Annotated in this window: 60 protein-coding genes, 1 pseudogene and 1 other annotated feature (1 of these 62 running past the window's edge); of the genes and pseudogenes, 10 read left to right on the plus strand and 51 right to left on the minus strand. The window is 34.2% G+C overall.

The annotated features are described in order from the left end of the window. The 12 genes from DW761_RS07455 to DW761_RS07510 form a co-directional block, all read right to left on the minus strand. On the minus strand, positions 1-1,181 hold a 1,181-nt coding region (locus tag DW761_RS07455), incomplete at its 3' end, for an AAA family ATPase (protein ID WP_158553766.1). 136 nt (positions 1,182-1,317) lie between these two features. After that, entirely contained in the window at positions 1,318-2,004 is a 687-nt protein-coding gene (locus tag DW761_RS07460; RefSeq protein WP_117517236.1) for a hypothetical protein, read from the minus strand. Between the two features lies 1 nt (position 2,005). Beyond that, positions 2,006-3,052 (minus strand): type IV pilus twitching motility protein PilT, encoded by a 1,047-nt coding sequence (locus DW761_RS07465; RefSeq protein WP_187426312.1) that lies wholly within the window; start codon positions 3,050-3,052, stop codon positions 2,006-2,008. Positions 3,053-3,066: 14 nt separating this feature from the next. Further along, entirely contained in the window at positions 3,067-4,740 is a 1,674-nt protein-coding gene (locus DW761_RS07470) for a GspE/PulE family protein (protein ID WP_117517239.1), read from the minus strand. Positions 4,741-4,755: 15 nt separating this feature from the next. Beyond that, complete coding sequence (locus tag DW761_RS07475; RefSeq protein ID WP_158553767.1) at positions 4,756-6,219, minus strand: prepilin-type N-terminal cleavage/methylation domain-containing protein; 1,464 nt, start codon at positions 6,217-6,219, stop codon at positions 4,756-4,758. Between the two features lie 15 nt (positions 6,220-6,234). Beyond that, positions 6,235-7,101 (minus strand): prepilin-type N-terminal cleavage/methylation domain-containing protein, encoded by an 867-nt coding sequence (locus DW761_RS07480; protein ID WP_117517242.1) that lies wholly within the window; start codon positions 7,099-7,101, stop codon positions 6,235-6,237. Positions 7,102-7,117: 16 nt separating this feature from the next. Further along, positions 7,118-8,176: a hypothetical protein gene (locus DW761_RS07485; protein WP_147323316.1), complete on the minus strand. Its 1,059-nt coding sequence runs from the start codon at positions 8,174-8,176 to the stop codon at positions 7,118-7,120. Positions 8,177-8,199: 23 nt separating this feature from the next. Then, the gene (locus DW761_RS07490) at positions 8,200-8,808 is read right to left on the minus strand and encodes a hypothetical protein (RefSeq protein ID WP_117517246.1); all 609 of its coding nucleotides are present in this window, start codon (positions 8,806-8,808) and stop codon (positions 8,200-8,202) included. Positions 8,809-8,818: 10 nt separating this feature from the next. Continuing rightward, complete coding sequence (locus tag DW761_RS07495; RefSeq protein ID WP_117517248.1) at positions 8,819-9,565, minus strand: hypothetical protein; 747 nt, start codon at positions 9,563-9,565, stop codon at positions 8,819-8,821. A 9-nt stretch (positions 9,566-9,574) separates the two neighbouring features. Continuing rightward, positions 9,575-10,483, minus strand: a complete 909-nt coding sequence (gene pilM / locus DW761_RS07500; protein ID WP_117517250.1) for a type IV pilus biogenesis protein PilM — start codon at positions 10,481-10,483, stop codon at positions 9,575-9,577. A gap of 13 nt (positions 10,484-10,496) precedes the next feature. Next, the gene (locus DW761_RS07505) at positions 10,497-11,693 is read right to left on the minus strand and encodes a type II secretion system F family protein (protein ID WP_117517251.1); all 1,197 of its coding nucleotides are present in this window, start codon (positions 11,691-11,693) and stop codon (positions 10,497-10,499) included. Between the two features lie 20 nt (positions 11,694-11,713). Then, a complete protein-coding gene (locus tag DW761_RS07510; protein WP_233513062.1) occupies positions 11,714-12,466 on the minus strand; it encodes a prepilin peptidase in 753 nt (250 codons plus the stop codon). On the opposite strand from DW761_RS07510, the gene DW761_RS21395 reads away from it, so the two are divergent. Beyond that, positions 12,461-12,682 carry a hypothetical protein gene (locus tag DW761_RS21395; RefSeq protein ID WP_117517255.1) on the plus strand — a complete coding sequence of 74 codons (222 nt, stop codon included), beginning with the start codon at positions 12,461-12,463 and terminating at the stop codon, positions 12,680-12,682. The genes DW761_RS07510 and DW761_RS21395 overlap by 6 nt on opposite strands. A 33-nt stretch (positions 12,683-12,715) precedes the next feature. Continuing rightward, complete coding sequence (locus tag DW761_RS07520; RefSeq protein WP_117517257.1) at positions 12,716-13,618, plus strand: NPCBM/NEW2 domain-containing protein; 903 nt, start codon at positions 12,716-12,718, stop codon at positions 13,616-13,618. 41 nt (positions 13,619-13,659) lie between these two features. Here DW761_RS07520 and DW761_RS07525 read toward each other — a convergent pair whose 3' ends face one another. The 4 genes from DW761_RS07525 to DW761_RS07540 all read right to left on the minus strand — a co-directional run bounded on the left by DW761_RS07525 (position 13,660) and on the right by DW761_RS07540 (position 20,497). Continuing rightward, complete coding sequence (locus tag DW761_RS07525; RefSeq protein WP_117517259.1) at positions 13,660-14,388, minus strand: TrmH family RNA methyltransferase; 729 nt, start codon at positions 14,386-14,388, stop codon at positions 13,660-13,662. A 95-nt stretch (positions 14,389-14,483) separates the two neighbouring features. Beyond that, positions 14,484-17,369 (minus strand): SIR2 family protein, encoded by a 2,886-nt coding sequence (locus tag DW761_RS07530; RefSeq protein ID WP_117517261.1) that lies wholly within the window; start codon positions 17,367-17,369, stop codon positions 14,484-14,486. Between the two features lie 21 nt (positions 17,370-17,390). Then, complete coding sequence (locus tag DW761_RS07535; protein ID WP_117517263.1) at positions 17,391-18,671, minus strand: KAP family P-loop NTPase fold protein; 1,281 nt, start codon at positions 18,669-18,671, stop codon at positions 17,391-17,393. A 20-nt stretch (positions 18,672-18,691) separates the two neighbouring features. After that, positions 18,692-20,497, minus strand: a complete 1,806-nt coding sequence (locus DW761_RS07540) for a deoxyguanosinetriphosphate triphosphohydrolase family protein (protein WP_158553768.1) — start codon at positions 20,495-20,497, stop codon at positions 18,692-18,694. A 312-nt stretch (positions 20,498-20,809) separates the two neighbouring features. Here DW761_RS07540 and DW761_RS07545 point away from each other — a divergent pair, with 312 nt between their 5' ends. Further along, positions 20,810-21,124: a hypothetical protein gene (locus DW761_RS07545; RefSeq protein WP_147323317.1), complete on the plus strand. Its 315-nt coding sequence runs from the start codon at positions 20,810-20,812 to the stop codon at positions 21,122-21,124. Positions 21,125-21,310: 186 nt separating this feature from the next. Here the strand turns inward: DW761_RS07545 and DW761_RS21875 are convergent. The 22 genes and pseudogenes from DW761_RS21875 to DW761_RS07640 all read right to left on the minus strand — a co-directional run. Continuing rightward, a pseudogene (locus DW761_RS21875) lies at positions 21,311-21,695 on the minus strand (transposase); the annotation flags it as partial. A 146-nt stretch (positions 21,696-21,841) separates the two neighbouring features. Continuing rightward, the gene (locus DW761_RS07555; protein ID WP_117517270.1) at positions 21,842-22,039 is read right to left on the minus strand and encodes a hypothetical protein; all 198 of its coding nucleotides are present in this window, start codon (positions 22,037-22,039) and stop codon (positions 21,842-21,844) included. A gap of 231 nt (positions 22,040-22,270) precedes the next feature. Next, positions 22,271-23,263 carry a hypothetical protein gene (locus tag DW761_RS07560; RefSeq protein ID WP_117517272.1) on the minus strand — a complete coding sequence of 331 codons (993 nt, stop codon included), beginning with the start codon at positions 23,261-23,263 and terminating at the stop codon, positions 22,271-22,273. A 380-nt stretch (positions 23,264-23,643) separates the two neighbouring features. After that, positions 23,644-23,835 (minus strand): hypothetical protein, encoded by a 192-nt coding sequence (locus DW761_RS07565; protein WP_147323318.1) that lies wholly within the window; start codon positions 23,833-23,835, stop codon positions 23,644-23,646. Positions 23,836-23,954: 119 nt separating this feature from the next. Continuing rightward, complete coding sequence (locus tag DW761_RS20980) at positions 23,955-24,110, minus strand: hypothetical protein (RefSeq protein WP_158553769.1); 156 nt, start codon at positions 24,108-24,110, stop codon at positions 23,955-23,957. Between the two features lie 224 nt (positions 24,111-24,334). Continuing rightward, entirely contained in the window at positions 24,335-24,568 is a 234-nt protein-coding gene (locus DW761_RS07570) for a hypothetical protein (RefSeq protein WP_117517276.1), read from the minus strand. 117 nt (positions 24,569-24,685) lie between these two features. Next, on the minus strand, positions 24,686-27,415 hold the full coding sequence (gene ileS / locus DW761_RS07575; protein WP_117517278.1) for an isoleucine--tRNA ligase: 2,730 nt from the start codon (positions 27,413-27,415) through the stop codon (positions 24,686-24,688). 35 nt (positions 27,416-27,450) lie between these two features. Continuing rightward, positions 27,451-27,668 (minus strand) — a binding site (T-box leader). Further along, complete coding sequence (locus DW761_RS07580) at positions 27,665-28,129, minus strand: DivIVA domain-containing protein (RefSeq protein WP_117453594.1); 465 nt, start codon at positions 28,127-28,129, stop codon at positions 27,665-27,667. It overlaps the preceding feature by 4 nt. A 305-nt stretch (positions 28,130-28,434) precedes the next feature. After that, on the minus strand, positions 28,435-29,193 hold the full coding sequence (locus DW761_RS07585) for an RNA-binding protein (RefSeq protein WP_117517280.1): 759 nt from the start codon (positions 29,191-29,193) through the stop codon (positions 28,435-28,437). A 3-nt stretch (positions 29,194-29,196) separates the two neighbouring features. Next, positions 29,197-29,598 carry a cell division protein SepF gene (locus DW761_RS07590; protein ID WP_117453590.1) on the minus strand — a complete coding sequence of 134 codons (402 nt, stop codon included), beginning with the start codon at positions 29,596-29,598 and terminating at the stop codon, positions 29,197-29,199. Between the two features lie 83 nt (positions 29,599-29,681). Further along, a complete protein-coding gene (locus DW761_RS07595; RefSeq protein ID WP_117453589.1) occupies positions 29,682-29,924 on the minus strand; it encodes a PRC-barrel domain-containing protein in 243 nt (80 codons plus the stop codon). A gap of 43 nt (positions 29,925-29,967) precedes the next feature. Continuing rightward, a complete protein-coding gene (locus DW761_RS07600; protein WP_117453588.1) occupies positions 29,968-30,747 on the minus strand; it encodes a SigB/SigF/SigG family RNA polymerase sigma factor in 780 nt (259 codons plus the stop codon). A gap of 130 nt (positions 30,748-30,877) precedes the next feature. Then, on the minus strand, positions 30,878-31,588 hold the full coding sequence (gene sigK, locus DW761_RS07605) for an RNA polymerase sporulation sigma factor SigK (protein ID WP_117517282.1): 711 nt from the start codon (positions 31,586-31,588) through the stop codon (positions 30,878-30,880). Positions 31,589-31,650: 62 nt separating this feature from the next. Beyond that, on the minus strand, positions 31,651-31,977 hold the full coding sequence (locus DW761_RS21400; RefSeq protein ID WP_233513053.1) for an NlpC/P60 family protein: 327 nt from the start codon (positions 31,975-31,977) through the stop codon (positions 31,651-31,653). Continuing rightward, positions 31,967-32,440: a hypothetical protein gene (locus tag DW761_RS21405; RefSeq protein ID WP_233513054.1), complete on the minus strand. Its 474-nt coding sequence runs from the start codon at positions 32,438-32,440 to the stop codon at positions 31,967-31,969. Before DW761_RS21405 ends, DW761_RS21400 begins: the two co-directional genes overlap by 11 nt. Positions 32,441-32,628: 188 nt before the next feature. Beyond that, positions 32,629-33,681: a hypothetical protein gene (locus DW761_RS07615; protein WP_117517286.1), complete on the minus strand. Its 1,053-nt coding sequence runs from the start codon at positions 33,679-33,681 to the stop codon at positions 32,629-32,631. A gap of 10 nt (positions 33,682-33,691) precedes the next feature. Next, the gene (locus tag DW761_RS07620; RefSeq protein WP_117453585.1) at positions 33,692-34,324 is read right to left on the minus strand and encodes a GNAT family N-acetyltransferase; all 633 of its coding nucleotides are present in this window, start codon (positions 34,322-34,324) and stop codon (positions 33,692-33,694) included. Positions 34,325-34,404: 80 nt separating this feature from the next. Further along, positions 34,405-35,130 carry a SigB/SigF/SigG family RNA polymerase sigma factor gene (locus tag DW761_RS07625; protein ID WP_117453584.1) on the minus strand — a complete coding sequence of 242 codons (726 nt, stop codon included), beginning with the start codon at positions 35,128-35,130 and terminating at the stop codon, positions 34,405-34,407. After that, on the minus strand, positions 35,108-35,545 hold the full coding sequence (gene spoIIAB, locus DW761_RS07630) for an anti-sigma F factor (protein ID WP_117453583.1): 438 nt from the start codon (positions 35,543-35,545) through the stop codon (positions 35,108-35,110). Before spoIIAB ends, DW761_RS07625 begins: the two co-directional genes overlap by 23 nt. Further along, positions 35,542-35,859, minus strand: coding sequence for an anti-sigma factor antagonist (locus tag DW761_RS07635; RefSeq protein ID WP_117453582.1), 318 nt, complete (start codon positions 35,857-35,859; stop codon positions 35,542-35,544). Before DW761_RS07635 ends, spoIIAB begins: the two co-directional genes overlap by 4 nt. Before the next feature lie 113 nt (positions 35,860-35,972). Further along, entirely contained in the window at positions 35,973-36,128 is a 156-nt protein-coding gene (locus tag DW761_RS21170) for a hypothetical protein (RefSeq protein ID WP_178695162.1), read from the minus strand. Positions 36,129-36,174: 46 nt separating this feature from the next. Then, positions 36,175-37,353 carry a D-alanyl-D-alanine carboxypeptidase family protein gene (locus DW761_RS07640; protein WP_117517288.1) on the minus strand — a complete coding sequence of 393 codons (1,179 nt, stop codon included), beginning with the start codon at positions 37,351-37,353 and terminating at the stop codon, positions 36,175-36,177. A 104-nt stretch (positions 37,354-37,457) separates the two neighbouring features. Between DW761_RS07640 and DW761_RS07645 the strand changes: the two genes are divergently transcribed. Next, positions 37,458-38,030, plus strand: coding sequence for a GNAT family N-acetyltransferase (locus DW761_RS07645; protein WP_233513055.1), 573 nt, complete (start codon positions 37,458-37,460; stop codon positions 38,028-38,030). Positions 38,031-38,047: 17 nt separating this feature from the next. Here the strand turns inward: DW761_RS07645 and DW761_RS07650 are convergent, their stop codons facing one another. After that, complete coding sequence (locus tag DW761_RS07650; protein WP_117453579.1) at positions 38,048-38,599, minus strand: helix-turn-helix domain-containing protein; 552 nt, start codon at positions 38,597-38,599, stop codon at positions 38,048-38,050. A gap of 143 nt (positions 38,600-38,742) precedes the next feature. Here DW761_RS07650 and DW761_RS07655 point away from each other — a divergent pair, with 143 nt between their 5' ends. Continuing rightward, positions 38,743-39,444 carry an AzlC family ABC transporter permease gene (locus tag DW761_RS07655; protein ID WP_117517292.1) on the plus strand — a complete coding sequence of 234 codons (702 nt, stop codon included), beginning with the start codon at positions 38,743-38,745 and terminating at the stop codon, positions 39,442-39,444. After that, positions 39,441-39,767, plus strand: coding sequence for a branched-chain amino acid transporter permease (locus DW761_RS07660; RefSeq protein WP_117517294.1), 327 nt, complete (start codon positions 39,441-39,443; stop codon positions 39,765-39,767). Before DW761_RS07655 ends, DW761_RS07660 begins: the two co-directional genes overlap by 4 nt. A 14-nt stretch (positions 39,768-39,781) precedes the next feature. Here the strand turns inward: DW761_RS07660 and DW761_RS07665 are convergent, their stop codons facing one another. The 6 genes from DW761_RS07665 to hemA are packed head-to-tail and all read right to left on the minus strand — an operon-like array spanning position 39,782 to position 46,851. Beyond that, complete coding sequence (locus DW761_RS07665) at positions 39,782-41,041, minus strand: precorrin-2 dehydrogenase/sirohydrochlorin ferrochelatase family protein (protein WP_158553770.1); 1,260 nt, start codon at positions 41,039-41,041, stop codon at positions 39,782-39,784. Next, entirely contained in the window at positions 41,038-42,324 is a 1,287-nt protein-coding gene (gene hemL / locus DW761_RS07670) for a glutamate-1-semialdehyde 2,1-aminomutase (RefSeq protein WP_117517298.1), read from the minus strand. The genes DW761_RS07665 and hemL overlap by 4 nt, the downstream gene beginning before the upstream one ends. Next, positions 42,321-43,295, minus strand: coding sequence for a porphobilinogen synthase (gene hemB, locus DW761_RS07675; RefSeq protein ID WP_117453574.1), 975 nt, complete (start codon positions 43,293-43,295; stop codon positions 42,321-42,323). The genes hemL and hemB overlap by 4 nt, the downstream gene beginning before the upstream one ends. A 1-nt stretch (position 43,296) precedes the next feature. After that, on the minus strand, positions 43,297-44,730 hold the full coding sequence (gene cobA, locus DW761_RS07680) for a uroporphyrinogen-III C-methyltransferase (RefSeq protein WP_117517300.1): 1,434 nt from the start codon (positions 44,728-44,730) through the stop codon (positions 43,297-43,299). 1 nt (position 44,731) lies between these two features. Further along, positions 44,732-45,628, minus strand: coding sequence for a hydroxymethylbilane synthase (gene hemC, locus DW761_RS07685; RefSeq protein WP_117517302.1), 897 nt, complete (start codon positions 45,626-45,628; stop codon positions 44,732-44,734). Continuing rightward, the gene (gene hemA / locus DW761_RS07690; protein WP_117517304.1) at positions 45,625-46,851 is read right to left on the minus strand and encodes a glutamyl-tRNA reductase; all 1,227 of its coding nucleotides are present in this window, start codon (positions 46,849-46,851) and stop codon (positions 45,625-45,627) included. The genes hemC and hemA overlap by 4 nt, the downstream gene beginning before the upstream one ends. Before the next feature lie 165 nt (positions 46,852-47,016). Here hemA and DW761_RS07695 point away from each other — a divergent pair, with 165 nt between their 5' ends. Continuing rightward, complete coding sequence (locus DW761_RS07695) at positions 47,017-48,552, plus strand: nitrite/sulfite reductase (protein ID WP_117453570.1); 1,536 nt, start codon at positions 47,017-47,019, stop codon at positions 48,550-48,552. 36 nt (positions 48,553-48,588) lie between these two features. On the opposite strand, the gene DW761_RS21175 is transcribed toward DW761_RS07695, so the two are convergent. The 3 genes from DW761_RS21175 to DW761_RS07705 form a co-directional block, all read right to left on the minus strand. Continuing rightward, the gene (locus DW761_RS21175; RefSeq protein ID WP_233513056.1) at positions 48,589-48,816 is read right to left on the minus strand and encodes a hypothetical protein; all 228 of its coding nucleotides are present in this window, start codon (positions 48,814-48,816) and stop codon (positions 48,589-48,591) included. A 31-nt stretch (positions 48,817-48,847) separates the two neighbouring features. Then, entirely contained in the window at positions 48,848-49,213 is a 366-nt protein-coding gene (locus DW761_RS21180) for a hypothetical protein (RefSeq protein WP_199485610.1), read from the minus strand. Positions 49,214-49,346: 133 nt separating this feature from the next. Beyond that, positions 49,347-50,753: a GntR family transcriptional regulator gene (locus tag DW761_RS07705; RefSeq protein WP_117517306.1), complete on the minus strand. Its 1,407-nt coding sequence runs from the start codon at positions 50,751-50,753 to the stop codon at positions 49,347-49,349. 110 nt (positions 50,754-50,863) lie between these two features. Here DW761_RS07705 and DW761_RS07710 point away from each other — a divergent pair, with 110 nt between their 5' ends. From DW761_RS07710 to DW761_RS07720, 3 genes are all read left to right on the plus strand, one after another. Continuing rightward, positions 50,864-51,907, plus strand: a complete 1,044-nt coding sequence (locus DW761_RS07710; protein ID WP_117517308.1) for a lysylphosphatidylglycerol synthase transmembrane domain-containing protein — start codon at positions 50,864-50,866, stop codon at positions 51,905-51,907. A 37-nt stretch (positions 51,908-51,944) separates the two neighbouring features. After that, entirely contained in the window at positions 51,945-52,604 is a 660-nt protein-coding gene (locus tag DW761_RS07715; protein ID WP_117453566.1) for a Crp/Fnr family transcriptional regulator, read from the plus strand. Positions 52,605-52,682: 78 nt separating this feature from the next. Further along, positions 52,683-53,024: a DsrE family protein gene (locus tag DW761_RS07720; protein WP_117453565.1), complete on the plus strand. Its 342-nt coding sequence runs from the start codon at positions 52,683-52,685 to the stop codon at positions 53,022-53,024. A gap of 65 nt (positions 53,025-53,089) precedes the next feature. On the opposite strand, the gene DW761_RS07725 is transcribed toward DW761_RS07720, so the two are convergent. The 3 genes in view from DW761_RS07725 to DW761_RS07735 are tightly spaced (at most 20 nt apart) and all read right to left on the minus strand, a layout consistent with a single transcriptional unit that may run on beyond the window. Continuing rightward, on the minus strand, positions 53,090-54,697 hold the full coding sequence (locus DW761_RS07725; protein ID WP_117453564.1) for a diguanylate cyclase: 1,608 nt from the start codon (positions 54,695-54,697) through the stop codon (positions 53,090-53,092). Between the two features lie 20 nt (positions 54,698-54,717). Continuing rightward, positions 54,718-57,654 carry a CheR family methyltransferase gene (locus tag DW761_RS07730; protein WP_158553771.1) on the minus strand — a complete coding sequence of 979 codons (2,937 nt, stop codon included), beginning with the start codon at positions 57,652-57,654 and terminating at the stop codon, positions 54,718-54,720. Then, on the minus strand, positions 57,599-57,671 hold the 3' end of the coding sequence (locus DW761_RS07735) for a diguanylate cyclase domain-containing protein (RefSeq protein ID WP_117517312.1). The gene runs 2,411 nt beyond the window's last position; the window shows 73 of its 2,484 coding nt (coding positions 2,412-2,484); its start codon lies beyond the right edge, outside the window; it ends in the stop codon at positions 57,599-57,601. Before DW761_RS07735 ends, DW761_RS07730 begins: the two co-directional genes overlap by 56 nt.

Here is a 57,671-nt window from a genome sequence, read left to right on the forward strand (position 1 = left end):
TACCGCTTTAATTTTCCACTAGATGCGTATTTTACAATAGACCATGGATTATAAATTTCTTTATTTCCAATACGATAACCATCATACATGGTTTTTACTTCTTTATTCAATTTCAACTGATGACTTTCTAATAGGGCACGCGTTTCTTCTTCTGTAAAACCAAATATATCTGAATATTTATCTTCCTGCATCGTACATACTTCTAGATTATTCAAGTCTGAAAACAGATTTTCTTTTGCGATTCTTTGAATACCTGTCAAAACTCCCTTATAAAGCATTTGATCATCCTTTAACGCTGAGGAAAACATTCCTGTAAAAAACCCTTTTATTTCATCATAATACATTTCTGAATACGCGCTTATAAATGGTGTGTCGTACTCATCAATCAGAAGAATAACTTTCTTTTGATATTTTTCATACAAAAAACGAATCAAAATCTCAATTGCATTATTCACTACTGCCATTCCATTATCACTGATATCCATTTTTAATAACATTTCACTAATTTCAAGTAATCGCCTAGAAAGAAAAATATCTTTTATATCTTTGAATTCATTATAATATTTACCGTATACTTTAGAAAGTACCATATACAATTGTCTTAATAATTTTTCTTTTATTCCTTTACAATCTTTCAGTGTCAAAAATATCACTGGCCACTTATTCATTTCTTTGACATATTTTGTTCGGTAGATATAGGTATCTTTAAACAATTCCCTACTATCTTTTGTGATATCAAAGAACTCTGCCAACATGCTCATATTTAGTGTTTTCCCAAACCTACGTGGGCGTGTGATTAATGTTACCTGATCATTCAGCTGTAATAACTCTTCAATCATTTTAGTTTTATCTACACAATAAGCATTTTCTTTTTTTATCTCACGATAGTCACTTATACCGATTGGTACCCGTTTTTCATTTAATTTTTCAACGTAATAAATAGAATTTACTTCTTCTACATGTAAATCTTTAACGCCTTTCTCATACATCCCCATCTTTTCTCTGCCAATCACTGCATTACATCCTGTATTCGTCAATCGGATATCCATAACAAAAGGAATTCCTCGTCTTTTTAATTCTTCTTCTAAAGCTACTGCTTCTTTTAATTCTTTAAAATTTACACGAATGTTTTCATTTTTACAACTCACAATTTTTTTTATTATTTCCTCTAAACAATTCATATAACCACCCTGCCTTTTCTTTATTGTCATTATAACATTGTATAGTTTTTTGTCCATCACATTATAATGTATATTCAGTTGTAAATATTCTATATACTGTATAAATCACATTATAAAAAGCAGGCGATTTGCCTGCTTATTTACGTACTTCTAATGTATTATAATCATCATGCTCCACAATGATAATTGAACATAGTAATTCCTGATTTCGATCATAGACTTCATATCCATTTTCTGCATGTATATTCTGATTTAATGGTTTTAAACTTATTTGGTTATAAAGAAAATCCGTATTCATTTCTCTCAATAAGTTCTTTAAATCTTCTTCATCTTTCGTCTTTCTCATGATATAGCGTGGTTCATCTAATTCTGGTGTTCCAAAAATATGTCCCATCATCCAGTTTCGCAGTGGATGTTCTTTTACCTGCAAGGCACTTTCTTCAAATGGTATTTCATAAAAGTCATCATAAAAGTGCGTGACTTTCATTTTTCCTGTCCACCCTGCCATATATTGTGCCGTACCATATTCTTTTAAACCTCTGCTTCGCATATCCAGATATCCAAAATAACTCAGAAATAGCCAGACAAGCACAATCGCAAACCATTTATCAAATTTTTGACGTGTGGATATATCTGGTTCTATAATTAACAACACATAAAATGGAAATAGAAATCCTATAAACAGCAATATCAATAGTGTTTCAATTGCCTGATGATAGATCAACTCAGATAATGCCATGAAGATATATACGATTCCACTGGAGATGGCAATGACCCATTTCACAATGCTTTTACGTATGGTTGTATCCTGATCTTGTTTCATCTTACATGAGGTATTGCATTAATTCATCAGGATCATCACTGTATTTCTTAGCTGTTTCACGACTTACTTTGCCACTTCTAACTAACTGTGCCAATGAAAAGTTTAAAGTCATCATGCCATCCTTGATACCTGTTTGGATCTGGGAATTGATCTGATGTACTTTACTTTCACGAATAAGTGCACCTACAGCATCCGTTACGGTCATGATTTCCATGGCGGCAGCTCTTCCCTGCCCATCTGCGGTTGGCAATAATTGTTGTGTGATAACAGCTTTTAAGATACCTGATAGCTGCATTCTAATCTGTGCTTGTTTATGCTGTGGGAATACGTCAATGATACGATCGATTGTCTTAGCGGCACCAATGGTATGCAGGGTACTGAATACCAAGTGTCCTGTTTCTGCCAGGGTGATAACAGAACTGATGGTTTCATAGTCACGCATCTCCCCTACCAGGATAACATCAGGATCTTCACGCAATGCGGAACGAAGGGCTGTATCAAAAGAGTCTACATCACGTTCGATTTCACGCTGATGAATCATGGCACGTTTTGGCTGATAGACATATTCAATTGGATCTTCAATCGTCAATACATGACAGTCTTTATTTTCATTGATATAATCCATAACAGCCGCAAGTGTTGTTGATTTACCACTACCGGTAGGTCCAGTTACCAATACCAGTCCACGAGGCTCCATGGCGAGTTTTTTTAATACCTCTGGCATATTTAATTCATCCAGTGTTTTGATTTCATCATTGATGATACGTAGTGCCGCACATAGTTTTCCCTGCTGGCGATATATGTTTACCCTTTGACGATTGTTATCACTTGATACATAGGTAAAGTCTAAGTCTTTTCCCTGTTTTAAATCATCTAGCTGAGCTTCATTGATCATGGATAAAATCATTTCCGTTGTTTGTGCATCATTCACATTTCCTGGATATTCCATCAGTTTTCCATTCCTTCGGATAATTGGTGCACCACCTACCTGTAAGTGTAAGTCACTACATTTACTTGATCTGGCAAATGCCAGCATCTCATCTAACATACTCATATTTTCTCCTAATCAAGATAACTTGTGATCTTGTATAATTCATCCATTGTGGTGATTCCTTGTTTTACATAATCGATTGCCTGATCACGCAAAGTCTTTAAGTTTTGACTTGTTTTGACATAGGCATAGATATCATCGATATCGATTTTATTAGAAATCATCTTTCTTACTTCTTTATCAATCATGATTACTTCATGAATTGCTGTTCTTCCTTTATAACCCGTGTGGTTACATAAGTGGCAGCCTGCCCCTTTATAGATATATTTTACATCTTCACCTAATACTGATCGATCAAGTTCTGTTGTGGATATCTTTTCTTTACAATGCGGACATATCGTTTTGACTAATCGCTGGGAAATACTTCCAATGAGCGAGTTTGCGACCATGAATGGCTCTACTCCCATATCCTCCAAACGAACGATAGTAGAAATAGCATCATTGGTATGCAGTGAGCTTAATACCAAGTGACCGGTAATAGCGGCACGTACAGAAATACTTGCAGTTTCTCCATCACGTGTTTCTCCTACCAGGATAACATCCGGGTCCTGTCGCAATAAGGCACGTAATCCCATTTCAAAGTCTAATCCTGCCATATTGTTGATCTGCATCTGGTTACAACGTTCAATATTTTTTTCGACTGGATCTTCAATCGTAGAAATATTGATTTGACGTTTTGCCAACGTTTCTAATATCATATATAGTGTCGTTGTCTTACCACTACCAGTAGGACCGGTAAAGTAGATAATTCCATGTGGCATCTCTAACATCTTACATATCTTTTCATAGTTTTCCTGAATCATACCATACGTCTTGTTATGCATGATTGTCGTATTGCTGTTCAAGAAACGAAGTACTGCTTTTTCTCCATAAGATGTTGGAATGATACTAACACGCAAGTTCATCTTTACACCATCAATCGTTGTCACAAAGTGGCCATCCTGTGGTAATCGTTTTTCTGCGATATCCATATTTGCCATGATCTTAATACGCACAATCAAAGATGCATGCAGGTTCTTCGCTAACTGTACATAATCCACGATCATTCCATCAATACGCATACGCACCATTGTCTTATCCTCATAAGCCTCAATATGGATATCACTCGCATTCTGGTTATATCCACGACTCAACAAAGAATTAAACAACTTAACGATTGGGGTATCATCGGTTTCTGAATTAAACAGTTCTTCCTCATTAAACTCAAAAGAAGTAACGTTTTGATTCGCTGCTGTAGCAGCTTCTCTAGCCTTGATTTCCGCATAGTAATAATCAATTGCCTTTAATATCTCCGCTTTCTCACAAAGCCCAATAGACAAGTTTAAGCCTGTTACTAAACGAACATCCTCAATCCCATAGAAATTCAAAGGATCGCTTGTGACAACGGTTAATACACCATTCTGTTCAGTAATGGCAATCAAATCATACTTTAATGCTAGTGCCTTTGGAATCTTAGCAACCGCATCAACCTCAATATGACTCGTATTCAAATCCACAATTGGTTCATTCAGCTTATCACTTAGTGCCTTCAACATCTGTTTCTCTGTAATAAATCCCAAATCAATCAAATGCTGACCTAAACGTCTACTTCTATCTTTCTTCTGTTCTGCCAGTGCTGTTTGAAGCTGATCTTCATTAATGTATCCATACTCCTTCAACACTTCCCCTATAGGTATATTCTTCATAGGATCACTCTCCTTTTAATTAGCTGTACCACTTAAATCACATGTAGGCCTTAAATTCTCATTTTCTTCCATCAATTCATTTATTTCTTCTAAAGTATATCCTTTAGACCAATATGTTGAATTCGTAGGCGAATTACCTATACCAACCCAACCATTCCAAATTACTTGGTGATATAAATTATCACCATTATAAAAAACGATATCTTTCGTATAATAATTAGTACTTGCATCCCAATTTACATCAATTTTTTTCCATATACTACTAGTTCCATTTGAACCAGGCGTATAAACATTATTAGTATCCTGAATAGCCCTATATACACTTCCATCTGGCATTTCTACAAAAGTTCCTATAGGATAATTAATTTGACCTGCAACAGTATAATCCACCCATTTTTCCTTTTTATATTTATCACCTACACATCTTTTATCCTCTTCTCCTACTGTCCAATTTCCTGATGTAAAAACAGGACATTTATGCTCTGGTATAGCTGAAGACTCAATGGGCTTCCAATATTCAGTATTCGTTATCTCTATTATTTTTGTACTATCATGATATAAATTTTTTTGACATTGATAATATTTATTTGAATCCTGCGGATATTCCACTACATCATTTTTCATATAACTACTATTTTCAGTCCATACTTTGTTAACATTTTTCCAGCTTCCATTAGTATTTAATGAAGGATTTTCATTCCTTCTGGAAGTCTTTATACTCATATACCATTTATTACTATTTTGAGGATATTCTATAAAAGTTCCAGGTGCATATGTCTTTTCTGCACTCCAAGCATTCTTTTCTGTATTTTCCTCTGTTTTACATAAAATATCATCTTCTACAGTTCCATCTTGACTTACCTGTTTATAATCATATACTTCACCTTTTTTGTAATAAACCTTATAAATGTTTGCTCCATCATTAATTAAACTTTCTGATTTTTTTGTAAAAGGTTCTGCTACTTCATTGTTTTGAAAATTCAATAAATGTATTGTAGTTGATGTTTTATAAACGGTTTGACTTTTATCTACTAATCTAAACTTAAAATCTACTCTATATGATTCATAAGTTGTTGCATCAATTTGTAATTTTCTTTTATTGTAGAAATCATTATTATAGACAGGAACATCTTTATTATAAATTGTTCCAGTGTTAACAGCATTCTGAATATCATTTATTTCAACACTATTACCTCTATATAAGACATCATCTTTCACATAAAGCCAATACCATTCTTCCTTTTTATTTTCTGTATCAGGAAATTTATTTAGAAGCTTAACATCGCTTGCATACATTAATTCATCTTGAACATAGTTTTTTACACTATCTAATGCCTGTTTATCATAATCTGCTGCCGCAGTTTTATCGAAATATCCCATCGAGTTAAGAATCAGCGTTGTAGCTATCACCATTCCTATAGATGCAATCATGATGGATACAATGATTTCAATTAATGTAAAACCCTGTTTGTTTCTCATCACCATTACCTCCTCTTATGAAATAGAAACCCATCCTTTACCAGAATTTTCATCCCATTTAAGCCAATTTGTTTTATTGCTTTTTATATCGTTTAATAAGTCTCCCCAGTTATCTATTCCTCGCTCATTGAGTTTTAAAGAACGATTATTTCCATTACCTGCATTCACGCTTTGTGTTGTATCTATTTTTAAAGTACCGGCTTGAAGATAATACCAGCAATTGTCTTCATAATTAAAAAATATCTTTATTGATTCGTCTATTTGTTCTGAAGTAGAAAATTCACTTAAATATATGAATGGCTGACCATGTTTAATCGTTTGCCCATTTTTTAATTCCCAAGGATAATAAATTTTTATATATTGATTTGTCACAATATTTAGTGGTAACTTTTCTTTAGGAAATTGTGGAAAATCATTTTGATAATCCTCTTTTATTTTATTAAACACCTCAATATATCCTTCTACGTTACAATTTTCACAAACAATGATATTTGTTTCATATTTTTTTGCAGCATTATACATTTCCTTAGCCACATCAGTTGCATTAATAGTCTTTATATAAGTATTCTTAAATTGAGCTAAATGAACCTCATCATTTTCTTCATATTGATTATAAATAAATGTGCCAGTCGGATATAATTTAGTTCCATTTACATCAATTTCATATTGTTGTCCTGGATTATTAATTAATTCTTTTACTTTTGCATTAGCTTCATTACTTTCAATTTTTTTATACATTTCGTTACTTGCTTCTTTCACTTGATTTGACTTTGTCATAAAATGAATTATTGTTCCAAAAGCTCCTGCTAATGTAATAGAAGCAATAGAAAGAATTGAAATACTAACTATAACTTCTACTAATGTATAACCTTTTTTATTCATTTCTAATGCCTCCTATCTAATCTAGTTTCACAGCTTTACTTGGATCATTTAACGTATTTTTAACAAAATCATCCCATTTTTTTTGACCTCCATCGCCCTTGTTATCATTAAAAGTTGTTAAAGATTTCTCACTTTTTAAAAAATACCAATGTCCATCATCATGATTAAATATTAATTGTGTTTTCCAATTTTTACTTACATTATTATCAATGTTCGCATAAACAATACATATTTCATACTTATTAAAATTAAAGAAAGGTTTTATATAACACACATTATTATTTAAATACTCCCAAGCATCTTCATCTTTAGTTATGACTTTTGTTATATCAAATTTAGGAAGCTGTTGATTATAATATCCATAAAAGAAGAAAGGTCTCAAAAGATCATTGTTATAATAAGTCATTTCTGTTTCATGATCTAAATATCTTTGCCAAATTTCATTATCTTCTTTCAAAAAATTTTTTACATCACTAAAATTCTTGCTCTTAATAAATATATCATTTATATCTGTCATTTGTTTTCTCATTGCTAAAGCATTAGTAATATTGTTATTCGCTTCGATAACGCCTTCATAATATTTTGACAATTGCCAGGAGTCACTCTTATCAGAATTCAATTTAACTATATCTGCACTTATAGTTTTTGATCTATCGCCATAGTTTGCAGTTACTGTAAATGTAACTTTATCAATAACTTCTTTTGATTGCGTGTCACCCACTTTGACATCTTTTTCTTCTTTAGATCTAACCACACTAATTTCTTGCACATTTCCCATATCTTTTTTCATGTCATTTGGAAAATTAACATCATATTCTATTTTAGTGTTTACTGTTTCATCAGGTATCATTTTCAAATATTCTGCATGATTTTCACAAGTATTATCAGTAATTTGCTCAATCACATTCGTTAAAACACTCTTTGCTGTTAAATATGCCTGACGTTCACTGTTGGCCACAATGGATCTTTTATAATAAGAATAAGAAATAGCCATACATGCCGCAATTACTATGGTTATAATTGAAATAACTGCCAATGCAAAAATCAAGCTTGATCCTTTTTCATTCTTTCTCATATCCATTGCACCTCCAATCTTGATTACATCATATAAACTTTAAAAGTGATGGTCATTTGTTTTGTATCTTCTTGTTGTTCTGAATATTGCACAGAACCAATCTTCATGGAATATGTTTTATTCGCATCATTTACCAAAGATTGAACATCCTGCACAGTTCCCTGTACGACCATTGTGACATTGTATACTTTCGCTGTTGTTTTTTTCGTGGTTTCTGTTTTATTCTCTGTTGCACTCTGTTCTTTTGTTTGTGATTTTAAATACGTTTCATAATTCATAACTTCTTCTGAAGCTATTTCAGACATACTTAAATTTACTGGGACCAAGTTATGTTCTACAACCAGTTGTGTAATCTCCTGGTCTAAATCTTCTTTATTCATTTCTTCATAGAAGCTTTTTCTTATTTCTTCTAATTCTTTTTTTACCTTTTTTACATTTGCATCTAAAGTTGTATAATCAGGCACACTTGCTTTTGTGATCACCAATTGATCACTTGCTTCATCATAAGCAGATTTTGCTTTAGAATATTGTTCAAATGAAGGTAATACCAAAAGGAAAATTCCCCCGATAAAAACAATCATACAAACCAAGATATAAATTAATGTTTTCTCTCTTTTTGATAAACTGTTCATATATGCTCACCTACTTTAATGTACACAATACTGTTGCGGTATAAACAGTTTGTGTCTGTGGTTTTTGTGTTTCTGTATTTTGATTGTTTTGTGTCTGCATATTCAACAACTGCTGTAATAACTGCTGTGTCGCATCATTATTATCTTTGCCATCTTTATCCGTTATCGTATCTGTTTGATTACTCTGTTGTTGTGTTGGTTGTTCTACAGGTTCTGTTTCAATTGCCTGTTCACTCATAGAATATCCACTATAATCTACCTTAGAGAAGATATTAGATGTCTTTAAACGGCGTACAAAATTTTCTGTATCATTTGCATATAAGCCTTGAATTTGAAGTGTAATCACCTGTGATTCTCTTACATAAGAGAAGGATGTTACATCCACATTTAAATCTGAAGCTAATAGAATCTGATCAAAAGTATCCTGACTTAACTGTGGATATGATTCTATATCTTCATGTAATTCTTTTAATTGATTTAATGTTTCTAAATCTTTCAAGTACTTCGCATTCTTTTCTGCATTAGGATCATTTGCAATTTGTTCCTGTAATTTTGCAATCTGTGCATTCACATCATCTGTTTTACTCTTTAATCCATGAATACGAAATTGCTGAACACCAAATATTGTCACAAACACAATTGCAGCTACAGCTGGTATTGCGACTACCTTTAACACAGAAGCATACTTTGATGGCTCTGATTTGACCTTATAGACAGCCAACAGGTTTATATCTTTATTTGCTAGTTTTTGAGCCATGTTGACCACCTACTTTCTTATTAGACTTCCTACTGGATAAATGTAATCATGTAATTTAAAATCATTTGCTAATATTGCATCTGTTACATATACGACTTTTGAGTTTGGGAATACCTGTGCATTGATGTTTAAGTTTTCCTTGATATTCGCCATAACGATTGGTTCTTCATCATCTGCCAAGCCACAGAAGTATGCTGTTTCAATGGTATACAAACTTCGTTTTGATTTATTAAACTGAATCAATTGGGAAATGTTACTATTCATTTCTGTAATGAATGCATTCGTTCCTCGTTCTGAGAACAATCTTGTTCTATTTGAGAACGTATAATGATTATCTTCAAACAGATAACTGGATACATTGTTTCCATCTATAATGGATACAATGTAAGTTTTATGTTCTAAATCAGGTAATTCCTCCGTTAATTTCTGTAAAGCATTTACTGAAATATCTACATTGGTTAATTTAATACCTGCATTTTCAAACAATTCTACATAACTTGTTAAAAGTTTTCTCTCTAATGCACAGCATAATATTTCCCCACCAGGCTGATCTTCATAATTTTTTCTTAAAACAGAATAATCATAAATCAAGTCCTCATAACTTTGATCAACTGCTGCTAATTCATCTTGCACAATTTTTACAATTTCTTTTTTCTTCAAAAAAGGAACATTCATATTCTTTACAATAATCTGCCCACTATCAATTACCAGACGGCAAGTTTTTACACCATTGCCATGAATGGTATCTAATATCTCCTTAATTGGCTGATCATCTGTAATCACGCCATTAATCATACTTCCCTCATCAAGATAATAGTCATGATAACTCTCAATTTTAATCATATCATTTCGATCACAAGATCCTTTGATTACTTGAATATTGTGATTTGATATAAATATCACGTTGTCTTTCGCCATAAAAACCTCCCTATTATCCTATAGCACTAGGATCATTGTATAACTGTACAACTGGTAATAATACTGCCATCATAACAATAACAACCATTATCGCCATGACAACAATCATGATTGGTTCTATTACAGTTACCATTCGTTGTGATGCCATCTCTGAATCATAATCAAAATCATCTGCCAAAGTCGTCAACATTTCATCTAAACGACCACTTTCTTCACCTATATAAATAGAGCTTGCAAGTTTTACATCAAAACCCTCAACTTTTTGAATACTTTGTGAAAGTGATACGCCATTTCTAACACTTGTGATGACCATATCAAATTGATCTTCTATAAATTTATTTCCAATAGTAGAACGTACAATCATCAATCCATTGATGATAGAAATACCACTGGTATACAAAGAACACATAGTTCTCGCAAATCGAGCTGTATAGATTGTACGATTCAACTTTCCAAATACAGGAAGTTTTAATTTCATTTTATCAAATTTAAATCTGACAGTTGGCATTCGTAATAAAGAAGCTATGATTGCCACGATAACCAAGATACCAATCATAATCCAATACCAATACTCTGTCATAACATCACTAACTGCCATCATTGCAAGTGTGATAAATGGTAATTCTGCATTACCAAATACACCAACAAAATTAGGAATAATGACAGTAAACAATAAGACAGCACACCCTAACATTACGACAACCAAAATAATAGGATAAATCATTGCATTTTTTATTTTACTCTGCACTTTATAATCCTTATCATATTGTTTTGCCATTGTCATTGCAACCTGATCCATATGACCACTGTTTTCACCACTTCGATACATATTGACCATTAACTCAGGGAAGGCTCTACCTTCATCCTGCATAGCTGTAGATAATGTAAAACCTTGTTGGAGTTTTACATACATATCTTTATATATTTTTTTCATTTTTACGTTTTCTTCACGTTGTACCAAAATAGACATGGCACGTATTAAACTAACTCCACTGCCTAACATGGTACCAATCTGTCTTGAAAACTCTGACAATTCTTTTAAATTTAATTTTTTATCATTCTTCTCTTTTTCTGTTATATCTTTGCATGTCATTAAATATTGATTTTGATTACGTAAAAGAGTGACCAACTCCTGTTGGTCATTTGCTTCTATTTTACCTTTCACTCTTTTAGAGTTCATATCTTTAGCAGTATATTGATACTTCGCCATATTGATTCACCTCGATTGAATTACAGTAGAAATAGTGATAAGTAAGCATTAATTAATGAATTTCCATATAACAATGATATCACAATTCCGATAGATAAATAAGGTCCAAATGCGATATGTGCGCCTTTTTTTGACTTTTTTGACACCAAAAGGTACACTGCATAACATCCACCTATTAAAATTGCGATAAATCCTGCTACTAATGTTAATTGCCATCCTAATAAAAATCCTCCAACAGCAATTAATTTTATATCTCCTCCACCAAAGCAATCTGGAATTAATACAATGAGCAGATACATTGGCAAGCTAATGATAAAGAATCCAATGATACGTGATACAAGACTTACTTCAGGATGAAGTAACATCATCACTACACTTGGAACAGCCAATGCAATCACTAGTCCATTTGGAATTGTCATGGTATCAAAATCAATCATTGTGATTGCCAATAAAATCATAATGATAACAAATACAACCAAAACATCCCAACTAAACTGGTAATGATGAAAACATAAAATTCCTATAAGACCACCTATGAATTCGATCAAGGTGTCTCTCATAGGAATTTTAGCTTTGCAATATCTACATTTCCCTCCAAGGAATATATAGCTAAAGATTGGAAATAAGTCATACCAAGCAAGCTGATGACTGCAACTTGGGCAATAACTTCTCCCTTTTGCCACTGATAATCCAAGAGGTACACGATAGATTACTACATTGATAAAACTTGCGACTACAATACCAATGAAAGCGGTGTATCTGAAGCGATGAATGATCTAATCAAAGATTATGTTGATTTGACTTTTACTGTTATTACCAGTCCTCTAGTAACTGGTCTTGTTGGTCCTATATTAGCTGTGACTTTCTTCTATGCTAACGTCCTATCAACATTAATGCCAGTACTTAATTTAACAAAACTGCTAGTTTCACACAATGCTAGATGGGGATATAGAGCATTTATTTATTACGGTATGGACCCAAGACCTTAATAGAAAGTATTTTAAAAAGGGAGTGAAAATTATATGTCTAAAGCACAAATTGCTTCTATAGCTGTTATTGTGTTTGTTATCATTCTAATATTTATTGCTTATTTTAAAATCCAGAAAAAATCTACTATCAAATTTATAAACATGGTATTAACTGCTGTTTGTTCCTTAAGTTCATTAATAGTTGTGATTTTCCCTGAGAAAGTATCAGCGATAATATATCCAGAATCATCAACATTCAAAGATGAAAATATCAAATTGATTGATGAAAATGATGCCTTAAAAAAAGAAAATGCTAAATTAAAAAAAGAGAATGACGGCTATGAAAAAAAAGATATGGCAGTATTATCAAAAGCCACTGTTATCATCGATGGATTAAAGAAATCTGAGATTGAAAAAGGATTAGCTAAAATAAACAATCAATATTATTTTCATAATGGTATTATTGAAAGTATAACAGGTAAAAGTGTATCCGTTGATGGGGAAAATATTTTATATGGAAATGATTCAAAAAATGGTGCTATTAAAGTAAAGTTTTCTGAAATAAGCGATATTTTATATAATGGAAAAGTTTACAGAAAAGTTACACCAGCTGACAAAAAAATGAGAGTTGCTGGAAAAGAATATGACTCTGGATTTACTATTGGATGTGATTACTCAATACTTGGAGATGGTGATGGTTATGCGTTATTTAATTTGGAAAGTCAATATCAAAAAATGGAATTTGATGTTGGTAAGACTGATGAAAACGAAATCCAAGATGTTACGTTAGCTATTTATGTTGATAAAAATGATCCAATAACGTACAATTTATCAGCTGAAAATCCCTCTGAGCATATATCAATTAATTTGAATAATGCAAAGACTTTAAAAATACAAATTACAGAAGGTACAAGAGTAGTTTATGGTTTTTTTAACATAGTTTTAACAAAGGGATAAAAGGTTCTGCTTAAATGCAGAACCTTTTTGATTAACCATTTTTATTTAAATTCATACATGCAAATACCTGCTGCAACAGCAACATTTAGTGATTCAAAGGTATCCATTTCAATAAATACCTTGTGGTCACTGTAATCTATGACATCTTTACTTACGCCGTTTCCTTCGTTTCCAAAGATCAATGCACATGGTGTTTTCTTTGGTGTTTGTTGAAGGGGTGTTGCTTCATGAAGGGATGTTGCATAGAGTGTAATCCCCTGCTGTTTTAGTTCTTGCAACAGTTCCATGATATCTCCACGAATGATGGGCATATGAAATAAGGCTCCCTGTGTGGAACGTATGACCTTTTCATTAAAGACATCTACAGAATGGTTGGATAACACAATACTTGTGTATCCGAACGAAAAGGCTGTTCGGATAATCGTACCAACGTTGCCAGGGTCTTGAACGTCGTCTAGTACGATGACTTTGTTGCCAAAGTCAATGGATGATATATTAGGCATATGGCATACTGCCATGATGTAAGTGCCAGATACACTGTCACTTAGTTTCTTTAAGATATCTCTTGTGACTTCGTATGTTTCATAAGCAGGAAACATATTTTCTTTTCCTTGTTCTATTAGAATACACTCTATTAGGTTTGCTTTATGTGCTTCTTCTATTAGGTGTTCTCCTTCTATAAGAAACTTATGATCTTTATCTCTATGTTTCTTTTCTTTATATTTACTCCATTGTTTTACTTTTGCATTTGTTAGGGATGTGATTTCCATATTGATACCTCACTTGTTTTGTTCTTATATAAGTATAAAGGATTCTGAGAAAAAATCTATAGAAAAGTAGAAATAAAAGAGAAAACATCAAGAATTTAAAAATTCTTGATGTTTTCATCTTCACTTAACAAATCACTTAATTCTTTTGCAGAAAATAGTTTAGTCAATAAAACAATATACTTATTAGTTTGTGAACCATTTAATCGTAACTCTTTTTTTAATCTTTCATTTAAAATTTCTAATCGATGTTGTTTGAAATATTTATTAGTTTTCTCCGAATATATTAGCATACACCAAAAATAATCTGTTAAATCGACTAATGAATAATCAAATGTTTCTGGATCTAATATAAATTGCAACTGATCAGAAGTTTCTTTATATGGCGTTAATAAATTTAAATCAAACGGATAATCATTCATATATAATCTAATGCAACATTCTATATATTGTTGAGAATAAAAGGTAAAATACTTACTTTTTCTACAGGAATCATTTTCTATTTTATCTATGAAATAATGTTGTATAGAGTCATGATAAATAATTCTTTTTTCTATAATTCTATTGAATATAAAAATACAATCAAAGTCATTCAAATATTTATATATGATTTCTTCTAAAATATCATTTTCAAAGCAATCATAAAAGCATTCAATGCCCCTAATAAACTTATCATTATCTTTAATTTTCAAAAGTTCTTTGCTTATTGACGCTTTCGTTAAAATATCTGCTTGTTCACTAACATAAATATCTTGATCTTTAAATTCTAGATAATGTCGTTTTTCTTCCTTTTTTAAATCATCAAATAATAATCTAAGAAGTTTATTTGCTTGTATGGTAGATAGACGATTAGAAAAATGTGTCATAAAATAAGATAATGATTTATGTATAAAATTTACAGAAATAGAATTTTGGGTTGCAATATCATTTAGTATTTCAATATATAAATTAGTGATGTCATCAAAATCATTTTCATTAATATCTAAATGATAGAATAACAACAGAAACGCATGGAACGAAAACAAGTTATTTACATCACGATATAAAAAATAGGATTTACAAAAGTTTTTAAATTTTATAACTATGTTTACATCTTTTGATACATTTAACTTATCAACACGATATTTTTTCATACTTTTTTCAATTTTTTCTGGTATGCAATACTTAGTGATAATATCTATATCGATTTCATTTAGTTCATATGTTGGAAAATCAATTTCTTTTTGATAATGATAAGTACATAATATAGCCTGAGCATACATTGTATATAAATTTTTCAAATTTACAACTTTATGAAATGGTATATAGTTTTTTAAACAAAACATATATATATTATAGATGATAGCCCTAATAGGTGTAAATTCATCACTAACAATAATCTTAATGTGTTCAGGACTTTTTATATATTCATCTTCTAATTTTTGTATCTTGACTTCTATATCATCCAAGATATCTTGCAGTGAAAAAAGCTTTTTCAAGGTACATATACAGTATTCTGAACTTTTCGGTATAAGAGTAAATAATCTATATATTTCCGTAGTATTTAGTAATTCAAGTCCATAACAACTACAATATTCTTGTATTTTATAAATCAGTAAGCTTACAAGATTATTTCTTGGAATCACTTTCTGCTTAAAATAAGATTTGATATTATCAGATTCTGGATCTAGTAAAATAGTGTAATATAGCATTTCATCTAATGATTGATTTTCTTCTAATTTCTTAAACAATGTTTGATAATCATTATTTATATAAATTTGGAAAATTTCTGAATATAATGAGTCAACTTCTAATTCATACTGATTATAAGTTAACAGTTCTTTTTTCGTTATTTTCGATAATCCCACTTTTTTAAGAATCTTTTTTATAAAATCTGACTTTTCATTATTTATATCTAGCAGTTCTACAAAAGAATCATATATTTTTTCATCTCTTATTATTAAGATTTGATTATTTATACTTGCATGTTTATCAACTTTTCTAATCATCTCTAAAAAATCGTTCTCTCCTATTTTATTATAAACATTTAATAGTTTTCCGCCTTCATATAATAAATCTTCAAGCGATACAAATTTTAAATATTTTCTTTCATCTTTAACATATGATAAATAGGCATATACTGATTGTCCAAATGGGTTTTGTAAGTTAATACTCTTAACATCATAGTTTTGTAATATAGGCTCAGTATCTATTACATAGATATTTTTTGATTCATATAATTTAGATTCAAAAAAGTTCGCTTCTCCATGTTGAATCAGGAAATTGTACGGGCGTTTTGTTACGCCATGTTTTTCAACAAAATAATTGATCCACCCCATGATTAATTTCAGATTATAATCATTCAAAGAATATCCTACAAACAAAAATGTATGATCAATTAGAAGTGACCTAATATATGTTGATATAAGAACATGTGTTTGTTCATAGTTGATATAATCACTTTCCTTTAATACCAAGTTTGCAGGATTAGAAAAATCTCCATGCATTTTAATAATATAGTGATCATTACTTGATGACAACAAATCTCCATCCTCTTTGATGGTTGTATAAAGTCTTGCGTTTACATCAGTTGAATCTTCTAGTAATGTGTCATAATTCGTTGTAATGATATGATGTGGTAATAATTGAAAAATGATATCATCAATGCAATTGCTTTCGACATCTGTATGCAAAGTTTTTTTGATAAAATCATAATATGTTTTATCTCCTGTTTGTTCATCATTTTGCATACATAAACGGTAGAAGTATTCAGGTATTTTCAAATATTCATCTTGGGTAAAATTATAACGTTCTTTACATTTAATATTTGCTTCCTCTTTACAAAATGCGCAATGATTGTATTTAATTTCATCTGCGATTGCTCTTATTAATTCTCCCCACATAGGAATGCCAGAGTTTTTAGAAACTCCGGCACCTACAAAGATAACTAAACGATTATTTCTTTGTGCTTCTTTTATGTGTTTTATTGATTCTATCCAATCCATATAACATTTCCCCTTTTCAATCTAAAATTGTAATTCTAAAATCTGTAAAACAAGTCTTTTAGCAAAGTTATCATAAGTATATATTTCAGAATTTCCATTAAAAACCGCATCGTATGTTTGTTTTAAAACTGATACAAAACTATCGTTAGATTTAATATCAATAAATTCCTCTAACCATTCAATTAATTTCACATTACTGTTTAAAACTTCATCTAATTTATTCCACTTCCCCTGCATATATAAATCATATTCATTTACTGATGTAACTTTTAATCCATAGGATATACAGCATATACAATAAGCTAGAGATTGTTTAAATAAAAGAGAATTATTGTAATAATCTCCTATAATATTTTGTGCTGTTTTTGCGTATTCAATGAAACTATTTATTTGTCTTAATTCTAATTTAAAATAATTGATACAGGTCATCGTGATTTCATTGAATAAATCAGTTTCTGTAATATCCTTACCATAAAGACTACTTATGTATGCAGTTTTAAAGGTATTTATGTTATTTGATAATTCAATCACACTATCATAAAATCTATTTAAATATAGTTCTCCATCATATTCTGAACCATATACTTTTTTTATTGTTTTAGATAATTGAATATTGTCTGTAACAACAAGAAAAGTAATTTTGTCATTACTATAGAAATGTTTTATACATTCTAGCATTTCTATAGCATAAGTTGGTCTACATCTATCTAATTCATCAACAATAATAAGCAATCTGTTATTTTTCTCAGCTAGAATTTGATCGATTATATTATTAAAGAATTCTTTTAAATCCTCGGTGCATATTACATCATTTAATAACGCATTAATCTTTTCATCTTCTGTTTTATTTAAATTCAAATCTTCTATATCAACAGCACCATTAGTTGCTAACTTGGTCATAATATTGAGTACTTTTTTACTAGCTTTTTTCAAATCTAAAGGAGTATCACTCTTCACATTATAGTATTTGATAAGTTGTAACAATAATGAATGTACAGGCATATTTATAGAATCATTTTCCCATGAATTATAATAGAAAACCTCGTTTGAATTATAATTAGCATTCTCATCTACTCTATAACTACTACACAATTGTTTATATTCTTCTTCATGTTTCATCACATATTCAATCTGTTTAGCAAAAACAGTCTTACCACTTCCCCATTTTCCATTTATTGATATAACTGAATTATTTGTTTGGTTAAGTAGAAAATCTACACAATAGATTAGCTTTTTATTTCTGCTTAATAAATTCTCTGTAATTGTACTTTTAATAAATTCATCATCTGTTCTTTCTAGCATCTTTCCTATTCTCCTTAGATTTATAAATTATATAACTTATGATATTCTTGAATTGCATAGCTATCTGTCATACCACCAATGTGATCAGCAATGCATCTGACTAAAATCTTACGTTTTTCTAAGTATTCTTTTCGTTCATCAATGTCTAAATCATTTAAATCTGTTTGTGTGATTTTTTCTAATTCATCACGTATAATATTTACGTTTCCTTCTTTGAAATTGACGTAGCTTAATCCCTTTTTCATATAAGAGATGTACACCCTTCTTAATGTATTATCCGGCAATGATAATGGGTTATTATAATAGTATTTAAATAATTTCTCTATAACTCGCTTAGAGCTTGTATCAAATTGCGTTACTTCTGAGGATATAATCACACGTGTTGCGATGATTTGTTCTAGAAATTTTGATACATTGTGTGCTGTTTCACTCCAATCAACGATTTTTTGATCAAATCGTTTGTATTGTTCAAAGAATTCATTTTCTGTTTCAAAGAATTGATTGAGTTTTTCTAAAGTATTGTTTACCACATCAGTGACAAAAAATGAAATAATCTCTGAACACAGTCTTGCTCTTAACATATCATTTTCATCAATCAGAAAGATATTGTTATTTTTTGCTTCTTTAATACTATCTTCTATCTGTTTTAACATGATTGATAAGTTTTTTGCCTTTTTGATATGGGAGTTCTTTTTTAATTCTTCAAAGCTTAATTTGTTTGCTTTGAATGCATCATCTACATCATGTGACCTTTGTGCAATTTCATCTGCTATTGCCACAATTTGTCCTTCTATAGTAGTTGGAAAATCATATTCAGGATATAAATATTCACTATTAGGATATAAGAAGAAATCATCCAGCGAATATAATAAATCTCCATGTTTCTTTATTTTGGTATGCTTCCAAGCACCTTCCATAACCTCATATGTTAGATTTAAGCCATCAATATCAGGATACTTGACTTCTAGGCTTGTTAATACACGTAAAGCTTGATAATTGTGTTTAAATCCCATATTCCAGCCTTCTATATCCGTATTTTTAATTATGGAAGTTTTTCCACGAAGTATTGAATTTAATGCTCTTTCACCTACATGTCCAAATGGGGTATGTCCGATATCATGTGCTAAAGCAATCGCTTCTGTTTTCGTTTCATCCACAGGACAAATTTCGCCTATTTCATTATTCAATAAGACTGCGATTGTTCTTGCAATCTGTGTTACCTCTAATGTATGTGTCATTCTTGTACGAAAATGATCTCCTTTACTTGAAGTAAAGATTTGTGCCTTATCTACCATTCGTCTAAAAGCTTTGGAATGTATAATTCTATCTCTATCACGTGAATAGGTCGATCTACCATCATCAAATTGCAATTTACAAGCTCTAATATATTCATCATTACTATTAATCTCATTAAAATCAGATTCAACTTTAATGTTTTGTTCTTTTACAAAATTGTCATATACTTCAACAGCTGATTCTTCTGTAATATAACTATTCTTTTTAAAGTCTTTTTGTAAATCAAAAAGCAGCATATTGCACAAATTTTCTATTATCAACTTTTTATCTGTAAACGCCTCTGTTTTACAAGTTAAAAGACTATCATTTATATCTACAACTCTGCAAGCAATTGCATCTAAATAGCTTATATCACTATTTTCCACTCTAAAAGAAATAAATAAAATCTTATCATCTATTTTTATTTCTCCTTTAAAATCCATATCATTGTTTGCTAAATTATAGGCAGCATTAGCTTTATCTGATTTTAATCCCTTGATAAGATTTGAAAATGGTTTCTCCCATATTTTAATAATATAAAACTTTTCCATATTCGTGCCTCCTTGTAACATATGTGTCATATTAAGTATAAAATATATTTTTATTATTACAACATGAAAATTAAAAAGTTCAAGTTTGGGATAGGATGACTCTATTTATAGTATTATAATTATTTAAAATCAATGAATTTCAGTCATTATCACAAATTCTCCATCGCTGTAATCATCATAATTTTTTATGTCCATATGTTATTTACTAGTAATTGACACTATCAGTATAAAGCAGTAAGATATATCTAACCGCTTATTATAAGCAAGAAGGAAACAATAAAGGATGGAATGAGACGTAGAAAGATTAATCAGATGAAATCAATTATCAAAGGCGAGATTTCTGATATAGAGAATAACCCCGATAATCTTGATTATAAATTATTAGCTATCAATATTAAGTACGTTTATAATCAAATTGATAAGGTCTCTTATCAGGAAGGTGATGATATATATAATATAGAATTATCCCAAAGTAGCTCTTCTGAATCTTCAGATGATAACTATAAGAATTTGTTATGGGCTTTGGATTCTATTGAAGATGCAATGAATTATTGTGAACAAAAGGATAATATTAATATGCAGGACTCATTAAAAATTGCATTAGGATTTCTTGATTTCTTAGTCTAACATAATAAAAATTCATCATTTTATAAAATATTAAAAAGTATGTCAATAAATGTAATAAACATTAACACTTGTATCCATTGTCAGTATATTCAGAGAACCTGAATTTATACTGACTTTTTCTTTTTATTCTTACTTTATGAGAGTGAGTGTCCATGGAATACTTGAGTTCTGGATAACTAACTATATCACCTTATGGAACTGTCTATTTAATTCTTCAATCACATACGTTATGTAAATTATTTTCCTTGTTTCCACTGGATAATTAAAATAGGTATTTAGAATGTCCCAGTTTTCTTCCCAACTCATTATTGCGATTGGAGAGATTTTTTTACTGTTCCTCTGTATTTGCTTGATAAACCATCTTTAGATTTTTCAGGTGCTGCCTACCCTTAGCTTGAATGTCTTGATATGTTTATATCTTACAAAACATGTGCTGCTACGCATCAAATGTATGATGTTACGCTTGTGTATATAGACTTTTAATAGATAGCTCTTACGGCTCTCTAAAGCCTGTAAGACTATTTACACAGAATAGAGAAACAGCATTAACCTCTCTACTTTTCAACTGATTATTACATTTGAATATGATTGCTTTATTCAATTGTAAATACTATTTGATTTCATGAAAAAAATCTTTTATATTTTACAATTTACATCATGATGAAAAAAAAGATATTCATTTAGGTAGTCTAACCTTAAATGAATATCTTTATTTGGTTAATTTTTCTTTTCTATTTCATCAATTACAGCTTGGCGGATGTCATCTGGAATATCTAATATATCTATTGCTTCCATAACATTAATATGATTTTTTGCCATTAACTTCTTTGTATATACTACAGCGCTTAGAAACCGTTCTTCTGCTTTACCTTCTTCTTTCGCTTCCTTACGGATACCTTCACTTAAGTTACACATTTGCATCACCTGCCCCTTTCAAAAACATTATAACTTTCTTTCATTATTTGTCTATCCAACTATAATGTATATTATCTGATATTATGTTTTTAATATATATTAATAGCTTTATTTATCACAAAACACTAATTAATTTTATGCAAAAAAGCTTTTGTATTTTGCGTTTTATACTTAGATGAAAAAAAGATATTCATTTAGGTGGTCTAATCTTAAATGAATATCTTTATTTGGTTAATTTTTCTTTTCTATTTCATCAATTACAGCTTGGCGGATGTCTTCTGGTATTTTCAACATATCTAATGCTTTATTGATTTCAATATTGGTAGTTTCCATCAAGTTTTTGACAAGTTCTACAGTACTTATAAATTTACCTTCAAGCTTTCCTTCTAATTTACCTTCTTCTTTCGCTTCCTTACGGATACCTTCACTTAAGTTACACATCTCAGCCACCTCCTGCTCTAGATCTTCTGTTACTAGTATACCATAATTTTCTATAAGTTGTCGCTTTATTTCATCTAGTGGAAGATTCGAATTGAATAATACATTCAATAATTTCATAGAGTCATATTCTCCATCATTGTAATCATCATAACTCTTTTTTAGATAAATCATGATAACTTCTATCAAATCATAATGACTTACTGGACTATGCCATTCTTTTCTCAAACAAGTTTCCGTTAGTTTGTATGAATTCACAACATCATCTTTTTCTTTTTTATGATTCATACAGATCCATAAAGAATACACCTTTTTGATATCTAAATAATTGGTATGTTCAAAACCATATTTTGCGTTCTTTTGACCTGCTAAGATCCTACAGGCATGATACACACCTCTTGATATCAATGGATAATGTCTTTCATCATCACCCTGTGCTTCCATGTTTATCAGAAATCCTATGATTTCTTTTTTAGCTTCTACCTTCTTTGTTGGAAGTTTCGCAAAGAAGAATACATCATAGCGTATTTCTGCGCCAATAACAGCGATATCCTCAAGGTTTAATCCCAAAAGTTCACCATTTCTTTTGATGTACTCAATTCCTTTGATTGGCTCAATACAAGCCTCTATTTCAGGTATTGGCATACCCATATATTCTGGTATTTGATCATGCAAGATAGATGCCAGAATAGATTTGAAAGCCAGGATTTTTTTACAATATTCATCATGTGCTTTTCCCGGTTCTTTCGTATCAATGGTTGATACTAGTTTTAGTCTATTATTCATAAAGCGCCTCCTTTTCGTGTAATGTTTTCCATTATACATGCATTGTTTAAAAAAATCTATACATAATTACAACAAAGTCAGAAAAGCACAAATAATTATATTTTTACAGTAAAATCTTAAAGTAAATCATGATTAACAAACACAGTAATCTATGTCTTAATATGAAGCATTTTCTTAAATCAAATCACTTTTTGATTTCATTTTTTTCAATACATTCCATCATTTCATGATGTATATCCTCAGATATGTCTAGTAGATCCATTGTTTCAATAACACTAATAGTTTTTTATCATTAACGTCTTGGTATATTCTACAGCGCTTAGAAACCTTTCATCTGCTTTACCTTCTTCTTTCGCTTCTTTACGGATATCTTCACTTTACTAAATCCCCAATTCTAAATCTTTATTTTTAATATCATCATAATCCCTATCTCTGCTAATTGGATCAACCTCAACCTTAAACTTATCATCAGAATAATTGTAATAACGATATCCATTCGTAAGATATCTAAAATCAACTAACTTAGAAGGCGTTGGCTGAATTTCTTTTAAATCAAAAATCGTTCCTGGCACTATCCTCACACTAATCATTCCTTCCTAAATATAATGGTATAACAAAATATAATTGATTATACTATTTTTTTAGCTTTGATAAGCATCATAGAGAAAATGACACACCCAAACATGTATGCTTAATGCAAAAAACTTATTCTTGAACATACTTTTTCCTCATATTTTTCTTCAACCTGACATACATCATATGCTGGTAATTCATCTATAGAGAAGCTTACTTTTACATTGCTTATAAACCTTCCTTCTTTACAGATACCTTCACTTAAGTTAAGCATTTGCATCACCTGCCCCTTTCAAAAACATTATAACTATCTTTCATTATTTGTCCATCCAACTATAATGTATATTATCTGATATTACTTTTTAAAATCATGATATTATAAATTTTATTTATATTAAAATACTAATTAATTTTATGTAAAAAGCTTTTATGTTTTATACTATGATGAAAAAAATATTCATTTAGGTGTTTCTTCCTTAAATGGATATCTTTATTTGGTTAATTTTTCTTTTCTATTTCATCAATTACAGCTTGGCGGATGTCATCTGGAATATCTAATATATCTATTGCTTCCATAACATTAATATGATTTTTTACCATTAACTTTTTTGTATATACTACAGCGCTTAGAAACCGTTCTTCTGCTTTACCTTCAAGCTTTCCTTCTAATTTACCTTCTAGTTTACCTTCTTCTTTTGCTTCTTTACGGATACCTTCACTTAAGTTACACATTTTATCACCTATCTCTTTCAAGAATATTATAACTTCCTTTCATTATTTGTCCATCACACGATAATGTATATACAAAAAAGACTATAGAAATTGAATTCCTATAGTCTTCTGGATATATTAGCCTTCTAATACTTCGTGACAACGATCACATAAGCCATCTTCTCTTGAAGAATCAGTAATGTTCCAGCATCTTGGACATACTTTTCCCTCACATTTTTCTACTGCTACCTGGCATACTTCATATGCTGGTAATTCATCTACAGAGAAACTTACTTTTGATACGATCAGCCATTGGTTGAATTTGTTGCCACAGTAATCTTCGATCAATTTACGATCTTCATCAGATACATTTACCATAACATGTGCTTCTAATGATTTCCCGATAACTTTTTCTGCACGAGCTGTTTCTAGTGCTTTAAAGATATCTGCACGAATTGCCATTAAACGAGCCACATCTGCTTTGATTGCTTCTGCGTTATCAATGACAAGGTTTTCTTTGAAGCTTCCTAAATGGATACTTTCTGCTTCTGTATGGAAGAAATCATTTACTTCTTCACATGTATGAACAAGGATTGGTGCCCATAGACGTAATAAGAAGTCTAATGCATGATACAGAACAGTTTGTACTTGTCTTCTTCTTGGTGAATCTTTCTTTTCGATATACAGGATATCTTTTGTGTAATCCATATAGTAAGCAGATAATTCATTGGTCATTAAGTTTGTTAACATACCAGTGATATCCGCAAAACGGTATTCTTGATAAGCTTTGATTGCTTTGGTATTTGCTTCATTTAATAGCACTAAGATATATTGATCTAATGCTGGTAATTCCTTCACATCTACCAAATCTTCTTTTGTGAAGTCTGTTTCTGGATTGATGTTTGCTAACATGAAACGGAATGTATTACGTACTTTACGATATTGTTCAGAAATCTGTTTCATGATTTCATCTGACATTGAGCAGTCTGCCTGATAGTCTACAGAAGTAGCCCATAAACGAAGGATATCTGCGCCATATTTCTTAGTGATTTCACCTGGTGCTACAGCGTTCCATTGAGATTTACTCATCTTCACACCTTTACCATCCATAACAAAACCATGGCTTAATACCTGTTTATATGGAGATTGTCCATGTACAGCAGTCCCAATGATCAAAGATGAATTAAACCATCCACGATACTGGTCACTACCTTCAAAGTATAGATCAGCAGGATAGCCTAAACCTCTTTCCATCATAGCACCTGTGTGTGAACTTCCGGAGTCAAACCATACATCCATGGTATCTGTTTCTTTACGGAAAGTTCCATTTGGTGAACCTGGGTGGCTGTATCCTTCTGGAAGTAAGTCTTTTGCGTCTCTTTCAAACCATACATTTGAACCAAATTCTTTGAATAATTCTGCGACATGATCAAATACGTTTTGATCCATGATAGGTGTATCGTCTTCTGCATAGAAGATAGGAATTGGTACACCCCATGCACGCTGACGGGAAATACACCAGTCACCACGATCGGCGATCATGTTATGCATACGCTGCTGTCCCCACTTTGGTATCCAGTCTACTTTATCAATTTCATTTAATAACTGTTCACGAATCTTATCGATAGATGCAAACCATTGTGTAGTGGCACGGAAGATAATTGGTTTCTTTGTTCTCCAATCGTGTGGATAGGAGTGTGTAATGAATTCAAGTTTTAATAAAGCACCGATTTCATCCAGTTTTTGTGTCACTGTCTTATTGGCATCATCTACATACTGACCAGCAAGCCATTCGCCACAATCTTCCATCATGCATCCATGTTCATCAACATTACAATATGCTGGTAAACCATATTTCTGACCTACAAAGAAGTCATCTGCACCAAAGCCTGGAGCTGTATGTACACATCCAGTACCTGCATCAGCAGTAACGTGATCACCTAAGATAACCAAAGATTCACGATCATATAAAGGATGCTGACATGTGATCATTTCAAGTTCTTTTCCCTTGAATGTTTTGATGATGTTTTTCTGCGTTAATCCAAATTTTTCCCACAACGCATCAACAAGCTCCTGAAGAACTAATAATTTACCTTTTTCACTTTCAACTAGTGCATATGTATAATCCTTATTCAAACAGATTGCTAAGTTTGCAGGGATTGTCCAAGGTGTTGTTGTCCAGATGACAAAACTTGTATCTGTATCTAAGATTCCTTTACCATCTTTTACAGGGAATTTCACAAAAATCGTAGGACTCTTGATATCCTTGTATTCAATTTCAGCTTCTGCAAGAGCTGTTTCACTGGATGGACTCCAATATACTGGTTTTAATCCTTTATAGATCAAGCCATCCATTGCCATCTTACCAAAGATTTCAATCTGGTGTGCTTCAAATTCTTTTGTTAATGTGATATAAGGATGATCATAATCACCTACCACACCTAAAGAAAGGAATCCTTTTTTCTGTCTTTCTACCTGTTCTAAAGCATAGTTGTAGCAAAGCTTTCTGAAATCAGCCAGTTCCATTTCTTTACGGTTATATCCAAGCTTCTGGATAGCTGTTTCAATAGGTAAACCATGTGTATCCCATCCTGGTACATAAGGCACCTTGTAGCCAGCCATAAAGCGGTTACGGATGATGACATCCTTTAAAATTTTATTTAATGCATGTCCTAAGTGGATATCTCCATTTGCATATGGAGGACCATCATGTAAAACGAATGCTTCGCATCCTTCTCTTTTTTCTAACATCTTTTCATAGATGTTTTGTTCTTTCCAGCGCTGCTGGAAGTTTGGCTCTTTACTTGGTAACTTTCCACGCATTTCAAACTTGGTATTTGGCATTAATAGCGTATCTTTATATTCCATCGTTTCTTCCTCCTTCATAAAAAAAACGTCCTTACTCTAAGGACGTTATTCACGCGGTACCACCTTAGTTCATATCATTCCTGATATGCACTTTCAACACGTAACGTGTGCTAAACCCGTACTTCCCTACTAACCATTCAGGAAATCTGCATCGAAAAGTGATTTTTTATTACCCTTCCTACAGCTTTCCACCAGCCAGCTGCTCTCTATCAGTACCTGTAATAAAACATGTCTTTTCTGTTCACGCATTTACAATTCTTTTTTCAAAAGATCCATGTTGGGAATATTGGGTGTTTCAAATTCATCCAGTGCAGCTTCCAGTTGTCTTAATTCATCCTTCATGCTGCCTTTTAATTCATTTGCCTCATTTCCCAGTCTGGCAATATCCAGCAATATGCCTCTTGCCATGATTAAAGACTCTTTCACGATAGCATCTGCATTTTTCTGTGCTGTATCTACTACCATATTTGCTTCTTTCATCGCAATCCTTGCCATCTCTCCAGCTGCCTTCTCACGAATCGCCAGATTTTCCATGACCTTGTTATATTCCTGTTGTTTTTCAGCCAGTTCTTTTTCCATTTCTTCTACCTGTTTCAAAAGCACTGTTTGCTTTTTCTTCAGTTCTTCGTTTTCATTACTAAGCAAGGATATATAGTCATCGACCTGGTAACGGTTATATCCATTTTTCATCGTATCGAATGATTTCTTGTCCATAACATCACCTTTCGTCCTCACCTTCGGAAATAAGCGGCTTAATTCACAAATGGAAATAGCATTATTATTATGTCATAAATATGCCACTTCTTCAAGGGATTTTTGTGAATGTCATTGTATTTTTCCAGCTTTTTTCATTATTTTCCAAAATCATTCCTTTTATATGACATTCATTTTCACTATGATCATATGAAAGGAATATCTCCCTCCAGCTTTGAGGGTAGTCATGGGGGTAGTTTTGGGGGTAGTTATTTGGGTAGTTATTTTCATTTCATTGAAATGAAAAAGCCTGCACATGGCAGGCCTTACTCATATTTTGCGACTTCAATAACTAGATGATCTTTTTTTGTCTTGTTGGATACTTCTAAAAACTTAAAACGCCCTGCTTTCCGTATCGATATCACACTGCCAACACTAACCGTTGTGGAAGCCTGCTGGTTTACGGTATGATTGACCTTCACAAGTCCTGCTTTGATAAGATCTGTTGCTTTGCTTCTGGACATATGCCCAAGTGTAGATACCATCACATCTAAGCGTAAGGAAGATACGATTTTGGTTTCATATTTTAATTTTTGTTCATGTTGAATAGGTTCATTTGTTCGCTGAAAATGAAGAGAACAGCGTTTGATTTTGGTTAAGTTGCATGTGATATAATTTTCAACCATCTCATCACAGAAAATATAGATTCTGTCATCCTCAATGATAAAATCTCCAATCATATCCCGTTCAATGCCAATATGCATAATGGCACCTAAGATATCCGGATGTGATAATTTAGAGAAGGATGAGGAGTAGTTGGCTTTTAAACAGATGGTAGGAAAAGCTGGTTCTTCATCATCATATGGTAGAAATGCAAAACGTACACGTTCCGCATTTGGATAACCGCCATCCATACGGTAAAGAATCTGTTTCCCACAGATACTTTGTGCAATCGATGCTTCTTCAGGCGTAAAAAAGGGAGTAATGCATATCCGTCTATAACGTTGCATCTGATCAATGAGATCATATAGGCGTTTTACGAATTCTTCATTACCCCGAAAATGTTGTAACTGATGCTGATTCATTAATTACTCTTCGTTTGCATCCAAACTAATTTCTCCATGTACTGCTACATTTTTAGGAGCACACAGAATAACATTATGACCAATTTTCTGAATGGTTCCATCCAGAGCGAAAATAACACCTGTTAGAAAATCGATTGTTCTTTGCGCATAATCTCTTTGCAGCTTATGTAAATTAATAACGGCTGCCTTGTTTTCTTTCAAACGTTTTGCGACTTCTTCTGCTTCATCGAATGAACGTGGTTCAAACAAAACCATCTTTGTATCACCTGATAAACGACTTACCTTTGATTTTGGCTGTTCATATTCAGACAGGACACGGTTATCTTCATCTTCCTGTTCTACTTCTAACACATCATCTTCATCCATTGGTGCAATAAATTCTTTAAATTTTTGACCGATGCTCATGTTGGCATACCTCCTATACGTTATCACTATTTTATCACAAAGTTCTGCATAGAAAAAGGCTTTTTCCAAAAGAAAAGTGAGATTTAGCTAAATCTCACCAAAATCACATCGCCCTGAATATTTTCAATTTCCTTTACATCGATTTCTATTTCTTCTTTACCGAAGAAAAAAGGAAAGCATTTTTTGATACAGGAACGTGGCGGACATGCATAGATTGCATAAATCAGATAGGAGCATGGATCAAAAGCAAGATCACAAACCGTTCCTATCAATGCCCCGTTTCGTATATTGATAACCTGTTTCCCAACGATATCTGAATATCTCATTTGCCTCACCTAGTTTATTGTATGAGGAAACTTCAAATGTGTGCTAGTTTTCAATATCTTTTCGTAATGCCGCAATAGCATTTTTTTCAAGGCGTGATACCTGTGCCTGGGATATGCCAAGTTCATTTGCGATTTCTGTTTGTGTCATATCATCATAGTAACGTTTTTTGATGATATCCAGTTCTTTGCCCTTTAAATGCTTCAGGCTCTTTTTTAATGCCATCACATTGGATAATTTTTCAATTTCATCATGCTCATCTTTGATTTGATCTAACAGAAACAATTCATCCCCATCACTGTTATAGACGGGTTCAAAGATACTTAATACGGATTGGGTGGAATCTAATGCATCCACGATATCTTTTTCTTTGACTTCTAATACAGAAGCTAAATATGCTGTGGTTGGTTCTTTCTGATAGGTATGTATATATTCTTCTTTTACCTGAAATGCCTTATATGCTAAATCTTTTAGATGTCTGGATACTCTGATGACCTGATTATCTCTTAAGTAACGTTTAATTTCTCCCATAATCATAGGAACAGCATAGGTAGAAAAGCGTACCTCATGTTTTAAATCAAAGTTATCTATGGATTTCACAAGACCGATACACCCTACCTGAAACAGATCATCCATGTTTTCACAGCGGTTATGGAAACGCTGAACGATGCTTAAAACAAGCTTTAAGTTCCCATTGATCAGGGTTTCTTTGGCTTGTAAGTCACCGTTTTGTAAAGCGACAAACAATTCTTTCATTTCTGCATTGGTCAACACTTTTAAAGTGGATGTGTTGATCCCACTGATTTCTACTTTATAACGACTCATTTCTACAACCTCCTAGCCTTGTGTACTAGGAGTTTTCCCTTGTAAAATTTATGCTATACACGTGTTTATTTGTAAGTAACTGGAAAGAGATATCACTTGACAAACAGGAAAAAACCATGGTGTTTTATCATCATGGTTCTGTTGCTTTTTTCTTCTTTTCATCTTTTTGAAATTCCCGATATATCTTCATAAAGGCCCTTTTTTCTATCCGTGATACATAAGATCGTGAAATATTCATGGTTTTGGCAATTTCTCGCTGGGTCTGTTCCTTTTGTCCATATAAACCAAAACGCTTGGTAATGATTTCCAGCTCTCTGGCATCGAGTACGTGAATGAAACGTTTAAGCTTGGATACGTTATCTTCTAACATCATATCATCAATGATATTATCTTCTGGTGCGGATATCGCATCAATGAGTGTAATCTCACTGCCATCCTTATCGGTCGCAATAGCTTCGTTGAGTGATACGTTTTGAAAATAGTTTTTAGAGCTTCGTAAATACATCAATATCTCATTTTCTATACATTTACTGGCATAGGTTGTAAGCTTATGTCCTTTTTCCGGTTTGAAAGAATCAATAGCTTTGATCAATCCAATAGTTCCGATACTGATGAGATCTTCTTTTTGTTCCTTACGGATATCGTATTTTTTTACGATATGGGCAACCAAACGCAGATTGTGTTCAATCAGTTTGTTGCGTGCTTCTTCATCATGATCTTTCAATAATGCTATACAGTTTGCTTCTTCTTCCTTATCAAGTGGTTGTAAAAAACTGTTGTTTCGTATATATCCAACATAACATAACGCATTTGACAGTAATTCAAATAATGTTGTTAACATTTCTTATCACCTGTTATCAGTATATGATAAGGGATGTGACAACATGCGACAAAAAAATCGGATTACACACGTAATCCGATTGGTGTTGATGCGCCTGGTAAATAGATGCCGGCGATAACAACGTTTGCACCATTGTATCCACCATGTACGACTTGTCCATTACCTACATAAACAGCGATGTGACTTTTACCACTGCCATTATTTGCATAGTATAATAAATCACCTTGCTGTAAGTTATCTAAAGAAACCTGTGAAGCGATTTGCAAGAAGTTGTCTGGTCCCATGATGTGATGTTCAACGATCGCATCGCCATCCTCTTCTTCTACTGTGATCCATGCGGATTTTCCTACTGCTTCAATACTTTTTTCTGCGACTTCTTCACACCACATGTTTGCACCTACATAAGATAATGCTGTCTGGGCAATAGGACTTGTAACTGCTTCCTGCTGAGGCTGTGGAGCTTCTTGTTTTTTTGGAAGGAGAAGGCGCGCTTTCCTGCTTTGGCTGTGACTGTTGTGTCTTTGCAGGGGCCTGTGTTTGTGTTTCATTAACTTCGTTATTTTCCACAGCCTGCGCTGTTTCATTTGTTTGTTGTTCTTTTTCAACGGTTTCTTTCTTTGTTTCTTTTTTACTTGTTTCTGCTTTTGGTGTAGCTTTCTTAGCATTTTTCTTTGTAGTGACTTCCTGTACCTGTTTCATAATATCTTTAGTGCCTGAATCGATATTTGTTAAACCGATTGCCGCAACCTTAGTACTTTCAGCTGTTGTATTGTTATAAACGATACCACCACAAATCAATCCAGCGCTTAATAATGCGCATGTACTATATGTCAACATTTTAGATTTTTTCATCTTCATGTCCTCCTTGTTTTAAACTGTGTTACTTACTTCCTACTCATACTATACACAAAACTTTGTCACACGTAAACCCTTTAGCCTACATTTTATGACCTTTTTGTGATATCAAATACATTTTTCATATTCATGTGACATAGCTGTGATTATTTAGATAAAAAAAGACAGTCATCTTTCTGACTGTCCTAATTCTCTAAAAATGAACGGTAATAGATTTTAAAGCTTAATTTTTCGTTCAGTTTTTCTAATGCAATCTTAAAACCGTCAATATCAAAGACTGCGACATCAATATAAGAATAATGGATACCAATTGCCCCGCCAATCGTTCTAGCTAGTGACATATCATAGAATAATTTATTGATTTCCTTTTCTAGCTGTTGACGTAATAGTGCTTCTTTTTCATCTTCATATAAGACTTCATAAAATAGATAGCCATATTCTGCGCCACGCTCTTTCATATCTTTACATGACTGGTATTCTTGATTTAACAATTCCTCCTGAAGTAATGGATTGGTGGTAATGATCATCTTCATATCTTTACGAAGGGTTTCACTTGGCAGCTTTTCATCCAGTTTGTATGCCATATAAATAGTGGTAGGATCATGGTACTCGCTCCACTCTTCATCAATGATGATATCACAGATATCTTCGTAAAAGTTAGGTAAAAGACACACATTTTCTTCATCACTTGGTGTGTCAATGATCGTAATGCTGTTGATTCTTGCTTCCAGCTCCAATTCTCCAATGAACAGCTCCAGCATATATGCAACCAGACGGTTACGATAATCTTCTTCCATATCCTTTAATGCTTCACAATATACTTCAATATCCAGCATCTTTAATGCTTCATTGATTTTGTAATAGATTTTAAAGTCAGCCCCACCATAGCGTTTTCCTTTCACATCAATATAGCTGTTCATTGCTTTTTGTGATAATGGTGGCCGCCATGGATTCAGGATCCAGTTTTCTTTTAACTGTTCTGGCGCATCTTTCACTAATATAGCGCTGCAGAATTGTACGTTCTTATCTCCACCGCTTGGAAATGTCATTTCAAAGAAGCCGTTTTCATTCATTTCCAGCTCCATCTTTGTGCCGACAATCGTCGCTAATCGATGATTTAAATCCTCCAGCAGATGCTCTAATTCGTGTTGATCACCTTCTTGTAATGCTTGTTCAACAGTACTCTGTACCGTTTCAAAATACTTCCAAAAATTTTGTACTCTATGTTTTAGATTCATATCTACACCTCTATTCATTTCTTATCAATAAACAATACTGCTTCAAATCATAATTGTCATGTGTAATGACACTCATCAATTTAAAGCCGGTTTCTTCATATAATGCCAGATTGTCTTTATGATGTGTTTCCATTGTCACATCAAACCCTTTTTCTTTTGCATCTTCACATACACGTGTAATCAGCATTTTGGCAAGTCCCTGTTTTCGATCCTCTTTTTTTGTATACATCAGATCAATATGATATGACTCATGTGTCACAAATTCTTTGACCCAGCGGCTGGTAAACATATCCCAGCACTTGATCACATGCCATATGACCTGAAAGGAATGAGTGGATATTAGCATGGGAATCATTTTCATATTCAGACTAAACAAACGCAGATGATATTTCCATGCGTTTTCAAGTGATGTATCATAGACCACCATCACACTGTGCAGCTCTTTACTATCTGCGATAAAATGGCTGTATGGACGAATTGCAGCCAAGTAGTGTTTAAAGAAATACTTTACCAGGCGCCTTCTTGATTTTTTATATGGAAATACGGTTTTATACAGTTCATCCTCATAAAAATTCTCTGCCATTTCTTTATAAAGATTGGCAATTTCATAGTCATTTAATTCATATAAACCAGCGAATGACATTTTTTCACATCCTTATTCCTCGCCCTATTATATCATATTTTTTCGATATGTGTAAATTATGAAAAGAACGTCTTATGTAATTAAACATTCACTAGACGTTCTTTCAGCTTTTTCAATATTTTTTTCTCTAAACGGGATACCTGTACCTGGGAAATCGACAATTTTCGGGCAATATCCTCCTGCTTCATACCTAAATCATAGCGATAGTGTAATAACAGTTGATCACGTTCTTCTAAGCGTTTTACTTCATTCTCCAAACTGACCTTCATCACGACATCTTCTTCTTTACGATTTTTCACTTTATCTTCTAATAGAATTGGTGAGCCATCGTTTTCATAGATGGTTTCATCTAAAGAATAAACAAACTGGTTTGCTTCAAATGCCACGATTACATCGCCAACATCTAATTGTAAATCATCTGCAATCTCCTGATAGGTTGGCTCATGATGCAGCTGTTGAAATAGTTTTTCTTTGCTTTTCAGCATCGTTAAATAGCCTTCTTTGATGGAACGGGATATTCGCATACTGCCATCATCACGAAAGTATCGTTTGATTTCTCCCATAATAATAGGTACTGCATATGTAGAAAACTTTACACCATAACTGACATCAAAATGATTCAGGGCTTTCATCAATCCCACACAGCCTATTTGAAATAAATCATCCTGGCTTTGTTTCGGTCGATGGAATCGTTTCACAATAGAATAGACAAGCGGTGTATTCTGCGCAACGAATTCATCTCTTGCTTTGTTGTCCCCTTGTTGAATCAGATGAATCAGTTCTTCATTGCTCCGTTTGATTTCCATGTCTGATCTTCTTTTTGATTTGCAGATCACATCCCTTTCCCGCTTCACTATGAATATGGAATTCATCCGCAAATGTCTGCATTATGGTCATTCCCATACCACTTCGCTCCAAATACTCTTTGCTGGTATACATTGGCTCCATGGCTTTTTGGATATCATCTATACCACAGCCATCATCTTTCACGTGGATATAGATATAATGCTCATCATAGCTGACTTCCAGCAGGATGATGCCATCCTCTACATTCTCATATCCATGAATCATCGCATTGACGACTGCTTCCGCTAAAATTGTTTTGATTTCCATCACATCTTCCATAGGAAGATCTAACGGCATTAAAAATGCCACAACTGAGGTTCTCGCAAATGCTTCATTTTCTAATTTACTGTAGAATTCCAGTTTCATTTTATTCATAGTTTTACCTCATTTCTTTCATGTCGTATGATCTGAAAGATGCCTGACATCTGAAACAGCTTCTCATTGGCATTTGACAGGTTGCATACCACCAGAGTGCTGCCTTTTCGTTTCAACTGTTTATATCGTGCTAATACAAATCCAATACCCGTACTATCAACAAAGGTCACTTCCTCAAAATCTAGTTTTACAATCGTTGGCTGGTATTGTTCTATCAGATCGATACAGATCTGTTTCAGATTGGTTACACTGAGATTATCTAAATCGCCAAAGAAATAGAAATACAGGATACCATCTTTAAATTGATGCTTCATGTTTTATCACCCTTTCACCTGGACTATCTTATCACTTTTTTATTTCGGCTTGTGGATATTCGACAAAGGTTGTCAAAAGCAGTCAAAAAAAGCATATCCATAGCAGATATGCCTTAATCATCCTCTTCTTCATCATCTAAATCCCAGCTGTATTCTTCCATATAGCCAGCACGCTCATCTGCATCATGAGCAACCTTCAACAGGCTGTATAATAAGATGAACAATCCTGCCAATGCAAGAAATAAAACAATCCATGCAAGACGTGACACGATTCAACACTTCCTTTACTCCCATAGTATGTGTCGTTATACCAATTTAACTATTGACAAATATATCCTCAAATGTTTTCATAAAAATATCCACAAAGTTTAATGGTACCACATCATGATCCACACCAATGGGTACCTGCATATGATAGCCATCAGACATCGTAATTTCCATTGTACCGATTTTCTTATTGGCTTTATAAGGTAATTGGGCATCGATCTTGATTTCTTTTTTGGTTTCTTTTGGCTGTGATCCTTTTTGATACACATAGGATACATCATCTAATGTCACAATACCAGCAGTGGCTGGCTTTCCATTTTCAAATTTTTTTGTTTCTATCTTTGTGCCTTTTTTATACAGGGTTGCCTGTTCATATTGTGAGAATCCATAATCCAGCAGTTGTATCATTTCTTTATTTCTTACCTTGCTACTTGGCTCTCCCATGACTACACCAATTAAGCGCAAACCATCTTTTTTGGCTGTTGTGGTAATACAGGATAATGCCTCTGTAGTAAATCCGGTCTTTAAGCCATCAACTCCAGGATATTGTTTTAACAGCTTGTTGGTATTGACCAGCCAGAATTTTGAGTCACTGTTTTCTCTGATATATGCATCATACGTACTGGTGATCTTCAACAGCTCTTTCCCGCCTTCCTTGATCAGGGCACGGGCAATGATAGCCATATCTTTTGCGCAGGAATAATGGTCTGGATCATGCAAACCGGTAGGATTCGCAAAGTGGGTATTGCTTAATTTTAAAGTTTTGGCTTTTTCATTCATCATTTCCACAAAGCCATCTACACTGCCACCAACCTTTTCTGACATGGCAACCATTGCATCATTGGCAGAAGCAATACAGATACTTTTGATCATATCTTTGACGCTCATAGTTTCATTGACTTCAAGGAAAACCTGTGAGCCACCCATACTGGCGGCATATTCACTGGTGGTTACCGTATCCTCCCATTTCAGTTTTCCATCATGTAAAGATTCAAATATAAGTAATAATCCCATCATTTTGGTCATGGAAGCTGGATATAGCTTTTCTTTTTCATTGCGTGCATATATGACTTTCCCTGTTGTATTTTCACACAGATATACACCTTTTGCACTGGGAGCTAAAACATTTGTTTGTGGTTCTTCTTTCTTTTCAACACATTTAACAGGCATGGTAAGTACAGGAAGCATCATACATGCACATAGTATTAGTAGACATATCTTTTTCATCGTTATCAACCTCACTATAAGCCTATGTGAATCTTGTATAAATAAGAACAACTACCCGGTTGAAATTTCATCAGATATCATGTACCATGATTAACGAGGTGATCATGATGCAAAGTGATAAGACATGGAAATATCAGGGATATTTCATGCGTTCTTCCAGAATAGAAGATATGGAAGAATATTATATTCAGGGCTTTTGTAGACAAGATGATGAAGGAATACGTATGACTGGCAGTAAAAATCATTACACGAAAGAGGAAGTTACCACATATTTTCAAAATTGTTTACATGATCCAAATCGTTATGATTTTTTGATTTTTGCTCCTGATGGCACCATGATTGGAGAAAGTGTCATCAATGAAATTGACTGGGAATCAAGAAGTGCTAATTTCAGGATATATTTATTTTCGCCAACGATGCGTGGCAAAGGTATTGGCTTCTGGGCAATTTGTACGACAAGAGATTTTGCCTTTGAAAGCTTACATCTTCATCGCTTATCTTTAAATGTGTTTGCTTTCAATGAACATGCGTATAAAGCATACCTGAAGGCAGGATATCGAGAAGAAGGCAGACTTCGTGATGCGATATGGGATAAAACGCAATATGCAGATGATATTTTAATGTCAATTTTAGAAGATGAATGGAAAGAAAGCCATAACTCTGATACACAATCGTGACAGGGTTATGGCTTTTTTTAGCTGGGATAATAATTAATGACCATGAAGCTGGTCGTTATTTCCTTTGGATTGATATAGGTATGTGAGATAGAGGAATCAAAGGCAATGCTATCTCCTTCTTTTAAAATGAATTCACCATTTTCGGTATCCAATATAAGTTCTCCCTGCATGACATAAATATATTCTTGCGATTTTTCACTATGTCCAATGGAGCTGTTGGATGCCTTGGCATCTAATTCACAATAGAATAATTCAAAGTTTCTAGTTGGTGTCGTGGTGTAATAACAATATACGCGATAGGCATTGTTTTCACTTGTTTGTTTGATGGTTTCTTTTCTTTGTACGATGGTGGTTTCATCATCTACGCCATCGATCAGTTTGGTATAGGGAACCTTTAGACCATTGGCGATTTTCCAAACGGTATTGATGGTGGGATTACTGTTGCCTTTTTCTATATCTGACAACATCGTCTTACTGATACCTGAAATACTTGCCAATGCTCCTAAGCTCAAATTTCTTTCCGTTCTTAATTTTTTTAAATTCACTGCGATAATTTTTCCTGGTTCCATAGCGTTCCTTTCTTTATGCTTGACAATTATAGTGAACAAACGTAAAATATATCGTATAAACGTTCAATATATCTTACGTATGTTAGATATAAGAATATAGTTATTATAGGAGAAGTAACGTAAAAAAGCAAGGAGAACTGTCTATGAAACGAAAAGCTTTGAAGGTGGCACTGCCCCATACCCTACCGATTTGTGTTGGATTTTTATTTTTAGGAATTTCTTATGGGTTCCTGATGAAAAGTAAAGGATTCTCATTTTTGTATCCGATGTTCATGAGTATGTTCATCTTCGCAGGTTCTATGGAATTTGTGACGGTCAATTTATTATTATCTGCATTTAATCCTTTATATGCCTTATTATTAACGTTGATGGTGAACGCTAGACATCTTTTTTATGGGATTTCTATGCTGGATACTTATAAAGATTGTGGCATCAAGAAATATTATTTGATTTTTGGGATGTGTGATGAATCTTTTTCGATTAACTGCTCCACTATCCCACCTTTGGATATTGATCGTGGATGGTTTATGTTTTGGGTTACACTTCTTAATCATTTCTATTGGGTCGTTGGTGCGACCTTAGGTGGATTGTTGGGATATATCATTCATTTTGATACGACTGGGATCGAATTTGTGATGAGTGCACTTTTTGTTGTCATGTTTATCAATCAATGGAAAGCGGCAAAAAATCATACACCAGCAATCATCGGCATCTTCAGCTCCCTTATTTGTCTATTACTATTTGGTGCTCAGAATTTTATGATTCCTTCGATGTTATTGATCGTATGTAGTTTTGCGATGAAGCGCTCCTCTTTGGAAATAGAAAGTGAAGGTGATGCATCATGACATTTATTCAGCAAATCATCATTATCATGATCGTCGTTTTGGGAACCATGTTGACGCGATTTTTACCATTTATCATATTTCCTGCGGATAAGACCCCGCCTGCTTTTATTAAATTCTTAGGAAAAGTGTTACCGAATGCCGTAATTGGTCTGTTGATCCTCTATTCCTTAAAGGATACCGTATTTAGTGATTTTCATTGTCTGCCAGAGCTTATTGCTATTGGCTGTGTTGTTTTCCTTCATCAATGGAAAAATAATATGTTGCTAAGTATCGCAGGAGGTACAATCCTGTATATGTTTTTGGTTCAATATTGTTTCATCTAAAAAAAACAGGAGAATCATCCTGTTTGAGCTTGTATTTTATGAAACAACAGTTGTTGAATCGATGGTTCTTGTAGACAGCTTTTCTGTATCATGGTGATATCATGATCATGGAACTGTTTCATTAATGCTTCTTTATCCTTTTGCATATGTGTGCCAGATAACATATATAAAGAGAAAATCGTGATCTGCTTTGTGAAGGTAGCACTATCTAAGAATGGCACTTGCTTTTCTTGTATGATTCTGGTATGTTTTTTTACCTTGCATTGTGCTGCATACTTGGAAAATGCACCATGTGTACTGGAATGATATACAATAAGTAAATCCTGATGAGGTTTACTATATGTCTGTTCAATTATATCGATAAGCTGTACGACTTCTCTTTGTCCATCAAAAGGAAGTGTAAGCAGCTTTGCCTGATAAGGCTGTAGTAACTCTTTGATTTGAATATGAAAACGGCCATCCTGCATCAACATTGGATATAGTGAAACTTCAATATGACAAGCATGTAAAATCGACAAGCTTTCTTCTAATGATAATACTTCCATATGCGTTTGATTTAATGTATTTATGACCATACCACTGAGAAATGCAAAGTGATATGCATAAGCTGAATTTTGTTGTTTCAAAGCTTCTATAAAAGAAGTGATTTCCCCATCTAATACCGATTGTATCTTTACACCATGAAAGACAAGCAGACATGCTTGCTTTTTTTGTATCGCCTCTAATAAAAACTTTAGAAAAGATACTGGATACACAGGCAGTTTTTTTAATAAGCTATATGCTTCTTTTCGAGCAGGCAGGATGGAAAGAAGCTTTTCACGCAATGCATATAAATAAGGCATTTTTCCTGCGTATTCTTCTTCATATACCTGTACAAAGCGTTCTAACATGATGCGATTGATAGCAGGATATCGACCTTTGGTAGATACGCCAATGATTACATTATCATCTTCATAAGACAGCACACTGCCAACTTCCCCTTTGGTTGCGCTTAAACAAAGAATGCCCATTGCTTTACAATCCATAGTGATTTGATGATTCAATAAGGGATCATTAGTGGCTGCATATACAAGCTTGTAGCCATTTAAGTATGATGGCGCATATGCATCATGGATACAAGGGATATCACAACACTCTTCTAAAAAAGTTTTGGATAATATCGTAAGCTTCGCTCCCTGCGCTCTGTATTCTTTTGCTTTACGAAGGCCAACATGGCCTGCACCTATGATCAAGACTGGCTGATCTTTGATATCATATCTGAGAAGTATACTCATAAGCGCTTTAATGCTTCCTTGATGATGGATAGTGTGTGATCTAATTCTTCCATCGTATGTGCTGTGGATAAAAACATACATTCATATGGGGATGGCGCAATCAGAATGCCATGATCATAGAGATATTGGAAGTAAGACACAAATGCTTTCTGGTCGATATCTTTTACATCACGATAAGATTTTATCGTGTGGTCTGTAAAAAACAGTGTCAACAGACTGCCGCATTGATGAATTTGATATGGCAGATTATATTCGTTTAGGATATCTTGTATACCCTCTTTTAGGTAAGCACCTTTCTGATTTAATTCTTCATATACTTGTGGATGTTGTTTTAGATATGTGAGTAAGCGAACACCTAAGTGCATCGCCAAAGGATTTCCTGAAAGGGTACCAGCCTGATAGACAGGTCCACTTGGAGATACCATATCCATGATGGCTTTTTTACCACCATAAGCACCTACAGGAAGACCAGCGCCTATGATTTTGCCAAAACATGCCATATCTGGTGTGACGCCATAATATTGTGCTGCCCCGCCATAGGTGATACGAAAGCCTGAAATCACTTCATCAAAGATCAATATGATTTCTTCTTCATCGCAAAGTTTTCTTAAATCCTGCAAGAACTTTTTATCGGCGTTCACAAGTCCCATATTGCCGGCAATCGGCTCTATAATAATACAGGCAATCTCATGAGGATTGGCTTTGATACATGCTTTTATCGAATCAATATGATTGTATTCACATACCAGTGTATTTTTCACAACATCTTCAGGTACCCCAGGACTTGTTGGTGTCCCAAATGTCAATGCGCCAGAGCCTGAGCTTACCAATAAACAATCGCTGTGTCCATGGTAACAGCCTTCAAATTTGATGATTTTATCTTTACCCGTATAGCCTCTTGCCACACGTATGGCAGACATGGTGGCTTCTGTGCCTGAATTGACCATACGCACCATATCGATTCCAGGATAGGCATCAACGATTAAATCTGCCAATACAAGTTCTTCTGGTGCACATAAGCCATAACTGATACCTTTTTCTATGACTTCCTGCATATGATTTGTCAATAATGGATGGGCATGTCCTAGGATCATAGGTCCCCATGAACAGATATAATCAAGATAGTCATTACCATCTACATCATAGATATGTGAACCGGATGCATGATCGACAAACAAAGGTGTCTCATTCGCACTGGAAAACGCACGTACTGGCGAATTAACGCCGCCTGGTATTTTTTTACAGGCTTGTTGGAAGAAAGCTTCACTTCTTTGATGCATTATTGTATGCCTCCTTCATCGATTAGTTGTGCTAAATACAAGGCGAAATATGTAATGATCATATCTGCCCCTGCACGTTTCATGGATAAGACACTTTCATAGATGACATCTTCTTTCATCAGTCCAGCATAGATAGCCTGCATCAGCATACTGTATTCTCCACTGACATTATATACACAGATTGGTGTATGAATATGCTCCTTGGCACGTGCCACGATATCTAAATAGCACAAGGCTGGTTTTACCATAACGATATCTGCGCCTTCTTCGATATCCGCTAAAATTTCACGCTGTGCCTCTTGTCCATTGGCATAATCCATCTGATAGCTTTTGCGATCGCCAAAACATGGCGCAGAGTCTGCGGCTTCACGAAATGGTCCATAGTAGCTAGACGCAAATTTTGCGCTGTATCCCATGATTGCCACATTAGTAAAACCAGCTTCATCCAGTGCTTCACGAAGGGCTTTAATATGTCCATCCATCATATCACTTGGTGCCACCATATCAATGCCTGCCAATGCATAGCTGACTGCGATTTTAGATAATACAGGTAATGTCGCATCATTATCAACATCATGGTGTTCATCTAAGATACCACAATGTCCATGTGAAGTGTATTCACACATACAAACATCCCCAATGACATAGAATCGTTCATCATATGCTTTGATAAAGCGAATGGCACGTTGTACAATGCCATCGGATGCATATGCCTGAGAACCTGTTTCATCCTTATGGGCTGGTATTCCAAACAGAATACAGCTGAAGATGCCACAGGAAATCATTTCATCTAATACCTCATGTAAACGGTCAATGGAATAATGGTATACATTGGGCATAGAGGCGATTTCTTCTTTGATATTGTCCCCTTCTACGATAAACAATGGGTAGATCAATTCTGATTTATCCAACCTGGTTTCCTTCATCATGTTGCGAATCACAGGATTTTTTCTTAGTCTTCTTCCTCGATACATATTATTTCAGCTCCTCTTTTATTAATGACAACAGTGCTTTTTTATCTGCTGTTTTACTTTCTATGATGTGTTTTGCGCCATATTTACGACATGCTTTGGTGGTATGTGGTCCTATGGAAAATATGGTATCTATATGTGCCAATAGTTCTTTACATGCCTTTACATGAAAGGCACTAGAAGCCATCATGGCATCATAGTGTTCATAAGTGGTCGTAAATGGCTTCATGATGGTATGATACATTGCGACTACATGTACATCATAATCAGATAACGCCTCCTGTAAGATCGTATTATCATTGTCGGCTTTTGCCAACAGAATGCGCTCATCTTTTGAAATCGTCTGTTTCAGTAATTCTGCCATATGCCAGCTGTCACTTTGGGCACAGATGATATCGGATAAAATACCAAATTCACGTAATTCCTTTGCAGTCTTTTCTCCAATACAGGCAAATTTTATATGGGAAAGACAACGAGTATCACAGCCTTTTTCCATCAGAGAATGAAAGAAAGATGATACACCATGGCGGCTTGTGAACAGGATACAGGAATAATCCATTATATCGATATCTGCCAATGCATTTTTATATTCTTCTATTTCTCCCACCTGTACCTCTTCTACCATGGCACCCGCTTCTCGTAAATCTTCTCCAATTAAGTGATGATCTAAATTAGGAATCAGGATACGTTTATGAAGTAATGGCTTAGATGTATAAAAATCCATTTGTTCATGTAAGGCAACCACATCACCTACCACGATCGTACAAGGACTTTCCATATCAAAGTCTTGATTTAATGCCTCCTGCAAGGTGGAATAGATACTTTTTTGATTATATCGTGCCCCGTTGGAAATAAGGGCAATGGGGGTATCTTTCGCTTTGCCATGGTCAAGTAACCCCTGAAATACCTCCTGTTTATGTTTTAATCCCATTAAAAACACAAGGGTATCACTACTACAGGCCATAGAGCGATAATCTAAATCATTGATTTCATCATCTTTGGTATGTGCACTGTATACACGAAAGCCACGATTGATTCCACGCTGGGTAATAGGTATACCTGCATAGGTAAGTGCCGCAATACTGCTGGATATACCTGGTACTACCTCAAAGTCAATATTGGCTTTTGTTAAGGCGAGAACTTCCTCTCCTCCACGGCCAAATACATAAGGGTCCCCGCCTTTTAAACGGATGACACGCTCATATCGTGATGCTTTTTCAATCAATGTTTCTTCAATCTTTGTTTGCGGCATCGTATGATGATGATTTTCTTTTCCTACATTGATGCATTCACAATGCGCAGGTACCAGCTGTAACAACAATGGATCAATCAATCGATCATATAACACGCAATCTGCCTTTTTCAATAAGTCAATCCCACGTTGTGTCATTAAATCATAACCGCCGCAGCCAGCGCCAATTAAATATACCTTTCCCATATTATCCTTCTTTCACATGTTGTTTCATATATGCTGCTGCCATTTCAGCTATCTCATGTTCCTTTTCTAATGGTTCTTCTAGCACGCTTTTTTCAAGTATTGTGCCCTCTTCATTTCCATAGACAAAGCGTAACTGGATGCTGTTTTCTTTGATATGACAACGTGCCCCAATAGGGGAATGGCATCCTCCATCCATTGCTTTTAAATACGCCCGTTCTACTTTGATTTCTCTTGTATCTAGTGGTAAAGATAATGTATGAATCATATCTTTTAATGCTTCATCATTACTTCTTAATTCTAAGCCAATGGCACCCTGTGTCACAGCTGGAATCATTTCTTCTTCATCAAAGTATTGTGTAATCTGATGTTTTAATCCTAAACGATGCATGGCAGCTGCCGCTACAACGATACCATCAAGATCCATATCTTTCATTTTCTTTAAACGTGTATCGATATTGCCACGGATATGTGTGATTTCTAAATCCGGACGAAGCTTTAATAATTGATACTTTCGACGCTTACTACCAGTAGCAATGATCGCATGTGGCTTTAATTCAGAAAGTGAAGCGGCATGCTGTAACACCAAAACATCACGACTGTCTTCTCGTATCATGACATCTCCTAGACACAAGCCCTCCTGCAGCTCACTTGGCATATCCTTCATGCTGTGTACTGCCAGATCAATTTGATGATCCAATAGCTGTTGTTCTATTTCCTTCACAAAGATCCCACTGGTATTCATCTGGTCTAAACGTGCCTGCTGATTCATATCTCCATGCGTCTTTACGATGACGATTTCATACGTATGCTGTGGATATGCCTGTTTCAACATCTCCATAATCTGATTTGTCTGTAGCAGGGCAAGTTTACTGCCTCTGCTTCCAATTCTTATCTTCATTTTTCTCCTCCGCCTTCAAATAGCTGTGATACAAGTTCTATATATTCATCCTTTCGTTTTGATGCATGTGACAACATCATCATAGGTTCTTTCACCATACGAAAAAAAGATGATCTTAATATTTTTTTTACAACCCGCTGTTCATGATGATCCAGGTCAATTTTTGAGATGATCAGCTGATAAGCTGCTTCTGCACTTTCTTCACTTTTACGCTGTAAAGAGGATAGCACTTCCTGCAGTTTTTGTGAATTCAGCCATGTGATGGTTTCCTCCACTCCTTGTTCAATCATTTCATGTCCCTGTTTTAAAAGGGCTTTACGTTTTGCGATAGAGGCATCCTGTACATCTGATAGATCATCAATCACGATTAATTTAACGCCAAATGCTTTCATGCCAGTATCAATATCCGGGGGCATTGCTAAATCCACACATACTTTGGTTTGATGAACTGTGGGATATGCTTCCTGTTTAATGATTTGATGAGGCGAGCTGGTCGCTGATATTAGGATATCGCTTTTTCCTGCATAGAGATAACGTTCTTCAAATGGAATGACTTCAATTCGTTCATCATCTTTTAATGCTAAGGCCTTATCCATATGCCGGTTGCATAAATAAATTTTTTTCACAGGTTCATGTTCACAATACGTTAACATAAGTTTTGCCATTGCCCCACTGCCAATAATGCATACACATTGATTTTCAAATGTGATCAGCTGTTTGATTGCACGCATGGCAATATAAGGAATAGATAAAGGACTCGCACTGATCTGATAGGTTGTTTTGATCTGTTTTACGGTTTTAAAACAGTTTTGAAAGATACGATGCATCTGTTTTTTACATGCCTGCATATGACTTGCGAATGCATATGCCTCCTGTAATTGTCCTTCAATTTGATCTTCGCCCAGCACCAAAGAATGATATCCTGCGCATACTTCATATAAATATAACAGTGCTGCTTTTCCTTTTTTGATTTTTAAATATCCCTGTAATGAAATATCCGCCATTTTTTCATAGATAGAAACTGCCTCTTCCAGCTGTTGTTCCTCATCATAAATCAAATATACTTCACTACGGTTACAGGTAGATAAGATCACTGCCTGCAAGATGCCTTTATTTAACAGCAATTCATAAAATTCCATCTTCTGGGTATCCATGAATGCTACATGTTTTCTTATTTCTTCACCAGCCTCTTCATGACTGATGCCAATCATTGCGAAATTCAATACGCTCACCTGCTTCCTTATTTATTATAGAGAAGTTTAGGATGAGAAACAAGGAATGTAAAAGGTATTTATTATAAAGATTTCTAATAGATCTATAAAAATATTATAATTGCTTCTCAAAAAGTGTTATGATAACATTGTCAAGGTTATGAAAAGGAGATCAAAATGGAAAAAGAATTATTACAGGAATTAAAAGATGAAATCGAACTGTTCCGTGAACAGACCAATAAATTCATCCAAAAGGAAATCAGTGTAAAGGATTTTAAGGGATTTTCCGGGGGTTTTGGAAGTTATGCACAACGTGGCGGTGAAAAATTCATGCTTCGTTTACGTATGAACCAGGGCGTCATGAGTAAGGACAAATTAGCCTTTTTATGTCGTGTATGTAAACAACATGATGTAAAAAAAGCACATATCACGACTTGTCAGACGATTCAGCTGCATGATTTAAGCGATGTGGATGTGCCATCCATTATGTCAGAAGCTTTAGATCACGATATCGTATGTCGAGGAGGCGGTGGAGATTTTCCACGTAATGTTATGTGCTCTCCCTTATCTGGTGTTGATCCGGATGAATATTTTGATGTATTGCCTTATGCGAAGGCTGTTGGGGAATATCTGTTGTCTATTATCAATAAATATTCTATGCCAAGAAAGCTAAAGGTGGCTTTTAGTAATACCATGCGAAATCAAACACATGCCAACTTCCGTGACTTAGGATTTATCGCGAATAGCGATCACACCTTTGATGTATATTGTGCAGGAGGACTTGGCAATAATCCTAAAATGGGTGTCAAGGTTGGTGATCATATCCAGCCAAAACACATTCTATACTATGTTTCAACCATGGTGCTTATGTTCATGGCGCATGGAAATTATGAAAACCGTGCAAAAGCAAGAACACGCTATCTGCAGGATACTTTAGGTATTGAAGCATTACAAAAGGAATTTAGTGAAAAGGTGGCCTTAGCTATTGAACGAGGAGAACATGATGTGGAAGTTGAAGAATATCATGTGCATAAAACCGGAGATGGTGTCATTGTGGAGGATCGTCGCATTTTCCCATTGAAGCATGATCTGTATGCAGTACATTATCATCCATTAGGTGGCACACTTGCGCCAGAAAAACTAATGGAGCTATATGAACTGATCAAGGATATGGAAGATGTTGAAATCCGTATCACACCACAGGAAGGAATGTATATCATCAATTTGAATGGTGAAGAAGCGAAAAAAGTATTAGCCGCAACCACAGATGGCGCAACAAATAAATTTGAAACAAGCGTTGCGTGCATTGGTGCTACGATCTGTCAGGTAGGTTTACGTGATTCTCAGGGAGCCTTGATTGATGCAATCACCGCCCTTCGCCATGCTCATGTATGCACAGATTATCTGCCACGTTGTTACTTCAGTGGATGTCCAAGCTCCTGCGGTACTTCACAAATTGGCGCACTTGGATTTCAGGGTACTGTAAAATTAGTAGATAAAAAACCTCAGCCTGCCTTTAAATTAAGTATTATGGGAAATGCACATCTGGATGGAACCATCTTTGGAAAAGAAGCTGGTGTAATCTTACAATCTGATATCCCTGCTTTCTTACAGGATTTAGCAATTCAGACAAATGAAACAAAATTAACATTCCTTGATTGGGCCACAAAATATCCTGATCAATTAGATTTGATTTTAAAAAAATATTTATAAGTATTAAAAAAAATCGCGATTTGCGATTTTTTTTCTTTAGTAAGGATAAACGCCTGCTGTTTTTGCCATATGCGCCAGCCATAAAGAATAATATGGATATTTTGGATGGATACCATCAAACTCAAATGTTTCATCATTCCAATCAACCAACGCCTGATTATCAATATACGTTAAATGAAAATGCTGACACATCAGATAAAGTCCTTCGTTAAATTCATCCAATACAGCCTGTCCGCCATTTTTCTCCATAACTTCTTTTTGCATTGGGATAATGGAATTGACATAGATTTTCACATCAGGAAGTGGTATCTTTGATTTTTAATATTTTTTCAGCATACACACTGATAAATGCTTTTACATCTTTATGAAAATGTAAAATATCATTCTTGCCAAATTCCATATAAATGATTTTCGGACACAGGACAAATACTTTTTCGATATCTTCATCAATCATATCGATACATTTCCCCCGTCTTGCTAATACATTATTTTTTCTCAATAAGCGAAAATCAAGGATAGATTCCGCAATAGAATCTCCCAGCAGGACACTGTCTTCATAATATGGCAACATACGATAAATCGCCCTACCCTGTTTTTCATCCGCAATGATACGTTTATACGATTTTTCTTTCCTCAGTCGTTCATACTCTTTTGCATCCATGTAATACACCTCTTTCAAATCTCGAGCCTACCCTTGTACACCATGGTACATGTTGCTTTTCTTATATTATATGACCTAGATGTTATTTTTACAAGCACAAAAACAAAAAAAGGAAACAAATCATTTGTTTCCCTTAGGAAAGATAAATCTGTTTTACAAAATGAATCGATGTTTCCATCATTTCACATAGTAATTCATATACCTTTTTCATATGATGAGCCTTTAAATGTTCAAGTAATAATTGATAATAAGCATAATATTCATTTTCCTTATTATCAAAGCTGTAGAAATAATTCAAATACATAAACCATACCAGCTGTTTATTCAATACACGATAGATTTCAGACAGACAGGTGTTTCTTTGAAACAGCAGTTCTACCATGGGTGTAATGATCTTGCGTTTTTGATGCTCCATTACATCAATTAATTTGGATAAATCATCTTCCGATATCTTTTTGATGAACGCTGGACCAAATCCTTTGATACACAGTTGCAGTGCAGATAATGCATCTATGAACTGTTTCAAATTCTGTTTGACTTCAGGATTTTTTAGAAAATCATCCTTTTTGAATGCATCATAATTTACATAGCTGCCAATCCCATTGACCGTTTTTACGATACCATAATGATTCAATACCTCGATTGCTTTACGACTGGTTCTTAAACTAACGTTTTGTTTCTTCGCCAGCTGTTCAAGACTTGGCAGTTCTTTATGCTTCAGATAAACCCCGTTATGAATATCCATAAATATATCAATGATTATATTTTGATATAAGGCCTCTTTCTCATAATACCAATAAAACGGCATAGGATGAAAAGTTGTTTTTTCTTCATCTATGATACGCTGAATATAACTCTGGGTCTTTTTGGATATGGTATGAATCAGATATTTAATGGTTTTCTTTAAGACCTTGCTGTCTTTTTTCAAGATTGCTTTTAAAATGACAGAAAGCATGTTGCCAATAAATGCCATGTTTTTCTGAAATTCATTCTTACGCAAAGAGTAATCTGGAACTGCGACCAATATAAAATCCATCATCTGTGTAAATAAGGAGGATACATACACATTATTCAATAATGAAAAGGCATAGCTATAGATTTCCATTAACGCATTCATCAGCTCGGATGAAGTATGAAACTGTTTATCTTTTAAAGAATCTGCCATGTGATATAAATAGGCGATATCTTCATCACTTGCTCTATTAATGGCTTCCTGGGCAATGGTGGGCAGGATATATTCCATCGTATCAAATACCGCAGCAATCGATGGCAAACGCCCATATAGCATTTCCTCATACATGGCACGGTTTTCCCGCTTGTTTAAATCAAAGATGACCCGGGCATTGCGACCTTTTTCCTGTTTGATCAGACCATCTTCTTCTAATAGGCGAAGGGCATGGCGCATGGTATTTCGACCAACATGAAAAAGTTCACACAGCTCTAATATAGCGGGTAAATCTTTTACTATTTCATATTTTCCACAAACGATATCTGCTTTCATTTTCAAATATACCTGCTCTGTGATGGTTAGCTCAGCCAAGATTATCCCTTCTCTCGTCTTCTATTTTATCATGGGATACGACAATCGTCACGTTTTATCAATTGATTTTTTTGCTTTTCTGTTATACCATTTTGTGATAGAGGTATTTTATGAAAAAGAAAAACAAACAATATATAAAAACATTGGTTATTATTGCGTTTCTTATAACCGTATTATATTTACTCTTAAAAGATGATTATCAGATGATTTTATCTGCTTTATCAAAGCTGCATATGATGGATGTCTTTCTGTTAGCACTCTTGGCAGCTTCCCCCTATATGATCAATGGTATCGTACTTACGAAGCTTTGTCGTCAGATCCATTCCTCCTATACTTATAAAGATGGTCTGATCAATGGATGGGTATCCTTGTTTTTGATGAACATATCAGCTTCTGCCCTCGCAAAAGGTGGACAACTGATATTAATGAAAGCTAAGAAAATATCTTATGATCATGGCTGTGGTATCTTAATGCTGGATCAAATGCTCTATCAAATCAGCTATGCTATATTTTCCTTTATGATTCTGTTATGTTCTTCCTCTTATCTAGCCGTGCATTATCCCAAAGAACTGCCTTTCGCATGGGCTGGCATCTGCATTGGCATCATCCCGATTGCCGCAATGTTGTTTTTGTTTTTATACCCTAAACTACCTGCACTTGTGATACGTCTATTGCATTTTTGTATAACGAAGTTTCATTTAAAAATTGATGAAGCGATGCTCTGTGAAAAAATCAATACATTTTCAAATGCTGTATGGGCTTGTTATCCTAAATCAAGGAAAGAAAAGATCAATGCCCTCAAAATCATCTTATGGCAGATATTCCGCTTATTTTTACGTCATATCTTATCATTTTTTATCGCATATGCATTAACGCTGCCTGTGAATCTCCATAACTTCTTTATGTATTTCATGGCGAGTGTCTTTATCGATTTGATTTTATCCTCCCTGCCTGTTTATGGGAAACACGGAGTGGCAGAATCCAGTTTCATTCTGGTTTTTACACCATTTGTGAATAAGGTGAACGCTGCTAGTATGATGTTGTTATGGCGTGTATTGACATTTTATGTGAATACTCTTATTGGCGCTGTTTTCACAATGTTATGTAAGGACATTGATGTAAAAGAAGTGAAAGAATCTTTCATAAATAGATAAAATATGATATACTTCAAACACGTGAGGAGAGAGAACGATGGGACCTTTTGAAGAATATTATATCTATGCACAAAAAATGATTGTACAAAAAGGAGATATTATATATGACGCGAAAGAGAATGGCAATGCCTTTTTCTTACATTCTGGTATTTGTGCACTTGGCAGTGTAGGAAAAAATGGAGAAATGAAAACACACCTTTATTTTATGGACCAAAGAATTATGGGATTTGCGCATTTTGCTAGACAAATCTATCCACACTTAGACAAGCTGCCCAGCAATCCTTTGATCATTATCGCCAAAACAGACTGTATCGTTTATAAGATCCATGCGGAAAAACTGCAGGAATTGATTGAAAACGATGTACATTTTAATCATTTGATGTTTGAAACATTATCACAGAATTATATGAATATATTCCAGCGCTATCTACAGATGGAAGAAGACAGTGTTCCCATTCGTGTAGCCATGTTTTTAATGGATTATGCACGTTTAGATCATGAGCAGCTGATGCTTCCCCGCTTTTTTACGTATTCAGAAATTGCGGAGTATTTAAATATTCATCAGGTTACCTTATCCCGTGTATTTTCTGCAATGCGTCATTTGGATTGTGTCAGTAAAGAAAATCATCATATCATGATTTTAAAACCTGATGTTTTAGAGGCAATCATTGATAAAAAAATCACATTGACATATTGATGTAAGCGTTTCGCAAATTTGCTTTATTCTTTGAGTTAATCGTGGTATAATGAATAAAACTCAAGGAGGTAACAAATCATGGATGTAATCTTTCACATTGATGAAATTGAAAAATGGGAGCTGACGATCAGCAATATTAAGAATATGCTTGTTTATGGAAAAGAAAATCATGATACTTATCACATCGAAATTGTCGCAAATTCTGATGCTGTAGAATGTCTGAGTCATCGTAATGATGAATATCAAGCCGTAATGGAAAAACTGAGTGAAGATGGTGTAACCATCTGTGCATGTCATAATGCATTAATGAAAAAGGGCATTTCTAATGGTGAGTTGTATTCATTTGTAGAAGTTGTTCCCGCTGGTGTCGTAGAGCTTGCGAAACGCCAACAGGAAGGTTATTCTTACATAAAGCCATAAAAAATATATCCAGCAGAATTAATCTGCTGGATTTTTTTCATATGAAAAGGGAACGATGTTCCCTTTTAGTTTTCTAATTGTTTTCGCATAAATGCAAGAAACTGATCACAGATTTCAGGATCAAAGCGGGTTGCTTTGTTGTCAGTATAATATGCTTCGATATCTTCCATCGTCAACCCTTCGCTTTCATCATATCCAAGCTCCAGTTTATGCCAATCATAACTATCCACAATCGTGATAAAACGTGCCATATAAGGAATATCTTCCCCTTTTAAACCATATGGATATCCCCTGCCGTTCCACCATTCATGATGGTATAGTTCTGCAGTAGCTATTTCTTCATAGCCAAACATAGAGCGGATGATGCGATTGCCAATCTGTGGATGACGATAAAATTCTTTGATTTCCTCATCACTGAAATCTTTTTGCTTTTCAATGACATAATCATCAATTCCCACCATACCAATATCATGCAGATAAGCAAAACGTGCAATTTCATCGATGAAATATTCATCCATCTCCAGGTACTTCGCAAAGCCTATGGCTAACTCTTGTACACGCAGGCTGTGGCGTTCAATTCGAGGATGGGATGTAAACAGTTTTTCTAGCATCATAGAAACGATCATATTCTTTTGCTGCGGACTTTGTAAAACCTTTCTAGAATACATAATATCCTCACTCAAAGCCGCCACAATATCTAATGTTTCATAAGGAGAAGTTCTTGCGGCAACCCCATATGATACAGACAAAGGGATGCCCTGTACTTCATGTTCTCCAACGATCACTTCAATTTTCTGAAGGAAGGAGCTTAATTTTTCTTTACTTGTCTTTGGACATAATAAACAGATTTCATCTCCACCCATGCGTATCAGATTCCATTCCTTTAAAACATTCTTTTCCAGAATGTCACAGATGGTCATGATTGCCTTATCGCCATATTCATGACCTAAGGTATCATTGATGATTTTTAAGCCATCTAAATCAATGGATGCGATACTAACAGGAAGATTAGAAAGATCATCTTCTAATTCCTTGATGCGTTTGATGTAAAACCGACGATTATACAATCCTGTCATTGCGTCATGATAACTCATTTTTAAAATCTCATTTTGTTGATTTCTGATCTGGGTAATATCATGAATAATGGCACAATATAGTGTTTCCTTTTTTTCTTCCCCATATAAGGTACGACAATGAAATGGTTTACTGATTACATTTACATCACATATTTCTTTCTCACTGGTGTATAGCTGAAGCTCGATGACTTCTTTCTCTGAACCCTGCATCAATCGGTTTTTCATAAAATAGAATGTATCCTGGTGCTCAGGAAGGATATACTCCGTAATTTTATGACTGTTGATTAAGCTGGGCACAACACCAACTCTGCGACAGAATGTCTGGTTTGCTTCCACGATCCAATCATTTCCATTAAAAAGGACATAGCTGATTGGCGCTTCATGGAAGAGCAGCTGGTATTTATCCTTCAAACTGCTCAATTCCATATTGGTACGCATCAACTCTTCATTCTGATATGTAAGCTCCTGATGATAGATATTAACGGTTTCTACAATTTCTTCAATGCTTTCTTTTAAGAGCTGGGAATCTTTTACATCACTTTGTAAAACCTTGGCAATATTTGCTTCCAACTCCCTTTGGGAATATCTATTTTTCATGTCACAAGACTTCCTTCCAATTATTGATCACTTAGTATCGTCATTTTCCCCTGTATCATTTCTGCAGTACCATCACTGCGCTTCTTTTCCACAAACAACTGAATATATATCCATTCATAGACTTCATCGTTGCCTTTATAACGATACATGATCTCAATACAGTTTTTACCACCGCTGATACATTCATCCACTGCACTTCGTACATGAATGACATCATCTGGATGAATACGTTTCATAAAGTCATCTACAGAGAATTGTCGCTGATTACTATTGGTATCCTTGATATATGGGTACCATAATGTTTCATGTTTTAAATCATAACGCCACATACTGACATCACAGTTTTCACGCTGCCAGTATATTTTTCCTTCTCTTTCAAAAGAGGAGCTTCTCATCATTCTTAAATCACTAGCTTCAAGGAATGTGATAATAATACCTTCTACCGCATTGTATTCACTACGATATGGACGAATACGGACCAACCAGTATTTTCCATCTACTTCATAAATTTCCTTATCCACATTTTCCAATGTTTTCTGAACATGACGAACATCATCCTGCCAGTTTGGATAGTTATCCATCAAAGACAGATGGGAAATCGGGCGTCCAATATCCATATCCATGATATGGGTAATCTTGGATACGACTGGTGTTAGTTTTCTGATTTTTAAATCATTGTCCAGATACATTGCGCCAACCTCTACATTGATTAATAAATTATCCAGATCGGTATTCAAACGGGTCAATTCATCAATCTTGCTTTGGTATTCGCTATTCACGGTATATAATTCCTCGTTCACACTTTGTAATTCTTCATTGGTGCTTTGTAACTCTTCATTGGCTGCGACCAGTTCTTCATTGCTGGATTGCAGTTCTTCATTGGTTGTTTCTAATTCTTCAATAGTAGCCTGCAGGTTTTCTTTACTGATACGCAATTCTTCCTCCAGCTCCATAATACGCTTGCCGATTTCCTGATTGCTGTCGATATATGTGAATTTTTCTTCTTTTTTTGCTTCTTTGATTTCAAAAGTTAAAAGATAGAAAGCTGTTTTTGCAACTGTTAAGGTATAGCCATTGATCAAAATATTCTTTCCTTCAAATTCTGGGATATCGCTGGCACACATGGTTGCGACATTATCTTCTCCGGCATGTAATCTTCTCACAACACCATTCACAAACAAGCCAAGACCACCTGGCAAATTCGCATATAGATTCTGTGAGAATACACCTGGTTTAAAGCGCAGGATACGATGGATATCACTACCCATATAAATGATGTTATCCACATCATTGATGATAATGCTTGGTGGTGACATCGCAGAAAAAGCAGATTCTACAATCTTTTCTACCTTAATGCCATGATTATCAATATTACGATAGTCACTGGTTCTAAGAATACTGGAGAAATGCTCGGTTAAACCATTTGCGTTGATAATCATATTACTGGTTGGACGAATATCTTCTTTCTGACGATAGATCTTCCATTTACGGGAAATCACTTCAAAGGATTCATTCATTTCTCCTATGGATTCACTGCTTCCCATAAACAGATAGCCGCTGTTGTTTAATGCGTAATAGAAGCGATACAACAGTTCCTGCTGTACATGGGTTTTCAAATAGATAAACAGATTACGACATATAATCATATTTAATTTAGAGAATGGTGGATCATTTAATACATTATGTGCAGAGAAGATGATCATCTTACGTATATCTGCATTAATACGATACCCGCTGTCCTGTTTTGTAAAGTATTTTTTCAACAGGTAAGGATCGATATCCATGGCAACACTTGCGGAGTAGATTCCTTGTGAAGCAACTGCCAGTGCATTGCGGTCGATATCCGTCGCAAAGATCTTGATTTCATAATCCAAATGATTACTTTCCAGATATTCATTTAACAACATCGCAATAGAATATACTTCTTCTCCTGTAGAACATGCCACAGACCAGATACGAATCGTCTGGTTGACTGCTTTCATTTTTGGAATGACATTCTTTGCGATAAAATCAAAGGCTTCCGCATCCCTGAAGAATCCTGTAACACCAATCAATAATTCTTTAAACAGGGTTTCTTTTTCCTGATCACTGCCACTTAAATAATTCAGATATTCTTCTAGATTATGGAACTGATTGATACTGACACGACGTTCCATTCTTCGTACCAGAGTATTTTCCTTATAATTGGAGAAATCCATATGACAGTATTCTTTTAAAACATCTAAGATCTTAGATAATGTATCTTTATGTAAAGGCTGTTCATTGGCTTCATCTGGATGCATATATGGATGTTGGATAAATCCCGTCATTGCTTTTGACATCTTTCCAGGAGGCAATACATAATCGCTTAATCCAGTTGCGATACTGCTTAATGGCATACTGTTGAATGCGGCAGTTTTAGGTTCTTGTACCATAATCATACCACCATACTCTTTGATATCACGAATACCTAAAGAGCCATCACTTCCAGCACCACTTAAAACGATGGCAATGGCATATTTGCCACAATCTCTTGCAAGGGATCGAAAGAAATTATCGATGGCAAGATTAATCCCATTGATATTGTTTTGTTCATCTAATTTCAAATGTCCATGATGAATCGTCAATTCCTTTTTTGGCGGAATCAGATAGACATGATTTGGTTTTACCTCTTCATCATCACTCGCCACATGGACTTCCATCTTGGTATAGCGGGCAAGCAGCTCGCTCATTAAACTCTTATAATCTGGTGACAAGTGCTGGATTACCACAAAGGCACATCCTGAATCATCTGGCATGCTTTTAAAGAAATCCTGTAATGCTTCTAATCCACCGGCACTTGCTCCCACACCGACTACATAAAACGCTTCATTCTCAGACTTATTTTCCTTTTTTACAATTTCCATAGCTCCACCTTCTTTATTAAACTGTTTCTTCGCATATATGATATGTGCTGCGTCCACTGCGTTTTGCTTCATATAATAACTCATCGGCT

The organism is Absiella sp. AM29-15 (assembly GCF_003434225.1).
In the GTDB taxonomy this organism is placed as follows: domain Bacteria; phylum Bacillota_I; class Bacilli_A; order Erysipelotrichales; family Erysipelotrichaceae; genus Hoskinsella; species Hoskinsella hominis.

Coding starts and splice junctions, on each gene's coding strand:
- DW761_RS07460 (WP_117517236.1), bottom strand. CDS start 2,004: ATGAAACAAGATCAGGATACAACCATACGTAAAAGCATTGTGAAATGG.
- DW761_RS07465 (WP_187426312.1), bottom strand. CDS start 3,052: ATGTTAGATGAGATGCTGGCATTTGCCAGATCAAGTAAATGTAGTGAC.
- DW761_RS07470 (WP_117517239.1), bottom strand. CDS start 4,740: ATGAAGAATATACCTATAGGGGAAGTGTTGAAGGAGTATGGATACATT.
- DW761_RS07475 (WP_158553767.1), bottom strand. CDS start 6,219: ATGAGAAACAAACAGGGTTTTACATTAATTGAAATCATTGTATCCATC.
- DW761_RS07480 (WP_117517242.1), bottom strand. CDS start 7,101: ATGAATAAAAAAGGTTATACATTAGTAGAAGTTATAGTTAGTATTTCA.
- DW761_RS07485 (WP_147323316.1), bottom strand. CDS start 8,176: ATGAGAAAGAATGAAAAAGGATCAAGCTTGATTTTTGCATTGGCAGTT.
- DW761_RS07490 (WP_117517246.1), bottom strand. CDS start 8,808: ATGAACAGTTTATCAAAAAGAGAGAAAACATTAATTTATATCTTGGTT.
- DW761_RS07495 (WP_117517248.1), bottom strand. CDS start 9,565: ATGGCTCAAAAACTAGCAAATAAAGATATAAACCTGTTGGCTGTCTAT.
- pilM (WP_117517250.1), bottom strand. CDS start 10,483: ATGGCGAAAGACAACGTGATATTTATATCAAATCACAATATTCAAGTA.
- DW761_RS07505 (WP_117517251.1), bottom strand. CDS start 11,693: ATGGCGAAGTATCAATATACTGCTAAAGATATGAACTCTAAAAGAGTG.
- DW761_RS21395 (WP_117517255.1), top strand. CDS start 12,461: ATGAATGATCTAATCAAAGATTATGTTGATTTGACTTTTACTGTTATT.
- DW761_RS07520 (WP_117517257.1), top strand. CDS start 12,716: ATGTCTAAAGCACAAATTGCTTCTATAGCTGTTATTGTGTTTGTTATC.
- DW761_RS07525 (WP_117517259.1), bottom strand. CDS start 14,388: ATGGAAATCACATCCCTAACAAATGCAAAAGTAAAACAATGGAGTAAA.
- DW761_RS07530 (WP_117517261.1), bottom strand. CDS start 17,369: ATGGATTGGATAGAATCAATAAAACACATAAAAGAAGCACAAAGAAAT.
- DW761_RS07535 (WP_117517263.1), bottom strand. CDS start 18,671: ATGCTAGAAAGAACAGATGATGAATTTATTAAAAGTACAATTACAGAG.
- DW761_RS07540 (WP_158553768.1), bottom strand. CDS start 20,497: ATGGAAAAGTTTTATATTATTAAAATATGGGAGAAACCATTTTCAAAT.
- DW761_RS07545 (WP_147323317.1), top strand. CDS start 20,810: ATGAAATCAATTATCAAAGGCGAGATTTCTGATATAGAGAATAACCCC.
- DW761_RS07555 (WP_117517270.1), bottom strand. CDS start 22,039: ATGTGTAACTTAAGTGAAGGTATCCGTAAGGAAGCGAAAGAAGAAGGT.
- DW761_RS07560 (WP_117517272.1), bottom strand. CDS start 23,263: ATGAATAATAGACTAAAACTAGTATCAACCATTGATACGAAAGAACCG.
- DW761_RS20980 (WP_158553769.1), bottom strand. CDS start 24,110: ATGCTTAACTTAAGTGAAGGTATCTGTAAAGAAGGAAGGTTTATAAGC.
- DW761_RS07570 (WP_117517276.1), bottom strand. CDS start 24,568: ATGTGTAACTTAAGTGAAGGTATCCGTAAAGAAGCAAAAGAAGAAGGT.
- ileS (WP_117517278.1), bottom strand. CDS start 27,415: ATGGAATATAAAGATACGCTATTAATGCCAAATACCAAGTTTGAAATG.
- DW761_RS07580 (WP_117453594.1), bottom strand. CDS start 28,129: ATGGACAAGAAATCATTCGATACGATGAAAAATGGATATAACCGTTAC.
- DW761_RS07585 (WP_117517280.1), bottom strand. CDS start 29,193: ATGAATCAGCATCAGTTACAACATTTTCGGGGTAATGAAGAATTCGTA.
- DW761_RS07590 (WP_117453590.1), bottom strand. CDS start 29,598: ATGAGCATCGGTCAAAAATTTAAAGAATTTATTGCACCAATGGATGAA.
- DW761_RS07595 (WP_117453589.1), bottom strand. CDS start 29,924: ATGAGATATTCAGATATCGTTGGGAAACAGGTTATCAATATACGAAAC.
- DW761_RS07600 (WP_117453588.1), bottom strand. CDS start 30,747: ATGAGTCGTTATAAAGTAGAAATCAGTGGGATCAACACATCCACTTTA.
- sigK (WP_117517282.1), bottom strand. CDS start 31,588: ATGTTAACAACATTATTTGAATTACTGTCAAATGCGTTATGTTATGTT.
- DW761_RS21400 (WP_233513053.1), bottom strand. CDS start 31,977: ATGTGGTGTGAAGAAGTCGCAGAAAAAAGTATTGAAGCAGTAGGAAAA.
- DW761_RS21405 (WP_233513054.1), bottom strand. CDS start 32,440: ATGAAAAAATCTAAAATGTTGACATATAGTACATGCGCATTATTAAGC.
- DW761_RS07615 (WP_117517286.1), bottom strand. CDS start 33,681: ATGAATCTAAAACATAGAGTACAAAATTTTTGGAAGTATTTTGAAACG.
- DW761_RS07620 (WP_117453585.1), bottom strand. CDS start 34,324: ATGTCATTCGCTGGTTTATATGAATTAAATGACTATGAAATTGCCAAT.
- DW761_RS07625 (WP_117453584.1), bottom strand. CDS start 35,130: ATGGAAATCAAACGGAGCAATGAAGAACTGATTCATCTGATTCAACAA.
- spoIIAB (WP_117453583.1), bottom strand. CDS start 35,545: ATGAATAAAATGAAACTGGAATTCTACAGTAAATTAGAAAATGAAGCA.
- DW761_RS07635 (WP_117453582.1), bottom strand. CDS start 35,859: ATGAAGCATCAATTTAAAGATGGTATCCTGTATTTCTATTTCTTTGGC.
- DW761_RS07640 (WP_117517288.1), bottom strand. CDS start 37,353: ATGAAAAAGATATGTCTACTAATACTATGTGCATGTATGATGCTTCCT.
- DW761_RS07645 (WP_233513055.1), top strand. CDS start 37,458: ATGATGCAAAGTGATAAGACATGGAAATATCAGGGATATTTCATGCGT.
- DW761_RS07650 (WP_117453579.1), bottom strand. CDS start 38,599: ATGGAACCAGGAAAAATTATCGCAGTGAATTTAAAAAAATTAAGAACG.
- DW761_RS07655 (WP_117517292.1), top strand. CDS start 38,743: ATGAAACGAAAAGCTTTGAAGGTGGCACTGCCCCATACCCTACCGATT.
- DW761_RS07660 (WP_117517294.1), top strand. CDS start 39,441: ATGACATTTATTCAGCAAATCATCATTATCATGATCGTCGTTTTGGGA.
- DW761_RS07665 (WP_158553770.1), bottom strand. CDS start 41,041: ATGAGTATACTTCTCAGATATGATATCAAAGATCAGCCAGTCTTGATC.
- hemB (WP_117453574.1), bottom strand. CDS start 43,295: ATGTATCGAGGAAGAAGACTAAGAAAAAATCCTGTGATTCGCAACATG.
- cobA (WP_117517300.1), bottom strand. CDS start 44,730: ATGGGAAAGGTATATTTAATTGGCGCTGGCTGCGGCGGTTATGATTTA.
- hemC (WP_117517302.1), bottom strand. CDS start 45,628: ATGAAGATAAGAATTGGAAGCAGAGGCAGTAAACTTGCCCTGCTACAG.
- DW761_RS07695 (WP_117453570.1), top strand. CDS start 47,017: ATGGAAAAAGAATTATTACAGGAATTAAAAGATGAAATCGAACTGTTC.
- DW761_RS21175 (WP_233513056.1), bottom strand. CDS start 48,816: ATGCAAAAAGAAGTTATGGAGAAAAATGGCGGACAGGCTGTATTGGAT.
- DW761_RS21180 (WP_199485610.1), bottom strand. CDS start 49,213: ATGGATGCAAAAGAGTATGAACGACTGAGGAAAGAAAAATCGTATAAA.
- DW761_RS07710 (WP_117517308.1), top strand. CDS start 50,864: ATGAAAAAGAAAAACAAACAATATATAAAAACATTGGTTATTATTGCG.
- DW761_RS07715 (WP_117453566.1), top strand. CDS start 51,945: ATGGGACCTTTTGAAGAATATTATATCTATGCACAAAAAATGATTGTA.
- DW761_RS07720 (WP_117453565.1), top strand. CDS start 52,683: ATGGATGTAATCTTTCACATTGATGAAATTGAAAAATGGGAGCTGACG.
- DW761_RS07725 (WP_117453564.1), bottom strand. CDS start 54,697: ATGAAAAATAGATATTCCCAAAGGGAGTTGGAAGCAAATATTGCCAAG.
- DW761_RS07730 (WP_158553771.1), bottom strand. CDS start 57,654: ATGAAGCAAAACGCAGTGGACGCAGCACATATCATATATGCGAAGAAA.